Origin of the sequence: Clostridium manihotivorum (assembly GCF_004015185.1) — a bacterium.
Classification (GTDB): Bacteria; Bacillota; Clostridia; order Clostridiales; family Clostridiaceae; genus Clostridium_AR; species Clostridium_AR manihotivorum.
This window is the reverse complement of the sequence record NZ_CP025746.1, coordinates 749,727-807,397: the sequence shown is the minus strand read 5'-3', so window position 1 is coordinate 807,397 and position 57,671 is coordinate 749,727. Positions and strand designations below refer to the sequence as shown.

The window sequence follows — 57,671 nt, the reverse complement described above, 5'->3', positions numbered from 1 at the left end:
TATTCCTGTGCATTAGTATTACCATTCTTAGCCCTAATTACTACTTCCTCATCAGAAATTTCTTTAAATTCAATAAAGCTACCATCTTTACCTCTCGCCTCCACATTATCCCCCCTTAAAACGCTGATGCTACTTACATAATTATAAAACAGTCAATCTCTCTAAGTCAAGTAAATTCAACGATTCCTGAGTATTTTCTCAACTTCTTCCAGTATATTTTCCTCTACACTATATTCCAAAAGATTCTTTTACTTCAATTTATTGCTCTAAGACTTTTTATTATATTATTATCTACAAATAATATTCCATTATAAAATTCCAAACAATACATTTTTTTAAGTTACTTCGAAATACATCTTATTCTTCAATAAGAACTGCAGTTACTAGGAAAAGCTTTAGTTTTATTTTAAGGCTATTTTTAATAATATTGTTGAAATTAAGCGGTCATGAAGGAGATGCTATATGAGCGGGCTATTAGCGCAAGCTCATCTACGCATAGGATGACTGACCACTTAATTTCAACACGGTACTTTAATAGAGTCTATTTTGAAAGCCTTGATTTTAGAATCTCATACATCATTATCCCACCTGCAACTGAAGCATTTAAAGAATTTATCTTTCCAACCATAGGTATCTTAACTAATTTATCGCACTTATCTTTTGTAAGTTTAGACATACCCCTGCCTTCACTTCCAATAATTAAAGCGCATGGACCTGAGAAATCAGTTTCATATGAATAGGAATCCCCATCTATCTCAGCACCATAGACCCATATTCCTAATTCTTTAAGTTCATCGATAACAGTGTTAATATTCGTAACCTTAGCTATCTTCATATGTTCAATAGCACCAGCAGCAGACTTGTATACTGTAGCAGTTACTCCTACATTCCTTCTTTTAGGTATTATTATCCCATGAACACCTGAAAGTTCTGCAGTCCTTACTATTGATCCAAGGTTATGTGGATCTTCTAACTCATCTAGTATTACTATAAAAGGTTTTTCTCCCTTCTCCTCAGCGTATCTCAAAATATCTTCTACCTCTGAGTACTTAAATGGCGTTACTATTGCGATAACGCCTTGATGCGCTCCAGTTTCACTTATTGAGTCAAGCTTTTTTCTATCCACTTCTTTTATAACTATTTTCTTTTCTCTTGCTATAGCTATAACTTTATTAATAGATCCTTCCATATTACCGCTAGCTATCAATATTTGTTCTATAGTTCTATCTGATTTAAGCGCCTCTATTACTGCATTTCTACCTTCAACTATATCTTCTCTAATAGGAGCATCTATTTCCCTTCGTTCTTCTCTTATATTCTTTTTGCTACTTTCAACTTTGTCATTCTTTATTCCCTTTTTATAGTCACTTTTAAATTCATTTCTGTTATTACTTCTATTTATCCTTTGAGCCATTATCTATCCCACTCCTTAACACGTATTTCTATATACTTAAGTATTTTCCCCTAACTTCTGTTATTTTACCACAAGTCATCTTCCCTTCAGGACAAGCTCCAGATACACAATTAGGACCAGCTTTGCTAAATAAAGTTGGGCAAACCTCCTTTACCTCTTGTAGCATCCTATCAGCCATTTCTCTTATCTCCCATTGGGCTCTATTACAGCATCTGTGATGGAAAAAGTTCATTAAACTTCTGGCATTCATAGTGAATACCAATTTAGTCTCACATGCATTTGGAAATACATATCTAGCATCCTCTATAGACTTTTTCTCAGCACTTTTATCATCTATTCCATCCTTTATATACTTATCTTTTAAAATGCAAACAAGTTTTTCGTAGGCTTTCTGACTTTCTTCCATGGCATTTATATATATAATCTTTGTAGCTTCATTTTCTTCTATACTTGGAGGTATTATGTATTCAAATTGTGATAACTTAACATACCTTTGACTCTGTTGAGAGTATGAGGCTATTCTATGTCTAACTAATTGATGACTTAAACTTCTTGAAACACCTTCAACAGCAAAAGTAAATGATATATGTTCAATAGGAGATTCATGACCTATTGAAATAAGCATATTTAAAAACTTTTCTGTATTCTCATCATTTAGATTGTCCATTATAGAATCAATACCAACTGAACTATAACAAAGTTTTGCTGCGGATGCAATAACTTTCTCAGCATCTGGTGTATGTTGTATTAACTTAACTTTTAAACTCAAAACTTTCACTCCCCTTATCAACATAACTCTAGTAGAGAAACTTCGCTTAACTACAATCTTATTAGAGCTTCTCTCTATTTTATATCCAATATTATTAATTTTATATTACCAACTCTTAATCTTTGCCATCACTTAAATAAAAAAGTGTATTCTAATACTATCAACTCTGAAAGTCAAAATTATTTTATTAAAAACCTCTTATTCCCTAGACAGTAAAAAAGTCGCTGAAGCGACCTTCTTTAGTGACTTTTTTCAAATCTAACTTTTACGTAAGGAATGTAAGGATTTATGCCATGCCACATAAGTTCTCTTTTTTATTTTTTCTCTAATATGTAGATTTAAGTCATCTATAGATACTTAAACACAACTTTGTCTTTCATAGTAAACACCTAAAGAATTAAAGCCTTAAAAATTCAGCTATGCTTAATTTCAACACGGTACTTTAACAGAGCCAAAACTTTATATAAAGTTTTAATTATATATTTATATAAATATATAGTAATCATGCGGGTTTAGGCTAATTAATAAATACAAGGCTCTGCATGATTACAGTATTATTTATATCTTAATTATTTCTACACTTTTATTCAAAACAAAAAGCAATCTTTCCTTATCTCCAATTAGATACAAATATCCAACCAAAGCTTCAAAACCTGTGGCTGCTCTATACTCTATGACATCAGCGTTTTTAGGTACTGTTCCAGACTTGGCATTTCTTCCTCTTTTGAAGATATATATTTCATCTTCATTAAGCTCTTTTTCCAGCACCTTCATGATTTCACTTTGTCCATGAGCTTTCACATAATGAATTGCTTTAACATGTATCTTATGGGCTGATAACTCTTTATTACTATTTAATATATAACTTCTAATAAAAACTTCATAAACCCCATCTCCAACAAGTGCTAGCTGAAGCGGATTTAGTCTCCTCGCCTCTTCTTTAGTAAACTTTTTTATAAGCAAATCTTCTATCATTATTTCTCCCTTAAACCTTAACTTTTTATATATTTACTTCTTACTAGGATCAAAACCTATTGCATTGAATATTTGTTGGAATAGATCATGAGCAAGTGGTGCTGCAACTTCTCCTCCCATATGCTCAACTCCTTCTGGTGAGTCGATAGCTATCAAAAGACTAATCTTAGGATCATTATACGGAGCTCCTCCTATGAAAGATGCTACTACATTCTTAGGATCATAGCCTTTACCGCCTATGTTGGCTTTTTCAGCAGTTCCTGTTTTTCCAGCTACACCATATCCATCTAAATATGCAAGTTTACCTGATCCCTTAGATACTGTTTCTTCTAAAAATCCTGCCATAGTATTAGCAGTTTTCTGGCTTATTACTTGCCTGCTATTTTTTTCTTCATAGGTAGATACTATCTTTCTGTTTCCATTAGCGTCAACTTCTGAAAGATTCTTCAAGAAGTGAGGTGTAGTATACACTCCATTATTTAGTATAGCATTTATAGCTCCTATTAACTGTACCATAGATGCAGCATCAGTCTGTCCAAAAGATATTGTTGCAAGGTCCATATTGCTCACCTTTTCTGTAGACTTTACTATACCTGTAGTTTCTCCTGGAAAATCAATTCCAGTAGTCTTACCAAAACCAAACTTAGAAATATATTCATTCATCTTCTCTTTACCAACTCTTCTACCAAGCTCAATGAATCCTGGATTACAAGAATTTTTAAGTAAATCTACTAGATTTTCAGCTCCATGTCCATCATGCTTCCAACAATCTATCCTATGTCCATCAACAATAGCATAACCTGGATCAAAAAACTGATCATCTCTAAAGGTCTTTCCTTCTTCTAATGCAGCAGACATTGTAACTATCTTAAAGGTTGAACCTGGTTCAAAAGCATCACTTACCACTCCATTTCTAGTAATCTGCGCAAACTGCTTACTGTCAGTAACACCTTTGTTAGGTTCATTAGGATTGAAGTCAGGCTTATTGACCATAGCAAGTATTTCACCAGTTTTAGGATTAGTGACAATTATCCTTACACTTTTAGGTTTCTTATCCACCATGGCTTTTTCAGCTATTTTTTCAGCCACATATTGTATTCTGGAATCTATGGTTGTAGTTAAATCCTTCCCATTTATAGCTTGTGTAAACACTTGATCAGAATACGGAAGTTTTTGTGACTTTCTATCAACTTCAGTTATACTTATTCCCGGAACTCCAGTAAGATCTTTATTATAATATTGTTCTAATCCAAATACTCCTTTACCATCTAGATCTACCCCACCCAACACTTGTGCCAGAAAATTATTATTGGGATAATATCTATTAGTATCATTTTCTATAAGAACAAAGTTATATTTCTTACTGTCTCTTAACTTCTTTATTTTATCGATTTTATCCTTCTCAACCTTTCTCGCAAGAGGTATACCTCTTAGATAAGCCCCTTCCTTATTAGTTTGCTCTAGAAACTTTCTCACTTCATCTTTATCTTTTCCTAATATCTGAGCAAAATTACTTGATATATCATCAAGTGTTTCCTTAATTCTTTCAGTGTCTTTGCCCCCTTTGATAAGTGCATAATTATGAACTTCTTCCAAATCCAAGCTTACCTTGTACACATCTCCACTAGTTGCAAGCAGGTCCCCATTTGTATCTAGTATACTTCCTCTCTTGGGAGCAATAGTTTGCTGATATGAGGTTTGAGATTCAGCTTTAGCTACAAGAAAACTCTTTTTAACTATCATCAAATATCCCAATCTAAAGAATAAAACAAAAAACATAAAGGTAATAATCCCTATAACCACAAAAGATCTTCTTGTATTATTAATAGTATTTTTCTGCTTCATCATGAACCTCCCAATAACTCATAAAAATATATAATCTATAATTATATTTAAAATATCCATTTTCTATTACTACTCTATTTTAAATCATATTACAGATTTTTTATATAAAAATTTAAAGAGTAGCATACGCTACTCTAATAAAATTAAAAATTCCTTTAAACTTATTTCCTAATTTGACCATCACCATAGATCAAATATTTATAAGAGGTTAATTCTTTTAATCCCATTGGACCTCTAGCATGAAGCTTTTGAGTCGATATTCCTATCTCAGCACCAAAACCAAATTCTCCTCCATCAGTAAATCTCGTAGATGCATTAACATAAACTGCTGCTGCATCTACTTCCTTTAGGAATCTTTGAGAATTTGTATAGTTTTCAGTTATTATTGATTCTGAATGCTTTGTACCATATTTATATATATGCTCTAAAGCTTCATCAAGATTTTCAACAATTTTAACAGCTAAAATTAAATCAAGATATTCTGTGGACCAATCTTCTTCAGTTGCCTGTTTGCAGTTTATTAATCCCACTGTTTCAGAACAACCTCTTAGTTCTACATTTTTCTCCTCTAGCCTCTTCTTAAGGTTAGGCAATATAAGCTCAGCAACCTTCTTGTGAATAAGAATAGTCTCTATAGCATTACACACCCCAGGTCTGTGTGTTTTTGCATTTACAATTATCTCTATAGCCTTTTGTAAATCAGCACTGTCGTCCACAAACACATGGCAGTTTCCTACTCCAGTTTCTATTACTGGTACAGTAGCATTTTCCACAACCTTCTTTATTAGACTAGAGCCACCTCTAGGTATCAAAACATCTATATAACTATTAAGCTTTAGCATTATATCCACAACTTCTCTATCCGTAATATCAATAAAGTTTACAACACCTTTAGGTAGACCACTTCCTACTGCAGTCTGAGCTATTATGTCAGATATAACTATGTTTGAATGAATAGCTTCAGATCCTCCTCTAAGGATACAGCTGTTGCCACTCTTTATGCACAAAGCTGCGGCATCTATAGTAACATTAGGTCTAGCTTCATATATTATGCCTACTACTCCTAAAGGTACTCTTATCTTTGATATCTTAAGTTCATTGTAAGTTTTAAAACCTTCTATTACTTCACCAATAGGGTCTTGTAAGCCTGCTACATCTTCAACCGCAGAAGCCATTGCTTCTATTCTATTCTCATCTAATAAGAGTCTATCTAATATAGCCTTTGATAATCCTTTTTTCTTTCCATTATCTATATCTTTTTGATTTTCTTCTATTATGCGTTTTGTATTTTCTCGGATTGCTTTTGATATATTTATCAACGCTTTATTCTTGTCTTCAGCACTTACATTTGCCATAAATCTTGCTGCCTCTTTTGAAGCTATCCCTTTATTTATCATATATTCTTTGTAATCCACTATTTAAACCTCCTTATTTATAATTCTACGTTTCCATTAAAGACTGTTTTATTGAATTTATTTATACCGACCTTTGACTATGTTTAATAATATTGTTGAAATTAAGTGATTATGAAGGAGATTCTATACGAGCAATCTATTAGAATTAAAGCAGTGTATGCCTTACCACTGAATTTCAACACGGTACTTTAAGTCTCTTTATTTAAAACAAAGACATATTATTTACATGAATAATTTCATCATAATGCTTATAACCTAATATTTCTTCAATATACTTAGTATCTCTTCCAATTATTGAAACTAGATCCTTAGAGTTATAGCTAACAATACCATGCCCTATTTTATTTCTATTACTACCCAGAATACTTACTACATCACCTTCATCAAATCTTCCTTCTACTTCTAATATTCCTTTAGGAAGGAGGCTCTTATGTTTTTTTAATGCCTCTTCTGCTCCAGCATCTATCACTATACTAGCTTTTGGAGATGCCTCGTAAGCTAGCCAATGCTGCCTTCCCTTCATAGGCTTTGCATTCCCTTGAAAATACGTTCCTATATTCTCACCGTTTACTGCTCTTGTTATGCTATCATTTAAGCCTCCATTACATATTATCATTGAGACCCCTGATGAGCTACATATCTTAGCAGCATGAAGCTTTGTTATCATTCCTCCAGTGCCAAGCCTTGAACCAGCACCTCTAGCATAACTTTCAATTTCTTCTGTTATACTCTCTACGTAATCAATTATCTTTGCATCTTTATTATCTTTTGGATTGCTATCATACAAACCATCTATATCCGATAAAATTACAAGAAGATCTGCATCAACAAAGGATGCCACCATTGCTGAAAGACTATCATTGTCACCAAACTTTATTTCATCTACAACTAAAGCATCATTTTCATTCACGATAGGAATAGCACCTATATCTAGTAAAGTGAAAAAGGTATTTCTTCCGTTTAAATATCGCTTTCTATCTCCTATATCTTCTCTAGTCATAAGTATCTGACCAGTTACTTTGTTGTACTCTGAAAATAACTTCTGGTACATATGAATTAAAGTTACCTGCCCCACTGCCGCACAAGCCTGCTTTTCTGGTATAGTCTTAGGCCTTTCCTTATACCCCAAAGCACTAGCCCCAGTCCCTATAGCACCGGAGGTAACTAATATAATTTCTAATCCTCTATTGTGTAAATCCGCAATTTGCCTAACTATATTCTCCATCTTAACCAAGTTAAGATTTCCATTATCATATGTAAGAGTAGAGGTTCCTACTTTTATTACAACCTTTTTTATATTTTCTAGATTTCTCACAATTGTTTCCCCATTCCTGCATCTTTAATATAATTTTTAAAAATCTATTTTTTGAGAACTTATATAAATCCTTGATATCACTATATTTAGTTAGCATTTTTTACAACTAGTCTTAATAGTAAAAAAACTTGTAGCAAAGAAAACCTTTTATGCTCTTCAATGCTACAAGTCTAAAACATATACTATGTCAAACTAAAATACTAAAGTTTTTTCCACCTAACACCCTGAGGAGTATCTTCAAGAACTATACCTCTTTCTTTTAGTTCATCTCTAATTTTATCTGCCAATGCCCAATCTCTATTTTTTCTAGCCTGCTGTCTTTGTTCAACTAATTGCTCAATCTCATCTTCCAATGATATCTTAGTTGATTTTTGAAGCATTCCTAAAGGTCCTCCAAGCTCTCTTATAAGCTCCAAAGCCTTTGTTATAGCTTCTTTTGAGGAAGTTACTGATATATTAGTATTTATATCCTTTATCAAATCAAATATAGAAGTTATAGCATCTGCAGTATTAAAATCGTCGTCCATTCTTTCTATATACTTATCTCTGTGTTTGTTTAAAGAATCTAAATAAACTTTTTCGTCCTCTGTAGTAAGCTCTAACTTAACTTCATCAAGTAGATTTTCTAAATTGGCTATGGTGTTGTATATTCTTTCAACTGATGCTTTAGCAGATTCTAATAACTCTTCACTGAAATTAAGCTGCTGTCTGTAATGAGCTGATAACATTAAAAATCTTATAACATCAGCTTCATATGCATCAAGTATCTCTCTAGCAGTAAAGAAATTGTTTAGTGATTTAGACATCTTTACATTATTTACATTTACGAAAGCACTATGCATCCAATAGTTTGCAAATGGCTTTCCTGTAAGAGCTTCACTTTGAGCTATTTCATTTTCATGATGAGGGAATACTAGGTCTGATCCACCTGCATGTATATCTATTGTGTCACCTAATATCTTCTTTGCCATACAAGAGCACTCTATATGCCATCCTGGTCTGCCTAACCCCCAAGGGCTTTCCCAACCTGGCTCACCAGGCTTTTGAGACTTCCAAACAGCAAAGTCCATAGGATCTTGCTTTCTTTCATCTACATTTATCCTTGCTCCAGCTTGTAGATCCTCTATATTTTGCCCCGATAGTCTTCCATACTTAGTGAACCTCTTAGTAGAGAAATAAACATCTCCATCTACCTCATATGCATAGCCTTTTTCAATAAGCTCACTCACAAAATTAACTATCTCTGCCATATACTCAGTTGCTCTAGGGTTTACAGTGGCTCTTTCTATGTTAAGAGAATCCGCATCTTGATAGTACTCCTTTATATATCTATCTCCTAACTCTTTTACTGTAGTCCCTTCTGCATTAGCCTTATTGATCATCTTATCGTCTATATCAGTAAAGTTTTGAACAAACTTAACTTCATAGCCTCTATATTCAAAATATCTTCTAATAGTATCAAAAACTATAAAAGTTCTACCATTGCCTATATGAAAAAAGTTATATACTGTAGGTCCGCAAACATACATTCTAACCTTATTCTTTTCAATAGGTACAAACTCCTCTTTCTTATTATTAAGAGTATTATATATTTTAATCATAGACCTTCTCCTTTCTCTCTTATTCGTCAGCTCTACTAAACATTCAATCCAGCTTCATCAAATTGTTTTTTTACTGTATTGTACACATCATCTATGTTTATTACATCTATATCCTGAGAATTTCTAAGCTTAAACTCCACTTGGTTTTCAGTAATTTTCTTACCTACTGTAATTCTCATTGGAATTCCCATTAGGTCTGCATCTTTGAACTTAACTCCAGCTCTTTCATTTCTATCATCTAATATCACATCAATACCTTTTTTTCTTAGAGTCTCATAAAGGTCATTAGCTACTTTAACCTGAGCCTCATCCTTTATGTTTACAATTACTACAGATACATGATATGGTGCTACAGAAAGTGGCCATACTATTCCATTATCATCATGATGCTGTTCTATTATAGATGCCATTGTTCTAGTAATACCTATACCATAACAGCCCATAATAAATGGTTTTTGCTCTCCATTTTCATCTATAAACTTAGCATTCATAGAGTTAGAGTACTTTGTACCAAGTTTAAATATATGTCCTACCTCAGTACCTCTTGATATAGTTATTGGACTTCCGCAATGTGGACATCTCTCACCTTCAGTAATGTTTCTGAAATCTCCTACAGTACCTTCAAAGTCTCTTCCATAGTTTACATTTTCAATATGATATCCTGTTTCATTTGCTCCAACTATAAAGTTATACATCTTAGCTACTTCTATATCAACCAAAAGAACTTCAACGTTTATTCCTATAGGACCAGCAAATCCTATTTGTGCTCCAGTTGCCTTTAAAACAGCATCACTGTCAGCCATATCTAAATTAGTAACTCCGCCTAAAGCATTTGCTACTTTAGTCTCATTTACTTCTCTATCTCCTCTTACCATTACTGCAACAATTCTTCCATCAGCATTGTATATAAGGGTTTTAGCAAATTTCTTTTCTGTTGTATTAAAGAATTTAACTAATTCTTCTATAGTTCTAGTATTTGGAGTCTCGATTTTCTTTAATTCCTTTAGTGCCTCATCTTCTCCAATATCTGGAGTTGATGCTGCTTTTTCTATATTAGCAGCATAATCACAGCTAGTGCAGAAAACAACATCGTCTTCTCCAACCTCTGATCTTACCATGAATTCTGCTGAGTTTGATCCTCCAATTGCACCAGAATCAGCCTCTACACATTTAGCATCTAAACCACATCTATTAAATATATTTACATAAGCCTTGTTCATCTTATTATAAGATACATCAAGTCCAGCCTCGTCTTTATCAAAGCTATAAGCATCCTTCATTATGAACTCTCTTGATCTCATAATACCGAATCTTGGTCTTCTCTCATCTCTGTATTTTGTTTGAATCTGATAAAGATTTATTGGCAGTTGTTTATAAGACTTAATCTCATTTCTAGCTATATCAGTAAAAACTTCTTCATGAGTTGGCCCAAGACAGAAGTCTCTTTCATTTCTATCCTTAAGTCTGAACATCTCAGCACCATAAGCATCCCATCTTCCAGATTCTTGCCATAATTCTGCTGGTATCATCGCTGATGCTAAAAATTCTTGTGCGCCAGAGTTATCCATCTCATCTCTAACTATATTCTCTATGTTCTTAAGCACTTTAAGTCCTAATGGCATATAATTATATATCCCAGAAGCCATCTTTCTCATCATTCCAGCTCTAAGCATAAGCTTATGGCTGTCTATTTCAGCTTCTGCAGGTACTTCTCTTAATGTAGAAACTAACATATTTGACATTTTCATTTGCGTATCCTCCCTATGTCTTCAAAAAATATTTTTCATATTAAGAAGCCTTTACTAGGCTATATTTAGCTAACTATTTAACTATATATTAAAAACTATATATTTTTGACATCTGCCTTCTCTGAATGTAAGTGAAGAATCTTACTTAGACTTAACTTCTCTTTTTTTATTCCTTTTCCGACATCTAAATTAAAGTCATCTACACATACTTATCCAGACCATTATCTTTTATATAAAGTCCTGAAAAATAAAAAAAGCCCGCCCTATGCTTAGGGCGAACTTATATCGCGGTACCACCTAAATTTGTACTCAAATAATAATAACGGTATTAGACCGATAGTTTTTGCCTACAACTCAGAAGCGGGTTCAAAGCTGGTGAAAATCTTGCAGCCTAGGATTTTCTCTCTGTAAGTTAGCCCTTACTATTCTTCATCAATGCTTTGCAATATTAAATTTGCTTAATTTATTATAACTTCTAAAAAAAAGTGTGTCAATATCCCAAATTCATTGATAAAATTCATATTCAATACTGATTATTTTTATTTATAAAGCTTTCTGCAAGTATCAAATCCTCTGGAGTAGTTATTTTTATATTCTTATAATCGCCTTCATATAAAAACACCTTATTATAAAACATCTCAAAAGCCATAGTATCATCTGTCACTGGAATATTAGCATTCTTTATCTTCTCATGACAGTCCTTTATCATTTTATATTTAAAACATTGAGGAGTTTGCACTGCAAACAATGTATTCCTATCTGGCGTTTCTATAGAAAAGCCATCGTTTCCTTTTACCTTTATTGTATCTTTAGGTGTAACTCCAGGTGCTGCTGCGCCAAAATCCTCAGCAAATTTTATTCCTTTTTCTATTATAGTGCTAGTAACAAATGGCCTAGCTGCATCATGAATTAATACCAAATCACAATCATCAATAGAATTTAATCCATTATATACAGAATCCTGTCTTTCTGCTCCAGCTTCAACTATTGTTTTCACTGGAAGATTAAACTTTTCAACTATTTGACTTTTACAATATTCGATTTCATCTTTTTGTGTAACCAGAATTATTTCATCTACATTCTTACAGTCTGCAAAAGCTTTAATAGCATAATATAATATTGGTTTTCCTCCAATGCTTATATATTGCTTAGCAACATCCGTACCCATTCTCTTGCCTTTTCCACCAGCTACTATAACCACACAAACCCTTGACATATCTTAAACCTCACTACCTCTAAACTACTTCTTTTTGTTTTGCAAATATCATTCTTCCAGCAGCAGTTTGTAGCACAGAAGTAACTGTTACATCAATGTTTTCACCAATAAATTTTCTTCCGCCCTCAACTACTATCATTGTACCATCATCAAGATAGGCAATTCCTTGTCCTGATTCCTTACCATCCTTAACCACAGTTATATTCATATCTTCTCCAGGTAAAACAACTGGTTTTATTGCATTTGCTAGTTCGTTAATATTGAGAACCGGAACACCTTGAAACTCCGCAACCTTATTTAAGTTATAATCATTAGTCACAACTTTTCCACTTAAAGTTTGTGCAAGCTTTAGCAGCTTAGAATCCACTTCTTGAATATCTGGAAAATCACCTTCCCAAATTTGAACTTCTATACTTAGTTCCTTTTGAATCTTATTTAATATGTCCAGTCCTCTTCTTCCTCTATTTCTTTTTAAAGAATCTGAAGAGTCAGATATATGTCTAAGTTCATCTAGAACAAAGCTTGGTATAACCAGAGGACCTTCTACAAAACCAGTTTGACATATGTCAAATATTCTTCCATCTATTATTACTGATGTATCTAATACCTTTGGATAACCTTTAAATCCATGCTTATTCTTCTTGTCCTTACCAGAATTTCTTTTAAGTCCATCAAATAAAGCTATTATATCATCTCTTCTTTTAACTGAAATATCCACTCCAATTACTAGCGCAATAAGATTTACAACTATAAATACAACTTGAGCTAATATCTCATGTATTTTGTTTAATATTCCATTTAGAGGTAGCATGAATAATGAAGCTATTATAAGTGAAACTATGGCACCTAACGCACCGAACAAAATTTCACTAGCAGTTAACTTCTGCATACTTACTTCTATAGCATCTATAAGCTTTGATGTCCACTTGTATAGAAATGGAGAAACAATAAAAAGTATAAGTCCGAAAATAATAATAAATAAAGCATAAAAAATTAATGCTGCTATAGGCGTCTTTATGGAAGAAAAATTGTGTGCTATATAACTAGAGTTTATCACCGCATCTCCTATAAAATAACCTACTACCAATCCAATTATGGTAAATGTCAATCTAAAAAGCTTTTTTACCAATAAATTCACCTCCTATTATTAAGTATTTCCATTATATTGAAATACATTCTCTAAAACAACATTTTTTTATAAAATCCTTTAAACAATTATAACATATAGTTAAGGGAAAAATCACTAATAGGGTTTTCATTAGTGATTTTTTTTATATATCATCCTATTTTGAATATTTACGGTAAAATTTTATAAAAAGCAATTTCACGTTAAAACTTTCTATAAATTACTATATAAATACCCCCTATAAAAAACAATATCTATGATTTAATATAATATCTAAGGATGAGCACATCTTACTTCATTGACAAAATAATCTGAAAATATTTATAATTAAATTAAATACAAACTAAATTATCAAGAGGAGTGATACCGATGAAGGACGTTATATTCGATGATTTTCAAAATGCTGTACAGGAATCACTACTAAGACACAAGAGCATTCTTGATATCCTCTCCAAATATCAAGAGTCCAATGCTAGAGTGAATAGAGCTGTGGCTAAAGCTGTAACTAATTGTGGTTGCGTAAAAATCTCTGCAGATAAACAATGCCTTCCTGAGGAAGACGATTCTATAGATGTCTTAGACAAATGCCTAAAAACACATCTACATGGTGAACTGTGCGAAAGTTGCAGAGAGATAATAGAACGAGAAATCGGAAATAATATTTTCTATCTTACCTCACTTTGCAATACTTTAGATTTAAACCTTTATGATATTCTAATAAAAGAATATGACAGAATAAATACTTTAGGAAAATTTACTTTTAGATAGCTATGCTATTATTTATCTCCTAATTAAAACATCTTATGACTATAATTTGCTACAATTTTTAATTTTTAATGCATCTTAAGATATAATTAAGTTGTAGATTCAAATACTTATTTTGATTAATATCATGCCTACATTAGGATAAGTCTTAAATGTTTGGTATCATAATTCTATCGTAGTTAATAAGATAAAATACTTTAATTAAAATCTCTATAGTAAACGTTAACTTAAATATTATATAAAAAGTTAGCAGGTTTAATCCTGCTAACTTTTTATAGTTGCTTATTTAAAGATACTTGCTCCTTAATTCTTCTAAGTCCGTTTCTAATAGCTCTTGCTCTTGCTTCTCCTATGCCCTCAACCTGATCTAAGTCATCTGTAGTAGCCTCAAGTATAGCTGTTAATTCTTTAAAGTGCTTAATAAGATTCTCTATTACATTAGCTGGAATTCTTGGGACCTTATTCAGTATCCTGTAGCCTCTCGGAGAAATCAAGGTATCTATTAGTGGTACAGATACGTATCCAAGTAACTTTCCTATCATATCAAGATCCAGAAGTTCCTCTTGGGTTAATTTTTGAAGTTCTTTATATATTTCATTGTAATCCATATTAATCTTACAATAATCTCTAATCAGTAAGATACCGTCCTGCTCAATATTTTTTATAAGTTCATTAAGCTGCATGGAAATAAGCCTGCCTTCATTGCCAAGCTCAACTATATATCTCTCTATTTCTCCAACGATTCTCATGACCATTTCAGTTCTTTGAATAGCCGTAACCACATCAAATAGAGTTACCAGATCTTGAAACTCGAGCAAGTTTAAGTTATTAATAACTCTATCAAGTACTGAAACATACTTCTCAAGTGTTTGAACCGCTTGGTTAGCCCTAGCCAGTATAACGCTACTTTCTCTTAGTACATACTTTAATTCTCCCTTATATATCGTTATAATATTCCTTCTCTGAGAAATAGCTACTGCTATAGTTCCAGTTTGCCTTGCAACCCTTTGAGCCGTCCTATGTCTTGTTCCTGTTTCAAAAGTTTGTATTGAAGAATCAGGCACTAACTGTGCATTAGCACATATAATTTTCTTAAGATCCGAACTTATCACTATTGCCCCATCCATCTTAGCAAGCTCGTAGATATAGGATGGTGAGTAGTCAGAATTTATGGTAAACCCTCCATCAACTATCTTCATTACTTCCTCACTATTATTAAGCAGTATAAGTCCACCAGTTTTAGCTCTAAGTATGTTTTCAAGACCTTCTCTAAGTTGCGTACCTGGTCCAACTATCTTTAGAATATTTTTTATTTCTCTATCATTTTCTATTCTCATACTCATTCACCCGCCATCAGAAAATCTTACTTACTGCTTCTTTTAAAGTTCTAACCCCAATTACCTTTAGTCCTTGTTTATTTAGCTTATCTAAGTTCCTAAATGGTACTATTACATTGGTAAACCCCATTTTTTCAGCCTCATTGACAAGTCTATCACAATTGTTTATTGGTCTTATTTCTCCAGTTAGACCTACTTCTCCAATAATCATAGTTTTTTCCAAAGTGCACGCTGTACCTTTAGAAGATGATATCAGTGCCAAGGCTATGCCTACATCTGCAGTAGTTCCTTCTATTTCAAGCCCACCTACTACATTTACATATACATCACTATTATAAAAAGGTATTCTTAGCTTCTTCTCAAGTACTGCAAGTATCAGACTAAGCCTTTGATTGTCTATACCAACAGCTGTCCTTCTTGGCATAACAGCCTTTGTCTCAGTTACTAATGCCTGAATCTCCACGAGTATTGGCCTAGTGCCTTCCATAAGTCCTATAACCATTGATCCCTCTTGATTATAGCTAGTATCTTCAAGAAACATTCTAGACGGATCATATATTTGCATCAGTCCTTCTTCACTCATTTCAAAGACACCTATCTCACTGGTTGTTCCAAATCTATTCTTCATAGTTCTAAGTATTCTAAACTCTTCAGTTCTTTCACCTTCAAAAGAAAGTACTGTATCTACCATATGCTCCAGCACTCTAGGACCTGCTAATTCCCCTTGTTTAGTTACATGAGCAACTATAAATAGAGGTATGTTATTACTTTTACCAATTCTCATTATTACGTTTGAACACTCTCTAACTTGAGAAACACTTCCTGGAGCAGAAGTAACACCTTCCTTATAAACGGTTTGTATAGAGTCTATGATAACGAATATTGGTTTTATATCTTCTATATAACTCTCTATTATATCTAAACTAGTTTCTGATACTATATACAAGTTTTCCGCATCAACGCCTAACCTATCCCCTCTTATTTTAATTTGTTCTTCCGACTCTTCACCAGAAACATAAAGAACTTTTCCATACTTTTTAGATATGTTATTTGCTGATTGAAGAAGAAGTGTAGACTTTCCTATACCAGGATCTCCAGAAATAAGAGTAAGAGAACCTTTTACAAGTCCTCCTCCTAACACCCTATTTAACTCAACTATCCCAGTATCATACCTTTCCTTTTCTCCAGACTTTATATCCTTTATCGGCTTAGGTACACTATTAGTTTGTCTAATAGGTAGTGAAGTTCTTTCCGGTTTTGCTTCTTTTATTTCCTCTAACATGGAGTTCCATGAATTACATCCAGGACAACGCCCTAACCACTTTGGCGATTCATACCCACACTGCTGACAAACATATAGAGTTTTAATTTTAGCCATTATATTCACCTACTATTTCATCATTTACACTATATATTAATATTCTTTCATTGTTAGTAAAAATATAATCCTTATTTATATTAACATAGATTTAAAATTAAGTTTTTATCAATATTAAACATTATATAATATTATGATATATATGTTAAAGTATGTCATGAAAATTAATTTTTTACGTATATAGTTCCAAATAAAACTTTTATTCTAAGCCATTGAAATTACTAAGTTTGGACAATAAAAAAATCGATATTGCAGCTTTAGCATTATCGACTTTTTTATATTATATTTATATTTTTATTTAGAATTATAATCCTGAAGAACTCTTAATGTACTCCCCTGAGTGTAAGGATAAAAATTTAGCTGCTGCTTCATCAATTACGATAACTACATCTCTATGCATTTGAAGCATCGAAGCAGGAACCTCTGTAGTTATTTTCCCACTAACAAGTTCTTTGACTACTTCGGCTTTATTTTCACCACTAGCTAAAAGGACTATCTTCTTAGCTTTCATTATTCCGCCAATACCCATAGTTATAGCTTTTCTTGGTACTTCATCTATTGATTTAAAAAATCTTGAGTTAGCTTCAATTGTGTCTTTTGCTAAATTTGTTTGATGTGTTCCCATATATAGATATTCAGCAGGCTCATTAAAACCAATATGCCCATTACTACCTATTCCAAGTAACTGTAGATCTATGCCACCAAGTTCAGCTATTTTCTTATCATATTCTATGCATTCTAAATCTATATTATCAGCTAATCCGTTAGGAACAAAAGTTTTGCTTTTATCTATATTTATATAATTAAAGAAGTTATGATCCATGAAGTATCTATAGCTTTGTTCATGTTCACCACTTAGTCCTATATACTCATCTAAGTTTATACTTGTAACATTAGAAAAATCAACTATTTCCTGCTTATTTAACTTTATAAGCTCTTCATATAAACCTTTTGGAGTACCTCCGGTAGCTAGACCTAGAACTGCTTCTGGTTTGCTATTTATAAAATCACTAATCTCTTTAGCTGCAACTTTACTCATTTCTTCATAGTCTTTAGTCACAATTAATTTCATCTAAACTTCCCCTCTCGTGTTGAGATATCAACTTCTAATAAGAACTTATCTGATCTGTAGATAGATTCTTCTACAAAAAGTATCTTCCCATTTTTAGTTATAGTCTTTGAATATATATTAAGTAAAGGAACGTTTTTATCTACTTTAAAAAGTTTTTTATAATAATCGTCCATAACAACTGCTTTTATCGAGGATTGAGAATAATCTATAGTATACCCAAATCCCTCTAGTATCTCGAAAAGAGAACCTTTAAGCAAATCTTCATCTATATATCCACAATAGTCGCAAGGTATATAAACTATTTCATTTGCTATATTTTCTCCATCTACTATTCTCATTCTGTCTATTCTATATAATTTTTCAAAAGGAAATATTTCTTGCATATCTTCTGGTGTATCTATTATCTCAAAGCCTAGAACCTCAGTGTTAAGATTGCCTCCAAGCTTACTTATTATATTAGAAAAACTCATCATATCTTTTTGCTTTACTTTTGGCTCACAAACAAAGGTTCCTTTTCCTTTTTCTCTTATCAGTATTCCCTCTTGAACAAGCTCTCCAAGAGCCTGCCTTATTGTCATTCTACTTACACCATAACTCTCTGAAAGTTCTCTTTCACTATCTATGCATTGTCCAACTTTCCATACTCCATTGGCTATTTTCTTCTTAATATCTTCCTTAAGTTGATAATAAACTGGTATAGGACTATTCTTATCTATCATTCCCGTTCCTCCTAATTTAATTATATTATAATTTTTTCAACCTGTCTAGACCACTATACAACTATACTATTATTTTCTTCTTCACTTTTACTCCATAATCTAAAAATGAAAATGATTTATGAAATACAACTGTTGCAATTATATACATTATAGCAGTTATTATATAAGGAATCTCGTAGCCATGAGGCAAACTATACATTATAATTCCTCCAAGCGCAGTACTAATTGCTCTGCTAACATTACTGAAAATATTATTTACGCTTGCAAACATTGATCTTTCTTCGCCTTCAATAAGTTCCATGGTTATTGTTCCAACCACTGGTCCAGACATATTCATAAGCCCATTTCTCATAAATAGTGCCATTGCTACTATATACAAGTTAGGCGGCAATGCTATTAACAACAAAAATGGGATTGAAACTATCTGGCATAAGTTTATCGTTTTTACTCTGCCAAATTTCTTCGACATAACTGGAGTCAATAACCCACCAAAACCCATTGCAAATTGAGCTAACGCCATAATTAAACCTATCTGAGCTGTTGATGCATTAACCTTATATTTAAGATACACATTAAAATAAGGCACTACAAGACCTGCCCCAAAACCTATTATGGAGTTATAAATCAATAATCTTAAAGGATATTTATCTAATGATAACCTAATTATGTGCTTAATAAAATCCTTTGTATTTTCTTTTGTATTTACTTCTTTTACAGATTTTATCTTAAGTATAAATATAGCTGAAAAAATTCCAATAACCCCAGAAGCTATAATTGAATACCTTAACGAGTTAACTCCACCAGTTACACCTTCCAGGGTCCTTGAGACTGATCCAAATGCAAAGTACCCTACCATAGTAGAAAATACATTTGTTGAAAATACATAGCTAAATAGCTGAAGTCTTGTCCTCTCATTGCTGTTCTCCATTAAAAATGGTCCTTCAGATACTACTATGAAAGCATTTACTAAGCCTTGTATTGCTGAAAGAAACAGTACCGTCCAATTATTACTTGTTATTCCCTGCAATATAATAGTAATTGGTATTATAAACATAGCAATTAATAAGCCTTTTTTCTTCCCAATCTTCGAAACTATAATTGCGCAAGGAATAGCTCCCAAGGCTATTGTAATAGTCTTTACGCTTAATATTACTCCTAAGAACCCTTCACTCATTCCTGCTTCCTTAAGATAAATTCCTTGAAGCATACTAAAGGCTCCATTGCAGATATAAAAAAATATTATAGCCAGAAGGTACAATAAAGAATTTCTATTATATAATCTTTTCTCATAGGTTATCCTTCTTTTTACTTTCTTTAGCTCTTTTAATAAACTCATGTTTTCCTCCTTTATCAATTGTGCTATTACTAAACCAAAAATAATTATACTACGACTACATATTGTTGTGAAAAAAAATTTATCGATTAATTATTTGAAATGAGTATATTATTTCTCTAGATTCAAACCCTAATATCATCAATTCATTTTGATATATTAACGAATTACATTAAATGTAAGCATAAAATGAATTGATTCATATATTATATGGATTATATTATTTTTATATTGAAGAATATACCCTCATGAGGTATAATGTATTTAGATAATAATTATTTGTTAATAAGGAGTGAAATATTATGGTAAAAGTATATACAACTAATTCATGCCCATGGTGCGTTAAGGCAAAAAGCTACTTAAAATCACAAGGAGTAGACTACGAAGAATTAAACGTACAAGAAGATTTAAGTGCTAGAGAAGAAATGGTTAATAAATCAAGACAAATGGGAGTTCCTGTTCTAGATATCAACGGTACAGTAATTGTTGGATTTGATAAACCTGCTATAGATCAAGCATTAAGTCTATAATAAATAAGTCGCTGAAGTGAACTTCAGCGACTTATTTGTGCATATGCCTTTTCTGAACGAATGTGAAGAAATTCTGGCAGGCAAGTAATATTTTTTTACTGTTCACCCTAAATAGATATTTTAAAACCTTGATATCTATACCTATAATTTCCTAGACATCAAAAAACTGAGAGTGTCTTAACTACAAGACGCTCTCAGTTTTTTTAACTATTCTTAACATGCTCATGATTTCTTAAATGATTTATACAGTATTCATGATTTCCTTGGCAGCCAGAGCAATATCTAAACTCCATATTAGGATCATCGTTATCTGTTATACCACAAACTTCACACTTATGTCTCCAAACTAACTTAATGTTTTTATTTTTAGTCTTTTTCTTAATATTTTTCTTATTATTATAGGCATAGCCTGTATTTTTCCCTCTATATAGCATATCCTTTCCAAAGAACACAAAGAAATTTATTAATGCCGCAACTATAGAAAGCTTATCAGCAATATCTCCTTGGATAAAAGAAATAGCTAAAAATGCCGCATCAAGCCAAGCCAAATATTTAATCTTAATTGGTATCACGAAGAATAATAATATCTGATAATCTGGATATGTGTAGGCAAAGGCTAAAAACAAAGATAAGGTTAAATAAGTACCAGTAACAGCCCCACCTGTTATAAACCCAGCAATTATAGTCCCAACTATTCCGAGTAAGTAATAGAAGTTAAATCTAAATGCGCCCCATTCGCTTTCTAAAGTTGAGCCTATCATATAATAAAAATATAATACAAATATTATAAAAATAGGTGATGAATTTGGTGGGATAAAGATGAAAGTTATAACCCTCCATACTTCTCCCTTTAATATAAGACTAGGTATAAACATAAGCTTGTATGTAAGCATACTTGTTCTAAACAAATATTCCATTAAATATACAATCAAGTTAGCTACCACTATATAAAACATCAAGTTCTTAATAGCATATCTACCAAATTTTCTTTCTAATTTATCTAACCACTTCACCCCAAAACCTCCTTTAATCATAACTACGTTATTTACAACTTAAAATAAAGTTCCATAATATAGATTATAACCAGTTAACTGTTATTTAACTAGTCTTATAAAAATACCCCAATCTTAAAATCATTACTTCTCAAATTAAAGCTCTGTAAATCTATTATCCCCAGCTAAATCACTTAAAGATAATTACAAACTAACTAATAATATAAAAATATTAAAAATAACCCCTATTTTAGGGATTATTTATTTAACAATATACTAAGAATTACCTATTTTTAGAATAGCATTATTAAAATAAATATCATACAACATAATTATTTCTTCAAGTATCTACCTTTAGCAACAAATGCTAAGGCTACTGTAACTATGTATATAGATAGTATTATAATTGCTAATATTGTGGTTGATAAAGTGGAATAAAAGTTTATAACTCCTGTAATAAATAAAGCTACACCAATTACTATATTTTGAATCCTCAAAAATTTAATAAGTTCGTCTGAAACCTTCTTATATCTTTTAAAATTAGATAGATTTTTAATTTTTTCATCGGAAGCCTTAAGCCCTGTATATAATAACATAGCTCCAAACACAACTAGAAAACCGCTAAAAATAGTATTTTCCACAAACTCAACTCCTTATCTTTTAGTTTTGGAATATGTACTAAATTATAGAATAAAAGCTTTACAATAGCAATTAATTTGTATCTCCCAAATAGACAGTTGTTTTTTGTCCCATTGAAATCTTTTTAATTATATACTTTAAAGCTGAAGGATATATTCTATGATTTATTAAATTATCAATATCAGTCAATTCACATCAAGTCCCAATGTTAAACTTCTTTACATAAATATAACTCTTATTTCCCTATATTCCTAACTTATCTATACTTCATCAGTAAATTAATATCAACAATAATGACCCACAGTATATGATTATAATAAATTCTTATATTTTTCTTACAATTTTCTTATATTTTACTTAATAATACCTTATTACAGTACTTAGTATATTTGTAATATGATTTAAATAGTTACAAAATAAGACATTCAGTAATTAGCTGAATGTCTTATTTTTTTGTCAATTATTAATTTCATATCAACATTTATTGCTGATATAACAATAAATAACAATCTTATCTATATAAATTAATATTTTACAAAGATACATTTACATTTTGTAACAAAGCATCTCTTTATATATATATACATTTATGGAGGTTAATATATAATATGGATGAATTATACAGTAAATTAGTGAAATGTAAAGCTGGTAGTAAAAAAGATATTCTTTATATTATTGAAAAATTTGAACCAATAATTAATAAATATTCGAAAATAATTGGTTCTGATGATGCTAAACAGGAGATCATACTAGAAGTCATTAAAGTTCTTTATAAAATTCCAATTCATAAAGAAACTTTTAAAGAAGATAAGTATATAGTTGGTTATATAAAGAAAGCAATAATTTACAAGTACTGGAGTTTGTCAAAAGAGAAAAACAAATTATTTTCTTGTTCATATGATTTTGACTTTAATACAATTTCTTCTATGAATGAAGGTTATACTATAGAGCTTTATGATTTATTGAACGACTTAACCAAAAGGGAGCAATTTGTAATTGTTTCAAAATATATAAATGAGTTATCAGATAATGATATAGCAAATACTATTCACATTTCTAGACAAGCAGTGAATCAAACAAAAAATAGATCTATAAATAAACTAAGAAAATCACTTTCAAAAATTATTTTATAGATGCCTTTACAAATTAGATATTAAAATCTTTTTAATCTATGTAAATAAAATTCAAGCTTGATTTTATAAAAATAAAAAAATTAATAATGGAGGAATTAAAATGGCAAATAATTATCCAAATGTAAATCCAGGAGACTTAGTTTCAGGAGGTTTCACTTATCCAAACAACGCTCAAGTAGTAGGTGATGACCTATATATAAGAGATGCAAACGGTAACCAAATATCAGGCAGAATGGTAAGCAATGGAGACAAAATAACAGTACTAGATGTTGGGTATACAAAGCAATTAGTTTTGGTTCAATATCCTGCTGGAAGTTCAGTGAGACAGGGTTACGTTACCAATGTTACATCAATAATAAAATACACTAACCAAGGTCAATGGCATAATGGTTCCACCAATGAAGAAGTGCTTGATGAAAATGGAGCTCATTTAGGTTCTTTAAGTCCATACGAAACTGCCACACCTATATATGAAGCAAATAATATGATTCATGTTGTATACAATACCGATAAGGGAGCTAATACTAAGAGTGGTTATGTAAAATATAGAGGTGGTATTCCTGGTGGTTCTACTGGTGGTTCTACTGGTGGTTCTACTGGACCAACAAATGGTACAGTTTCTTCAAGCTTAGTAAACTTTATTAAAGCCTATGAAGCATTTTCTGATCATGCTTACAATGACGGCACAGGAGTTATGACAATAGGTTATGGTACAACTAGAAAGGATTTAGTTGCTCTTGGACATTGCACAGAGGCTCAGGCTACTCAATGGCTTATGGACGAACTTAATTCTGTTGCAAGTCAAATTAAATCTAGCCTTGCTTCTAAGAACGTAGCTCTTAAGCAAAATGAATTTGACGCTTTATGTAGTTTTGCTTACAACTGTGGAGTAGGTGCCTTATTACAACAATCTAATCTATACACTAGAGTATGTCAAGGGGTTAGAGATGAAAGTCTTAGGGCTAACTTTTTAGCTTGGACTCACGCCAATGGACAAGTTATGCAAGGTTTAGTTAATAGAAGAAATGAGGAATGTGATATGTTCCTATATGCTGATTATGTGAGAAATAAATAATATCTCATAATAATACATTTATCATTTCTAAGTTCTATGTATATATTATAAACTTATTAATATGGATATACTCACGCACAACAACCTAATAATCAACTATACAATATATCATTAAGATATAAAATTATATAAAGAGCAGATTTAAATAATCTGCTCTTTATATATATTCACACTAAATTCTATCTAGTTGAAAGTAAGCTCCACCACCAACTAAAATTAAGGTGTTATCATCTTTAATATATATTAAACAAGAATTACCTTTTGTATCTTTAATATTTACTGCAGTAATATAATCACTTGATATACCCAACTTTTCAAAAGTTACTCTATTCTTATTATCTTCTTCGAAGCTATTCTTTTCTACTCTAGACTCTTCATATACAGGATTATTCATTATAATATTTAAATCACTTACACTTTCCTTAAAGCTATTTGCTTTTTCTTGTGCGAAAGTTAGATTCTTTCCAATCATATTATTAATATCATCTTGACTAAATGTCGAAATAGAACTAGATGCTAAATACTTCTTTACAACCCAATTTCCCATATATATTTGTTTTGACTTATTACTTTCAGTTGAAGTTTCTGTCTTTCCTTTTTCCGGCTGCTGAGTATTCTGTGATTTCTGTTTTTGCTGAGACTCCGGTTTGGTCTGTGCTTTGTTATTTCCAGTGCTAGTATTAGCAGTTGAATCGTCGCTACCTTGCTTTGTTGTATTTGATGAATCATCTTTTGAAGTTTCCTGGCTTTTTGTACTATCATTGGAATCAGATTGTTTTGAAGCTTCTTGAGTTTCTTTTGTATTTGTTTGCCCCTTATTTTCTTTTCCATTGCTACATCCTGAAAAAAACACCATTGTGAAAATCAATCCGATTGATATTATTCGCCTTTTCATAAGTTAATTCTCCTTCCATGAAAATTAAAATCTCATTACTTTCCAAGTATGATATATATATAGCTACTTAATTTAATTTTTTATAGCATTAATGTTTTATATTGCTTAAATCATGCAGCTTCCAATCTAACCACTAGTTATATACTAGCCACTAACAGCAGCTTTATACCGCAGCACACCACAAACAATTTATTTAAGATAGTTTTTAGTCTATATTATACTTTAATATAATCATCATTATAAAATACAATTGACATCTTAGTTGCTATGTACTGCAATATTATAAATTTTAAAAATAACATTAATTAGTTATAATTTTACATATTTCACATTTTAAATTATAACATATCTCTTTTTGTAAATCAACTTAGTAATCATGTGTTTAATTATCTTGCATTAATATTACATTGTTTTAAAGTAATGTTACATAATCTCAATATTTAATTAACATTGTATTTAAAAATAAAAAAACATAGCACAATCTTCATCATCTTCCTTGGACTATCTTATTCATCCCTAAATTTGCAATAAACCTAATATGAATTGTAAGTTCCCAATTACAAAGAGCGCTAGATCCATCTTTTATGCGGAAAAGAGCTGTGCACTAATTGTTTAGTGCGACAGCCCTCTTTAATCATAATAGAAGTTATTTTTTTTGAGAATATTGTAGTTGCTGTACTGCCTACTTCTCCTATGGCATTTTGTCTAATAATACAATATTATTTTCCATTTAATCAGTAACTAGTTATTTGTAAACCTGGTTAAAACTCCGCTTACAGGTTTATAATAAGTATATTTAACCAAACTAGGGCTTCCATAGCCATTAACACCAAGTCCATTAGTATTACTTTGTCCTACCATAAGATTATCAATTACAACACTACCATTTCCTATATCAACAAACATACCATTGCCTGTTCCAAATGAAGATATATTATTAAATAATCCATAAGTTGATCCAGTGTTTAGTATCCCATGAGGGGTTGTAAAACTTTTAATGCTTATATTAGTAGTATTACAATCTTCACAAGAATCAAATGTTAAGGCTCCTCCAGTTACAGATTTAGAAACACTTAATAAAGTTATATCACTAAAACTACTAAAATTCATTTTAGATAATCTCATTTGGGTTTGTCCGTTAATGTTATTTAAAATCCAAAAATCGTTATTTGCTCCACCACTATAATTTGTAGAATAAATAGAATAACTAGTATTTGGACCTAAAAATGCATTATTTATATTTCCATACTGTGAACTTTCTATTTGAATTCCAGTATCACAAGTCTCTAATACTAAATTGTTTAATTGAGGTGTGTATTGCCCCTTTAAATAAATTCCATACTTACTCATTATATTAGCTGTAATCCCATTTAGACAAGCTCCTCCATCCCAAGCAACATCTAAAGTTCCATCTAGAAATAATCCATGGCTACCTCCCCAATAATGCAAATCAGTAAATTTACTATCTCTACAATGTAGCGTATATACTCCTACATCATTTCCTTCTCCACCACAATTTCTAATTTGAAGTTCAGCACTATATCTAACATCTACTGCATTCCAAAATCCATTAAAATAACAACGTTCTATTAAAGTCTGACTACTATTAATGATGGATATTCCACCACCTCTAGCACTACTATCTGTGTAAAAGTTGAAATTTCTAAATGTGGTGTTCTTAACTAATTGAGGATATTGCGTTCCTTTTCCTTTTACCACAAAACAAAATTGAGAATTAGCTTGGCAATATATTGATGAGCCATTCCCCTCAAAAAGTAATCCATTTGTATCAGTAATGTTTGTATAATCTATAATAATGCTGGAATTTAATTTTATTGTTGCATTTGGACTAAAAGAAATGCCTCTTATTCCATGAGATAATGCATAGTTTATTATTTCTTGTAGATCGTCAGTACTATTTACTTGCAAAAATTGTGAATCTAATTGATTAATCATATTATCATTTTCCTCCTAATTTATTATTCATATTGATTGTTTGCTGTCTGGTGTTACTCCAAATCCTATAATTCATTACATGTTTCTACTATAAGCTTTTGACTATCTGAACTTTCTAGCAAAATTCTACAACCATTCACTTTATAAACTTTTCTTTTATTTCTTCTATGTCTCCTTTAATAATTGGTAATGTACCCGTCAACTCCTGAATTATATTTTGATAATTACCTTCTCTTTTACTATTTTCCTTTAATACATAAAATAATAGGTAGCAGAAAAGTAGTGCAAATGCCCCTTGAGTTGCAAGTAACCTTAAAATTTCATTTTCCATAAAATCACCTCCTTTAATATCTCATATACTATATAAAGATTGTTTAATATAGAAAATGTAAACATCGGTGGTATATTTTTTTTAGAAATATATAGAATATATACTTATTGTTACAAATCATTAAATTAAAAGTTCCATACCTATCTCATATTTTTAAAAACACTATAGTAATTTTTTATTTTTAAGGAAATACTAATGTTGAAATTTAATTGAAGGTAGGTGTTTTTTTATGAAAGCAAGAGATATAATGAGCAAATCTTTAGTAAGCGTAGCACCTAATGATACTGTAGAAAGAGCTGCTATCCTAATGAAGGAATACAATATAGGCTCAATTCCAGTATGTTCTGGTGATAGACTTGTCGGTATAGTTACTGATAGAGATATAACTTTAAGAGCTGTTTCTTCTGGCGCTGATACTACTCATGAAACAGTTAATAGTGTTATGACAAACAACCCAGTAACAGCTTCACCTGATATGAGTGTAGAAGACATTTCAAGAATAATGAGCCAACAACAAATAAGAAGAATTCCAATAGTAGAAAATGAAAGAGTGGTTGGAATAGTAGCCCTTGGTGACTTAGCTACAGAACCAAAAGCAGATGAAAAAGCTGGTCATTCACTAAGCGATATATCTCAACCTGGTAATTCAGGCTTCTAAAAGTTCAAAATATTAATAAAAAGCCACTGAGAGTTTACACTTTCAGTGGTTTTTTATATGCACCTATATGTAATTGTTATAAAATATAAATTGTTAAATTTTATGAGAGATTATAATATGTAGCTTCGTAGATATATATGAAAGGAAGGTGCAATATGAAAATCACTAGTGAGAACTTTATTGACCAGCTAATTAAAAAGAATCCTTCTGCACTAGACTACGTTGTTGATAACTATTCAAATTTGATATTTAAGGTAATAGTCTCTGTAATCGGAATAGATCATAGAGAGGACTGTATGGAATGTTTAAATGATGTATTACTAAAGATTTGGAATAATATAACCTCCTACAAAGCAGAAGAAGCAAAGTTTACTTCATGGCTAATTGCAGTTAGTAAGTACAATGCTATTGATTATAAAAGAAAGTTGTCAAAGCTTAAAAATAACTGTGATATTGAAGATGTAACCCTTATAGATGAGAAAAGTACTGAAGTTGAGATACTAGCTAAGGAAAGTAATAAAGAACTTTTAGATATCATAAGTACCATGTCTTATCCTGACAAAGATATCTTTATAAGAAGGTATCTTATGGGTGAAAGCATCAATGAAATATGCCTAGCTTTAGATTTATCTAGATCTTCTGTAGACAATAGAATATTTAGAGGAAAGAAGCAGCTAAAGAAACAAATAAATGATTTTTATGGAGGTATCATAAATGAGTGACAATATATATGAAATATTAAACTCCTCATCTTTTGACGAAGATGATTATGAAAATATAGACGCAGCTCTAACTGACATAGAGATAAAAAATATCAAAAATAACTTCAGGAAAAAGATCAAAACTAATAACAAAAAGAAATATGCTTATATAGCTGCTTCATTGGCACTTATAATAACCATCGGAACCTTTTCTGTAAAACCTGCTTTTGCTGATCCTTTTATAGAAAGTATTCCCTTAATAGATTCCCTATATGAAAAGCTTGGATATTATAATGAATTTAAAGACTTCTCTAGTTATATAGGTTTAAGCCAAGAAAAGGATGGATACAAATTCACCATAGACAAACTTATGGCCGATGATGAAAATGTCATGGTAGCACTTAGAATCTTTAAGCCTGGATTAAATAAAAATAAAGATAAAAATGATAAAAAAGTAAATAACTTTAATGTTTCTCCATTAGTATCAAATGGTAGTTTCATATTTATGGGCTCTGATAATGACTCTACGATTTTAAATGATGATACTACATTGATAGTAACTAAACTTGAAGTTGCTCCTGCAAAGAAAGTTCCTAAAAGACTAGATATGAACTTAATTATAAGAAACCAAGAAATCCCCAATTTGTACGTAAAATTTTTAGTTCCTGTATCTAGAGAAAGTACCATAAGAAGTACCATAACAAAAAATAGTCCAGGGAAAATAAAATTGGGCAATATAGATACTGTAAAGATTGATAGGTTAAAAATAAGTCCTTTGAACACTTCAATTAAGTTCTCTTTAGCAAAGGGTGATAAGGATCCCATGGATTTTGAATTCTACCTATTTGATGACAAAGGGAGAATATATAATAATTTTGGTGCAAGATCTGATGACAGTGGATATTATATAACAGATTTCACCAAAGTTGAAAAAGATGCAAAGAAACTTTATATTTACACTTCGTTAACCAATAGATCTGATGCCATTAGAGATGATAAGCAAGTAATTTCAATACCCGAAGACTTCCAAAAAGCTCGTGACTTAGCCACATTAAGAAGCTTCCACGTAGATAATATTGGAACTATAAAAATCAATAAAATAGAAAAAAACTCTGACAATATTAAATTTCACTTTAACCTAGATGATCCTAAAAACTTATTAAAAGCTTACTATCCTATTAACCTAGCTGAAAAACATGGAGATAATCTGGAAATGTATATTCACCATGATTATATTAAATTTTATAAAGATCCTAACTCAAAGGAAAAAGACTCATATATTTTAGAATATGACAATATTGATAATAGTAAAACTTATGGATATAACGTAACTTTTCCATTTTATAAGACCTTATCTCAAGGAGCTCCATTAGAAATTGACTTAAAATAGAAACAAACCACTGAGAGTATACCCTTTCAGTGGTTTGTTTATTACTTTATTGTGCTTACCTTATCTAAAGGCCATATTCTAAGTCTGGCTTTTCCTTCAACCTGATTTTCGTCAATAAGACCAAAGGATCTGCTATCTATACTAACTTCTCTATTATCTCCTAGCACGAATAGCTTACCCTTTGATACTTTTAAAGGAAAGTTTATCTGCTGCTTTTCTGTATTACCTTGAGCATAATTCTCTGCTAGTTTGTTACCATTAACATAGACACATCCATCTTTAAGGTCTATTTCATCTCCAGGTACTCCTATTACACGCTTTACTAGGCGTATATCCTTACGATTGAACAAATCATCTAGAAATATCTTGAAATCTGATAAAGCTTTATCCCTACTCTTATCTTCTAAGAATATTATTATGTCTCCTCTTTTTGGTTCTTTAAAATCATAAGTTATCTTATCTATAAGTAATTCTTGACCATTCTCAAGTGTATTTTCCATTGATCTCTGCTGTACCTGTACCATTGCAAACACTTTAGTATCAAGTATGGTTACTAGGATAAGTGCTCCTATTATTGGGTAAACCCATCCCATAATCTCTTTAAATACCTTCTTCTTATCGATCATACATCCTCCCATACTTAAATATTACATTAAAAAAACGATTTATACAGTCAAATTTTTTTACTCATCTGCCTTTCCAAATACATATGAAAAAACTTTGGCAGTTGAATATGATTTTTTTCTTGTTATTATCTCTTTAAACACTTTTAAGCAATTCATAACTTTACCTTTGCTATAAATTCACAAAGAATAAAAAGGAACTCAATATTATTTTACCTTACTGTTTTTATTTTACAATATATTTATTTACTTTGTTATTAATCCAAATGTTAAATACCATAAATATTTAAGCCAAAAATCTAATGGTTAAATTTTAAATATAATAAAATTATATGATCATCTTTATATATTGCAGAACTTTTCTATATCTCTTTTTACCATGTCAATAGAGCCTCTCCAGAAGGATTCATCATGCAAATCTATTCCTATATATCTAGCTACATCATAAATATTAGCTTGCCCTGTTAATCTAAGAACTTCATTATACTTATTAACAAAAGCACTTCCTTCTTCCATATAAAGTTTGTATAGCCCCTTAGAAAATAAGAGCCCAAAAGCATACGGAAAATTATAATAATTTCTTCCTACATAGTAATAGTGAGGCTTATGCACCCAAGCATATGAATCGAAGGTTTCCTCTAGTATCGCCTCTCCATAAGCCTCTTTCTGTGCCCAAAGCATTAAATCCTTTAATTCCTCTAAAGATAACTCACCGTCTTTTCTTCTCTTAAATACTTCGTCCTCAAATAGGAACCTAGCATAAATATCTACTATTACGCTGGCACAGTTTACAAGTTCTGCTCCTAATATAACTAGAGCTTCATCCTTATTAGCAGTTTCTAAAGCTGCATTTCTTACAATATTTTCAGCAAATATAGATGCTGTTTCTGCAAGCGGCATAGGATATGATGAGTTCAGTATACTTTCCTTCTGTAATACAAATCCGTGGTAAGCGTGACCTAATTCATGAGCTATAGTACATACATTTTTAAAATTTCCATCAAAGCTACAAAGAACTCTACTCTCCTTTATAAAGTGCAAGTTATGGCAGAAGGCACCACTTCTTTTCCCATCCCTTACTTCGGCATCTATCCATCTATTGTCAAAAGCTTTTTTAGCAAGGTTGCCCATATCTTCTGAAAATGATGAGAAATGCTTTATTATAAATTTTTCAGCTTCATCATAGCTAAAAAACATATCCTTCTTTCCAACTGGTGCCATTATATCATAATAAGGAAGCTTACCCTGATATCCTAAAAGTTCAGCTTTCTTGAAAAAATACTTCTTAAAGTCTATCAAGCTTTCTTTCATAACCTTAAGCATAACATTTAAGGTTTCTTCATCCATTCTAGAATTTTCAAGAGTCATCTTAAGTGGCGATTCATATCCTTTTAGCTCACATATAGTTAATACTTCACCTTTTATACCATTTAAAGAAGCAGCAACTCCTTCTGCTATACTATCGTTACTTTCTAGCTCAGCATAAAAAGCCTTCCTTCTTATCTCCTTATTATCTGAAAACAATAAATTTTTCACCTTAGTTATGGCTAGCTTCTGTTTCTTTCCATCTATTTCAACTTCCACCTTATGGTTTGAAGTTAATTGATTTTTAAGCTTCAACCACGCACTAGAACTAGTTAATCTCATTTTAGATATAGCAATTTCTTCTTTTTCACTTAATATATGTTTATTTTCTAAAACTATCTCTTTGAGATAAAATTCATGCTCTTTCAATAAGTTAGAAGCTTCTATTATCTTATCTAAATCTTCTAAGCTGCTTATCCATTTTGCAAACTTAACCTGTGCTCCTGTTATCTTTGTTTGCTTCTTTTCTATAATACCTAAATACCTTTTTGCCTCTTCATTCTTTGCATCTGCTGAAAAACTTAGGCTGGCAAAGCTACTAAGTCTTCCCTCTAAACCAACATACTCCTGTATTAGACTTATATAACTCTCCAATTTCTTTGTAGATTCAGCATTATCCTTAAGACTATTTTCTGTCCATGATATAAACTTCTCTATACATTGATCCAATAGCCTCATGTCATTTTTAAAATCTTCACCATCAAAGGAAGAATATAATTCCTTTAGGCTCCACTTCATTTTTTCATTATCATTCATATTAATCATTAGCACTAGAGAGTTCCTATAAATAAAACTAATTTATATTTGCAGGGAAATAGCAGTTCCTAGGACTTTTGGGTATGTATAGATTATTAATTAGTTAACTTAGGAATTCTATAGATACTAATCTACACCTCTTTTCTTAATTAAAAATTCTTTATTATTAAATATTATTTAAAAAGCTGAAAAATCCTTCTATAAACTTATTAAATTATTTAATATATTATGTTAATTAAGTTTAAAACTTTGCTCATCTGCCAGAACTTCTTTACCTATGTAGAGAAATTTTATCAGGTCAATATGATTTATTTTTTATTGTATGCTATAATTAGCTCTTCTAAACTATTAAAATTATTAGGTTTAGCTATCAAAAAACTTTATACTGGTCAAGACAGTAAAAAAACATGCATATAAGGAATTTCCTATTTACGCATGTTTACTATACTCATATAAGCTTATACTAACTAACTTTCCTGACTTATCATTCCTTTTTTAACAAAGGCCATACTTTCCCACTTTCTTGATCTCCATCTCCATAGCATCAACACTCCTCTAAACCATTCGTCGCAGGCAAAGGCAATCCACATACCTGCAAGTCCTAGTCCGAGTTTTATTCCTAGTAGATATGATAAGGTAACACTGACTCCCCACATAGAGCAAATCCCCATGTAAACTGGGAACTTAACATCTCCAGATGCTCTTAGAGAATTTATAACAACTAAATTGAAGGAGCGGCCTGGTTCTAAGAATACGTCTATTACAAGAATAATACCACCTACAGCTAGTATCTTAGGATTTGATGTGAATATACCTAAGGCCTGATTTCTGAACACTCCAAATATTAATGCTATCGAAAAAGCTGTTGTTAATGCAAGTTTTAAACTGTGTATACATGTCTTATACGCCTTCTCATTTTCTTCAGCTCCTACAAGGTGTCCTACCAATATCTCAGTTCCTTGTCCTATTGCCACCGAAAATAAATAAGCGAACATTACAATGTTTTGTACATAAGCCTTAGTTGTTAAAGCCTCATTTCCCAAGAAGTTTATAAAATATGTTATAACTAGTTGAGATACATTATATGAAAGCTGCTCTCCTGCTGTTGGTATTCCTATCTTTAAAAGATCCTTGACTATCTTCTTAGGAAATGGTGTTAGATTCTTTAAGCTAAATCCTCTTTCAACATTTCTAAATACTACAAAAAGCATTATAATTAGCCCAACAACTTTACTTATATTAGTAGATATAGCCACACCTGCAACTCCTAAAACAGGAACTCCAAATGCGCCAAAGATAAAAATATAGTCTAATATAACGTGAAGCACGTTCATGCCTATAGTTACATACATAGATATTTTAGTTAGTCCATGACTTCTAACTATAGCTGTACAAGTCATCATAACTGCTTGAACAAATAAGAAACCGCCTACAATTTGAAGATACTGAGCCGCAAATTTCATGAGCTCAGGCCTTATTCCCATAGTACTTAAAATACCATGTGCTGCAAAATACATTATCGCACTCAACGTTAGTCCAAATATCAAGTTTATTATTAATGACACTGTAGCAACCTTAGAAGCCATCTTCTTATTGCCAGCGCCTAGATTCTGTGCTATAAGTACAGATGTTCCTGTAGATAAGATTCCAAACATTATGTTCATCATGGATATTAACTGATTTGATACTCCAACTGCAGCAACTGAGTTATCAGAATACCTGCTTAACATAAGTGTATCCACGCTTCCTAATAGCATGAACAACAAGGTCTCTATGAAAATAGGCCAGGTCAAATTAAATACTGTCATTCTATTTTTTGATGCTTTATTCTTGGTCAAACTAATCATCTCCGATTCAATACTTATACTATTTAGCTTTCTTATTCTTACAAACTGATGAGCCCATCTCAAAGCCACTATTGATTAAAATATCACTTGTGACTACATTCTTGTTATATTTATCCTTAAGTTTTAAAAGATAAATATCATGATGTATATGCTCAGATATTATTGAAACCATCAACGAATTTTCTGTAACTGTACCAAGAATATCCGCATCATTAGTTTCATTGGCTATAAGTGCCTTTTTATTGTCAACTATCATCATCCACCTTCTACCATCATAGAAAATACTCTTGCTTTCGTGATGATAATATTCCAAATCTAGTCCTTCTACATCAAGACTCTCAAAAGAAAAAACAATTATTCTAATGTTTTTTTCTATAAGTTTTTTTAATTCTTCTTCAAATAGCTTCAACTCAAAAGTAGTAGAAATGTATACTTCACTTTCCGCTTCCATTAACATCTTTTTTGTAGTTTCAATAAAATTAGTGTATCCTTTCATATTCCAGTACTGATCATCTAGTTCATTTCTTTCCATATTACTTAAGGATTCTTCCAATATGTCTATGGAGTTTTGATAATTAGCTTTTATATTGTTTATTAAAGTATCTGGAGATTGTGCTTTATAGACCGTAGGCTCTCCAGAGAGCATCAATACATTTCCTCTTTTGTATAAATTCTCTAAACAGCTGTATACCGAACTTCTTGATATATTAAGTAACTTAGAAATCTGAGATCCATTTAGTTGGCCATTTTTCAGCAAGCATAAGTATACTTCAGCCTCAGTTTTTGTAAAATTGAAATCTTGTAGCTTATTGATTATATCTTCCATATATACTCCTATATCTTCACATGTTCTTATTTCTTTAACATTATTAATGGTTATTTATAAATTAGTATAATAGTTTATTTTATCTGTAACCGCCTCATCGTGTTATGCTATGTTGTACTAATTGTACAACACAGTATTAAGTTAGTCAAATATGAATTTACGAAAGTTTTTAAGTATACATTCTTTGAAGCATATTACAATATATTATAAAAAGCAAAAAAGCCAAGGTATATGTCCTTAGCTTTTTCATTTAATCTTAAATAGATATATTTTAGATTAATAATATTATTATATTATTTGTATTGACACATACTACTCAGCTAGATTTATTACTATAGCCTTTGGTCTGCTCATAGCTTCTATAGAGTATCTTATTCCTTGAGTACCTATACCTGAAGACTTAACGCCAAGGAATGGGAAGTGATCTGGTCCTCTTTCAGTCTTATTATTGACTTGAACAGTACCAACTTCAAGTTTTGAAGCTATATAGAAAGCTGCGTTTATATCCTTAGTAAATACTGATGATTGTAATCCGTATTCTGAAGCATTTGCTATCTTTATTGCAGCATCTCTGTCACTTATTCTTATTATAGGAAGCACTGGTCCAAATGGTTCTTCCCAAGCCAATCTCATATCTACATTTACATTGTCATATAAAGTAGGATATATTAAGTTTCCTTCTCTATTTCCTCCAATTATAAGCTTAGCACCTTTTTCCTCTGCTTCTCTCATTAAATCTTCTACATAGTCAGCAGCTTTAGTATCAATAAGTGGGACTACGTCTACTTGATCATGCTCTAAAGGATTACCAACCTTTAACTCTGATATCTTAACCTTAAGCTTTTCTATTAGTTCGTCCGCAACAGACTCCATTACTAATATTCTCTTAACAGCTGTACATCTTTGGCCTGAATATGAATATGCACCAGCTATTATATTCTTGACAGTAAGATCTAAATCAGCGTCTTCCAAAACAATAGCAGCATCCTTTCCACCAAGCTCCATAAGCAATGGTTTCATAGCTGTTATTTGTGAAATATGCTTACCAACATCTGTGCTTCCTGTAAAGTTTATAAAGTCTACGTGATCATGAGTAACTGCATAGTCACCTATTTCACTACCTCTTCCTGTTACAGTGTTTAGAACACCAGCTGGAAGACCTGCTTCTTGGAATGCTTTTGCTAAGTATAAAGCTGATATACTACCTTGAGTCGCTGGCTTTAGTACTACAGAATTACCTGCCACAACAGCTGGAGCTATCTTTGAAGCTGATAAATTTACTGGATAGTTAAATGGTGAAATTGCAAGAACTACTCCTAAAGGCTCTCTAGTTACTACGGAAATCTTATTTCTATTGAAACCTGGGAATGGATCTGAAGGAATAGATTCACCTTCCATGCTCTTAGCTGCATCTGCTGTAAATCTTATATAATCAGCTGTTCTTGTAACCTCTGATACAGCACTCTTCTTATCCTTTGCAACTTCTCTTACCATTATATTTGCTATCTCTTCTGCTTTTTGATCTAATATATCAGCAGTTTTATAAAGAATTTCAGCTCTTTGATTTAGAGGGACATTTCTCCATGATAGTTGAGCATCACTGGCATTTTGTATAGCAGCATCTACCTCTTCTTTACTCATGCTTTGAACTCTTCCTACTATTGAATCATCTATTGGTGACTTTATATCTATAAGTTTCTTTGTGTTTGTTTCAATCCACTTACCATCTACAAGATTCTTATAAACTTCTCCATTACGTATATCACTAAACATTACCTTACCTCCAATGCCCTATCAATTTTTTCTCTATCAAAGCCTACTATTATCTGTCCATTAATATCTATAACTGGTACAGTTCTCTGACCAGATACTTCATATACTTCATTTCTGTACTCGTGTTCATCTGCTACATTTATTTCTGAATATTCTACCCCTTTTATCTTGAAATAATCCTTAGCCTTTACACACCATGGACACCATGATGTAGAATATATCTTTACCATATTACTAACCTCTCTTTGCTTCTAATATATATTTTTCTGCATCTAAGGCAGCTATAGTTCCATCAGCTACTGCTGTTGTTATCTGTCTAAATTGTTTTTCTCTTACGTCTCCAGCTGCATATACACCTTTTATGTTTGTTCTTGTACTTTCATCTGCTAGAATATATCCTTGAGGTGTAAGATTTACGTAATCCTTAAAATGGCCAGTCTTTGGTTCAGTTCCTATATATCCAAAGATAGCATCCATTTGAATTTCTTTTTCTTCACCTGTATTTGTATTCTTTATCTTAGCACTCTCCATGAACTTTTCTCCAGATACATCAACTAAATCCCAATTGTACATAACTTCTATCTTAGGGTGATGTAGCACTTCCTCAAGAGTTGCTGCTTCTCCTTTGAAGTAATCATATCTTCTAATCATAACTACTTTAGAAGCAAACTTTGTAAGGAATAAAGCTTCTTCTAGAGCTGAGTTTCCTCCTCCTACTACGCCTATAACTTTTCCTTCGTACATAGCGCCATCACATACTGCACAGTAGTGTATACCCTTTCCTGAAAACTTTTCTTCGTTTGGTACAGGAATCTTTTTAGGAGTTGCCCCTGTTGCTATTATTACTGCTTTAGGTTTATATATATAACTAGTTGTTTCTACTATTTTTTCTTTATCTGAGAAATCAACTCTTTCAACTAAATCAAATTCATCTATTGTTGCACCTAGTTCCAAGGCTTGCTCTTGCATTAAATCGGCAAGTTTCCCACCTTCTATAGACTTAAATCCTGGATAGTTCTCTATGGAATAACTAGTTCTTACTTGACCACCTACTATAGCATCTTCTAAAAGCACCATATTAAGTTTAGCTCTAGATGCGTATATTGCTGCTGTTAATCCTGCTGGACCTCCACCTATTATCATTAAATCAATTATCTTCTCACTCTTTGCCATAGTCTTCCCTCTTTCTGAACAATACTTACTTCCGTTTTAATTACCCCCAAGGGGTATCTTTAATATTATTATAGCACTATATATTCATTTTGCAACAAGTTTTTAACAAATAATAATTATTTATTATATTGCAATTCTTCTACTATAGTTTTTTATTAAATTTAGTTCTTATTCATTTTTGTGAAACTTATGTTTTTCTAAATGAAATATCTCAAAATATAAAGCTTCGTCGGTTTATTAAACGCTATATTTTGATTCTAAGGATTAAATGGGTACATCTTTATCTCTGATTGATGTAAAAAATCTATATGCTACATATAAATAAAAGAACAAACTTTACTTCATAGATGCTATTATACAAAAAAATAAAAATCGTAGTCTATTTAGTATAGAGATCTGATACTTTAATTTAATCCCTATATATAAACTACGATTTTTCATATTAATTTATTCTCTTATAAATATAATTTACTTAGGTTCTTCTTGAGCCACTACGCTTGGAGTGAATTTCAAATCTCCATCTTCTGCGGTTACTTTAACGCTTTGGCCTCTCTTTATATTTCCTTTAAGCAACTCCTCACTTAACTTATCTTCAACACTCTTAGTTATTACTCTTCTTAATGGTCTTGCTCCATAGGTTACATCTTTTCCTTTTTCAACAAGAATCTTTTTACTTTCCTCATCAAATTCTAGATGTATATCTTGTTCATCTAATCTTTCTGTAACTGAACTTACCATTAGATTAACTATTTGTAATAAATCTTCTTCTTGTAGTCCATGGAAAACTATTGTATCATCAATTCTGTTAAGGAATTCTGGTCTGAAAGTCTTTCTAAGATCATCCATAACATTTTCCTTCATCTTTTCATATTCAGTTTCGCTCTTATTTTCATCCATTCCAAAGCCTATTGTTTTTTGCTTTTTGATTGTATGAGCTCCTACATTTGAAGTCATTATTATTATTGTGTTTTTAAAATTGACAGTCTTACCTTTTCCATCTGTGAGTCTTCCATCTTCAAGTATTTGTAATAATATATTAAATACATCTGGATGAGCCTTTTCAATTTCATCTAGCAATACTACAGAGTAAGGTCTTCTTCTTACAGCTTCAGTAAGCTGGCCACCTTCATCATACCCAACATACCCTGGAGGGGATCCTATAAGTCTTGATACTGAATGCTTCTCCATGTATTCAGACATATCCACTCTAACTGTATTGTTCTCATCTCCAAACATAGCCTCAGCCAATGCTTTAGAAAGTTCAGTTTTTCCAACTCCAGTAGGTCCTAAGAATATAAATGATCCTATCGGTCTATTAGGGTCTTTTAAGCCTACTCTCGCTCTTCTTACTGCTCTAGCAACAGATTTTACTGCTTCATTTTGACCTACTACTCTCTTATGAAGTATTTCTTCAAGTTTTAATAGTTTCTCTGATTCAGTTTCTGTAAGCTTTTCTACTGGGACCTTAGTCCATTTAGAAACTACAGATGCTATTTGCTGTTCTCCAACTATATGAGTTTGAGCACTACTTTGAGTAGTCCAATTTGTCTTCATATGGTCTAGTTTTTCTCTTAATTTCTTTTCTTTATCTCTTAACTCAGCAGCCTTTTCAAAGTTTTGCACTGCTATAGCGTCTTCTTTTTCCTTAGTTGCTTTTTCGATTTCTTCTTCCATCTCTTTAAGATCTGGAGGAGTAGTTAAATTCTCAATTCTAACCTTAGCAGCAGCCTCATCTATCAAGTCTATTGCTTTATCTGGCATATATCTATCAGTTATATATCTGTCTGAAAGATTAACAGCAGCTTCAAGAGCTTCATCTGTTATCTTTACTCCATGATGAGCTTCATACTTATCTCTAAGTCCTTTTAATATTTGTAGTGTTTCATCCTTTGAAGGTTCTCCTACATTTACAGGCTGGAATCTTCTTTCAAGAGCAGAATCTTTTTCAATATACTTTCTATACTCGTCAATAGTTGTAGCTCCTATACATTGAATCTCCCCTCTTGCCAAAGCAGGTTTGAGTATATTAGATGCATCAATAGCGCCTTCAGCTCCACCTGCACCAACTATTGTATGGATTTCATCTATAAACAATAGTACATTTCCCGCATTTTTAATTTCTTCCATTACCTTCTTTAATCTATCCTCGAATTCACCTCTATACTTTGCGCCTGCTATCATAGATGTTATATCCAAAGAAACAACTCTTTTTTCTTTAAGTATCTCTGGAATATTTCCTTCAACTATCTTTTGAGCTAAACCTTCTGCTATAGCAGTTTTTCCAACTCCAGGATCACCTATTAAGCAAGGATTGTTTTTTATTCTTCTACACAAAATTTCTAAAACTCTTTGGGTTTCTTCATCTCTTCCAACCACAGGATCAAGCTTACCCTCTATAGCCATCTCAGTAAGATCTCTTCCAAACTGATCTAAATTAGGGGTCTTATGATCTGTTCTTCTTCTTTGAGGAGCATCTGATTGGCCACTCTGCGATACAGGCTTTCCATTAAAGCTACTTATTATATCTGCTCTAAGCTTTTCAAAATTAACATTTAGATTATTTAAAATTGTGTATGCTACACCTTCGTTGTCAGCTATTAAGGCAAGAAGTATATGCTCTGGACTTATATAATTATGTCCTAAATTTCTAGCTTCTACTAAACTATTATCTAAAAGTCTTTTTGTCCTTGGAGTTAGTGGTATCTCTCCTGAAAAGTACTCAACTTCACCTTCGCCAACATATTGTTGTATCAGCCTACCTACTCCATCTACATTTACATTGTAGGCGTTTAATAGCTCTTTACTTTTACCTTCATCCATTAGTATTCCTAATAGAATATGCTCCGTACCTATATACCCATGTTTATATTTTTTAGATTGCTCTCTAGCATTCATTAATACTTTTTGAGCTCTTTCTGTAAATCTACCAAATAACATGGTGTCACCTCCTAATTATTAATTTTTCTAAATGCCTCTCTAACTAATTTACCTCTTTCTACATCCCGCTCTCTTTCCGACAACTTTCTTCCTACCTTAAGTTGAAGTGAAGCAGGTTGAATGGATACAAGCAAGCTGTTCAAAAGTTTTTTATCTACATCATTTATTATTGACATTTCCACACCTAATCTTACGTATGAAAGAAGTTCTAAACATTCTTTTGAACTTAAAATAATTGCATTCTTTAGTATTCCAATTGACCTATATATTTTATCCAAAATTTCGTATTCATAATTAGCTCTTAATGATTCTCTAGATTTTATTTCTTGAGCAACCACTTGAGAGACCACCGCTTGAAGATTTGTAATGATTTCTTCTTCCGTAACTCCAAGAGTAACCTGATTTGATATTTGATATATATTACTATCTGCATTTGATCCCTCACCATACAGACCTCTTATAGTCATACCGACTTGAGCCAATCCTTTTATCAAGCCGTCAATTTCCTTATTCATTGTAAGCGCAGGTAAATGAATCATAACAGACGCTCTCATACCTGTCCCAAGGTTGGTAGGGCAAGCTGTTAGATATCCAAACTTTTCATCAAAGGCATAATCTAAATACTGTTCTAGCATATCATCAAGTTTATTAGCCTCATTATAAGCCTCTCTAACATTAAAGCCTTTGGTTATACATTGAAGCCTTATATGATCCTCTTCATTTATCATTATGCTCATGGTTTCATCTTTATCCACTAAAAAGGCTGTCTTTTTGTAGGACTTAAGCAAGTTAGGACTTATAAGGTGTTTTTCAAAATAACTAGTTGATACATTACCATTACTTTCCCATAACCTTATAGTAGTAAACTTTTCTCTATTTTCTTGATTTAAATAAAAAGCTCCTTCAATCCTGTCTACATTCTCTCTTCCAGCGCTTTCATCCATTCTATTAGTAAAAGGTATTTTTTTTAGATTTCTTGCTAATCTAACTCTAGAGCTTATAACTATTTCATCATTTCCAGCTTCAGCACCATTAATCCAGTTATCCATAAAGCATCCTCCTATTCTCCCATACTTTCTTGAACAGACTTTATTTCATCTCGAAGAACAGCTGCCTTTTCATACTCTTCTCCAAATATAGCTTGTTGTAATTCTTCCTTTAGTTTTACCAGCTTTCTCTTTTCTATAAAGTACTTTCCTGCCTTTGTAGGAACTTTCCCCATATGCTCCATATCACCTTGTACTCTTTTTATTACAGGATTGATAGAGTTCTGAAAATTCTTATAGCATTCACTACAACCCAGAAGACCTGTTTTCTTAAATTCGTTGTATGCCATTCCACAGTTTTCACAAACAACTTCATTATTCTGAGCTCCTTGGGAAGCCTTATTTACATAATCCACTAAACCGCTCAATAAGTTTTGGAATGAAAACTCACCTAAATCCTCAAATGGGTTTAAAGGAACTTCCATAGATTCATTTGCACACTTATCACAAAGATTTAATTCCTTCTTGTCACCGTTAACTACCTTTACAATATGAACACTAGCTTCTCTTTCTCCACATTTATCGCATAACATAAAAATTCCCTCCTTACTTTAAGATAATAAAACCACAACCAGTGATCTTAATATATCGGCTCTAACTTTATTTCTATCTTCTACATTCTGAAGAGTTCTATCATTAATGGTTATTTTTATTAATGCCATCTCACGCTCATTTATAATATTTAAGTCATAAAGACTTTCTAAAATAGCTACTCCATTGTGATAAGTAATACTATCTCCTATACTTGAGCTTATTATTTCATAAATCTTATCTTTTGTATCATAAGTAATTTTTTTGATAACTATGCAGCCTCCGCCACCTCTTTTACTTTCTATCAAATAACCTTTATCGCAGGTAAATCTAGTAGTTAATACGTAATTTATTTGAGATGGAGCACAAGAAAATTTATCTGCTAATTCATTTCTTTGAATTTGAAGTTCTTGATCGCAGCTTTGTTCAAGTAAGTTCTTTATGAATGCCTCAATTATGTCAGACAGTCTAGCCACTAAACCACCACCTTACTTTGACTTTCTTTGACCTTGAATATATATTATTATTTTTTTCTTTTTAGTTCAAGTGATAAGTATTATTAATTAACAAAGCTATTAACAGAAAATTAAAGCAATTCAATTTTATTTGAGTATAACCATTTTTTATGGTTATAATAAGACTATAATAGTCAAATTTAAGGATGTGATTTTATGGAAATAATTAATCTAGGACACGCTTCCTTTTTAATTAAGAATTCTATGGGAAAAAGGTTGTTATTAGACCCTTTTCCAAATGATATTGCCTATTCTACTTATGAAGATAAAGTGGATTTAATAACAATAAGTCATAAACATTTCGATCATTGCTATATTTCCAAAGCTAATATTGACACAAAAGTTATAGATACTTTAGGCATACATGCTGAAGAATTTTGTACGATACATGGGCTAGCTAGTTACCACGATAAAGAAAATGGGCTAAAGCGAGGTCCTAATATTATTTATATTATTGAAATGGATAACTTTAGAATATGTCACTTAGGAGATTTAGGACATACTTTAGATGAAGATATGCTTGATAGGATAGGTAATATTGATGTTCTTATGATTCCAGTAGGCGGTAACTTCACAATTGATGGATTAGAGGCTGCAGAAATTACAAAGGCTATAAATCCAACATATGTTATTCCTATGCATTATAAGACACCCAAACTTACATTTGAGTTAGATGGTCCAGAAAAATTTTTAACAGCTATGAAAAATGTAAAGAAAATTTTATCTAATAGCTTTATTCCTGAAAAAGATATATCTTCAACTAATAATGTGATTTTTCTGACCTAATAATGAAACCTATTGCAACTAGTGATTGTATGTAAAAATATAAAAGTTCTTAGATATATATTATTATATTTCTAAGAACTTTTATATTCTATGTAAATCTCAATTTTATTCTTATAGATACCCTTTATAAGAACCTAATTTATACATTTTTGGTAATACATGCTTATGCGGATTAGCTGATCCCGTGTTTTGGGAACCATCAGAAATGCTTAAATTAATAGTTTAAGTTGGATACCTATATGTAAATATATAAACTTATCTTATTATTCAACCTTAAACCTGTTTACAAGGGTAGTCAGCGATGTAGCCATGCTATCCAATGTCTGTGCAGTAGCTGTAAATTCCTGAACAGTTGCTGTTTGTTCCTCTATGTTTGAAGCTACTGATATAGTACTTTCAGAAATATTTTTCGCTTCCTCTGTAACTATTTCTATTCTATTCTTCACTTGATTCTTAGCATTAAGGGTTTCTTTAAGTTCCATGTTGCTATTTTCTATAGTGGTAGAATTATCTAGTATCCCTGAAACTATATTTTTAAAGGATTCTATAGTCTCATCTAATATCTTTCCTTGATCACTTATCTTAGATGACACTTCTCTTGCACTATTTGAAACTTCTTTAGTATCTCCTGTTATGCCTGTAACTATATTATTAATATTCTTAGAAGAGTCTAGAACTTGCTCAGCTAAAGTTCTTATCTCATCTGCAACCACCGCAAAGCCTCTTCCTTGCTCTCCAACTCTCGCAGCCTCTATAGCAGCATTTAAAGCTAGCAGGTTAGTTTGTTCTGCTACATCGTTAATAACCAAAGTTATGGATGAAATATTATCCACACTCCCATTTAGCTTAGATAAAGTATTTTCAACTTCCTCAAATTTATATCGTATTTCTTCTATAGATTTAGCCAATTCTACAATCTTATCTCTACCGTTATCTGCTTTATGTTTTATTTCCATATTTCCACTTAGTGCTGAACTTAGATTTGCTTCCATTGTTTTTAATCTATCTTCTAAATTTATTAATACCACATAAGACTCTTCTAAATTATTAGATTGAGTATTAACTCTATGAGCTGAATCTGTCATAGCTTCTGCTATGCTACCATTTGAACTTGCCATTTGCTCACTTGATGCAGCTACTCCTTGTGAAGCCTCAGCAAGATTATTGGCTGACTGTTTGATCTCTAAAATCATCTCTTTTATATGCTCCAAAGTGTCTGCCATTATATTAGACAATTTACCTATTTCATCTTTAGAAGAAACCCTTACACTTGCTGTGAAATCTCCCTTTGCCACAAGATCTAAAGACCCAAGCATATGCTTTATTGGGTTAACTATGCTTCTAGCAACAAATCCGCCTATGACAAAGGCCACTATTTGAATTACTATAGCAATAACCAGCATGCTAATAATGAGATTACTTATATCCTTTTGAGAACCACTCATTGGAATACCAAGTTCTATTACTCCAATTACCTTATCATCACTTTTGATAGGCATTACTGACTGAAGCATAAGTCCCTTATCTTTATCGTTTATTTTATAAGAAGTTTTGTTCCCTGTAGAAAATACAGTTTCAGCATACTGATCCTTTCTTTGTGATCCAGTCTCTGTATCAATAGTACTAGCAACATACTTATAATCCTTATTTCTTATACCTATATAACTTATACTAGAATTTTTATATTTCCTTGTTAACTCTTGAAGATAGCTTGCATCTTCAGTGGTATGTCCATTTAAATTAATCAAAAATTGTTCAGACATCAAAGCTGTATCTTCCATAGCTTGATTTTGTATTACTGTGGAAGTTCTATAACCATATACAAGTGTATAAATTATAGAAAATAATAAACACACTCCCCCAAAACTTAAGCTTATCTTCCGTCTAAGTGATTTCATGTATTTGCCCCCTTATTTCCTTGTTTATTAACAATTTTAAACAATATCTGCAAATACTTCAATGGTTGCTTGTATTTTTTCCTATTTTCTATTTAATTTAGTATAATTTCACATTAAAAAGGCTATTTTTTGATAATTTGATACTAATTGCTTATATATAGAGGTATCCTTTGCAAAAAACTAATATATATGTTCGATAATCACGACTTCTGAGGATTATATGATCCACATTTACGTAAATCATCAGGCAATGCATAAATTAATAGTTAAAGTCGTACACCTATATGGACCTTTTATAAGTTAATAGTTGAAGTTTGGTCCCTATATATAATGACTTTTGTATTAATAATATAACGCTATAACCTCACATGTTTATTAATCGGTATCTTTTGGCAACAAAAAAAAGGCCACCTAAAGGTGGCCTGTCCAACTTAAAACTAGTCTTGAACTGGTGCTCCTACTGGGCAAACATTAGCACAGTTTCCACAGTCGATACAAAAATTTGCATCTATATCGAATTGTGTATCTCCTTGACTAATAGCATTAACTGGGCATTCTGCAGCGCATGCTCCACAGCTTACGCAAGCATCTGTAATTTTATATGCCATAACAAACACCTCCTAAAAAAATGTGGTGTATAAACACCACATTCATTTTAACATGTTTTAATTAATTTTAAAAGACTTTTGTTGTTAGTTATATAACTTTACAATACAATATATCCTAAATCTTCAATAGAAGTTATTATATCATCAAGTTCTACGAAGTAATTATCGTAGACTATACTAACTTCTCCTTTTTCCTTACTTATCTCACAAGCAATGACACCTTCATTACTTGCAATAGCTTTTTTTATTTTGATTATATCCTCAGATGACTTCATGCTAGGAATTTTTATTGAAGATTTCATATTTTACCTCCTTAATTACCACTAAACAAGTCCTTTATCATTTTCTTATCTACATCATCGTCAATTTCTAACTTAATATCACTTTCATCAATAGTTCCTTCATATCCTCCGGATATAAGTTTTATATCACTAATTTTAAATTCTTCTATAAAATCTTCTTCTCCTCTAAAGAGCTTAACCTTAACCTTCTCTTTAACAACAGAATTAGAAACAACTTCACCTCTTCCTAAATCAGTCTCAACTACTGAACCAATCTTAGGAAGTCTCTTTCTTATATCTTCATAAGTGTTTTGTTCGTAATTAAGACAGCACATAAGCCTTCCACATATTCCTGATATCTTAGTAGGGTTAAGAGAAAGATTTTGCTCCTTAGCCATCTTTATTGAAACAGATGCGAAGTCTCCTAAAAATGTTGAGCAACATAGAGGTCTTCCACATGGTCCAAGTCCACCTATCATCTTAGCTTCGTCTCTTACCCCTATCTGTCTTAATTCAATTCTTGTCTTAAATATAGTTGCAAGATCCTTTACCAGTTCTCTAAAGTCTACTCTACCATCTGCAGTAAAGTAGAATATTACCTTATTGTTATCAAAGGTATACTCTACATCTATAAGCTTCATATTTAGTTTATGTTCTGTAATTTTATCAAAACATACTTCAAAGGCATGCTTTTCTCTGCTTTTATTGTCCTCATGCCTTGCTATGTCTTCTGCATCTGCTACTCTCAAGACACTTTTTAAAGGTGCTACTATTTCACTCTCATCTATTTCCTTTGGACCTATAACACATTCTCCAAACTCTATACCTCTTGCAGTTTCTACTATAACATTATCTTCTTTCTTAACTTCAATATCATTTGGATTAAAATAATATATCTTACCTGCTTTTTTAAAACGTACTCCAACGACTTTAATCATATTAAACCTCCAGTAGGCTTATCATCATAACATTAAAGGTCATCTGAGGATTAGTATTACTTCTTAGGTTAATTCTAGTTTCATCTATAACTCCAATTATTCCCCTTAACTTTTTGTAAGCCATCATGTTTGATAAGTCCTTAATGTCTTCTAGTTTATCTCTATTTATTATATATGTAACATCTTGTAGTTCCTTATATATAATTATATCCCTTACAAAGGATATTATAATCGTAAAAATATCTTCTTCTTTCCCATCATATTTAGATATAATTGGTTCATACTTTAGTATTATATCTTCATTATGACTATTTATGTCTCTCATTAATTGTAAGACCATATTTCTTATTTCTTCAAAACCACTGTCACCAATGAACTTTTCAGCTTTACCTGGTATTCCCTCACTAAAAGAAATTAAAGTTTTTTTAAGTTCCTTATCTATACTCGGATATTTATTTTCAATAAACATTTCAATTTCTGCTTCTTTTAGTGGAAATAGCTTATGTACTTGGCACCTAGACTTTATTGTATCTAGTATAAGTTCTGCACTCTCACATAATATTATTATATATACTCCTTTTGGTGGTTCTTCTATAGTCTTAAGTAATGCATTCTGTGCCTGCACAGTCAATTTATTACCTTCGTATATTATTATTACCTTCTTATCACCTTCATAAGGCTTTTTGTTCACCTCTGTGATAATGCCTCTAACTTCATCTACACCAAAAGAACTCTTATTAGTTCTATAATTAACTATATCAATATATTCTTTAAAATCAATCTTTCCCATTATCTTTGAAGCAAATTTTTTAGCTAGTATGCTCTTTCCTATTCCGTCCTCACCTATTATTAAATGAGCATGGGAGAGTGCATGCTTTTCTATACTATTGTCAAAACGCTTTATGATTTCACTATGTCCTATAAAATCCAATGCACTCTCCTCCTTTTTATATTTTCACAAATTTGTCTACATCTACTACAAATACTGTTGCACCACCAACTTCAACTTCTACTGGATATGGTATATAAACTCCAGTTGTTCCAGCCATAGGAGATGGCGATGACACTACCTGCTTTCTTGTCTTACAGATTTCTTCAATAAGATTTATAACTACATCAACTCTCTCTTTTTCAACACCGATCATCAATGTAGTATTACCTGATTTCAAAAAGCCTCCTGTTGTGGCAAGCTTAGTCACCCTAAAGCCCTCATCTGTTATTCCGTCAATTAAATCCAAAGCATCATCGTCTTGAACTATTGCAATAACCAACTTCATAAAAAACACCTCCCATAAATTTTATTGAATATATTGCAAGTTTTTATTATTCTTTATTCTATCACAATTAACTAACTTTGAATAGAATTAGTTAAATATATCCTTTTTTTTCGAGAAAAGACATAATGGAATTAATAACTTGATCCTTTACTTCTTCTAAGGATTTTGAAGCATCTATTATTATGGTGCTCTCATTATACTTATTAGCTAAAATATGATACGCTTCTACAACTTTTTCATGAAATTCAATACTTTCTAAATCTAATCTATTAATTTCTCTTTCATCGTTACTATGTATTCTTCTTAGCCCTACTCTAGGATCTAGATCAAATAACAGTGTTAAGTCTGGCATATACTCTTCAATTGCAAAATTATTTATGTTCATAACCTGTTCCATACCCAACCCTCTTGCATAACCTTGATACGCTAGTGACGAAAAAATAAATCTGTCACATATAACTACCTTACCAGCTTCAAGAGACGGTATTACTTTTTCAACTAAATGCTGCCTTCTAGCCGCAGCATATAACAGAGCTTCCGTCCTTCCGTCCATCTCTGTATTTTCTTTATTTAAAATTATCTTTCTTATCTGCTCAGAAATCGATATACCGCCTGGCTCTCTTGTAAATATGTATTCTATATTAGTATTTTTAAATACACTCTCTATGTCTTTAATTACAGTGGTTTTTCCAGCTCCTTCTGGTCCTTCAAATACTATAAATAATCCCTTTTTCATTCTACTCACTCTTTCTTTTAATGTTATATATTTCATATTGTACAATCTGATTTATATTATCTAATTACTTTTATACACCCTTCTTCAACTCCAAGTACTGTTAAACCACTTTTAAGTGCCTTTTTTATACCTAATATGTGCTCTTTATCAATAACTTCACCAATTATAAGCATAGGAACTCCTGGTGGGTATGGTATTATATTATCACCAGCCATCTTTCCTTCTGATAATTCTAACGATATAACTTCCTTTTCACGTAGAAATGCATCTCCCGGAATAAGCCCTTGTTTCGGCAACTTGGCAAAACAGAAAGACTTTTCTCTATCTTCAATTAAATTTAAATCCATATTTCTAAGGGTTTTTGCTAGTAAGTCAAAGTCTTGTTCAGTATTAAATGGTGAACATATCAATACAACATTATTTTCACCACTCATCTCTGCTTGAATCTTATTAGTTCTAAGCACCTCTAATAATTTATGCCCACTTAAACCATCTTCTAAGCATAAAACTACCCTGCTTTCATCAAAAATAGTTTCTGATTCATTTATATAGCTTTTATCAAAAACCTTAATATATGAAAAATCTTTTATATCATCCTTAAACTTGTCCACTTTTATAAATAGGTTTTCATAAGCTTCCTGACCCTCATATTCGAGAAAAGCCCTACTATAATCCATAGATGCCATTAATATATAGGAAGGGCTTGTGCTTTGAAAAACTCCAAAATAAAAATCTGCTTTCTCTATCAAGGACTTATCATTTACATGTAAGAATGATGTTTGAGTTAAACTTGGTAATGTCTTGTGAGCGCTCATTACAACCATGTCTGCACCTAAAGTCACAGGACTATCTGGAAGCCTTTTATGCACGCCAAAATGAGCACCATGAGCACAATCCACTAACACCTTTATATTCCTCTTATGACATTCATCAATAATAAATTTCAAATTACACCCAACTCCATAATAATTAGGATAGGTTATAATAATTCCTTTTATATCGCTATGCTCATTTAAGAGTCTAGTAAACTCTTCCAAATCTAAAGTTAACGGTGCTTTAAGTATTGTACTTAAGGTGTTATTTAAATACACAGGCCTTAGCTTTCTCATAATTAAACTATTCATTATGGATCTGTGGCAATTTCTTTCAACAAGAACTTTGTCCCCCTCCTCGAAGCATGAATAGCTCATTATAAGATTTCCTGATGTACTTCCATTAACTAAAAAATAAGACTTTTCACTTTTATATAAATCACGTAATTTTTCTAGAGCTTCTTTTAGTACACCTTCTGGTTTATGAAGGTTATCAAGACCTTCCACCTCGGTTATATCAGCAGATAAAAGAAACTCATTTAAATTAATATTTAAATACTCCGATTTGAATCCCCTGCCGCTTTTATGGCCTGGCATAGAAAAAGGAGCATTTCTTTCATCTACATATGATTTCAACGCTTCTACCAGCGGAATCTTGTTCATAATTACCTCCTTATTATTATAAATACTCACTTTTCTCACAACTGTTTTTTATAATATGAGGAGTAAGTTGTTTCTTAATACAGTTCATGTAGTATTTATAAAAATCTGTGTTTGCTTCACACTCTATTAGATTTTCTTCACAACTTCGACAAATCTTTTTACCGCATATTATTATACCATTTTCATGAGCTTTTCCACATACTATGCATTTATTTTTAGCATATATATTATTCATAACGAATATTACCTCCATAACTTATATGTTATTTTGATTTTTAACTCATATAGTATATTTTATTCAATACTGCAAATAATCTTAATTTGTCCACAATAAATATTTTTATGAATAAACCTAGAACGTATCTTTCATAATGAATATTATCAAATAAAAACAAAAGTAACCAGGGACGTAATAACGTCTACCTGGTTACTTTAACTTACCATAACCTCTTTATATCTAGCACTATATACCTCTAATTTATTTACTAAGTCTTCACTAGGTTGAAAAAAGAACTTTTTATATTTATTATCATCTCTATATATACAACAGTATGTCTTTATGCCAACTATGCTACCTATATAAAGTTTTCTTCTATTAATAGGATACCTTTTAGGTGCAGATACTATTCCACCTAAAAAAACTATGTCTTTCAGTTTTATATTCTCTAAAGTCACTTGCTCAGCTGGGTTAACTCTGTGAATTATAAGCTTATCAGCTACAATTGAATACTTATAAGAGGTTCTACATCTAATAAACTGAAATCCAACAAAACTAAGTGTCAATAAAATCAATAAGGGATCCATAATTATATTAATCTTATGATTGTATAGTAAAACTTTTTCACTTGAGTTGGATAAAACAATCATTAAACATAGTACTACTATGCTAATTACTATTGAAGAAGCTTTTCTTCTTCCTACAAACTCTTTATGCATCGTACCCATAACATTACTCCCCCATCGCATAAGCTAATAATACACCATAGTGATTATACAACCATTTTACATTTTTATCTATTACCTTTTGTACTAAATATTAGCTTTTATATCAATATACTAAACTTAATTATATATATGCAAGGTTATTCTCTAAGATACTCATGATTACTTAATTTTTCTAATATATGATATAATAAAATTGATATTTAAGTTTTTATTGATTATTCTACTTAAAGTTATTTTAATTCATTATACAACAAGATGGAGGTATCATTAGATGATTCAAATATATAAATCAGTAAGTGAGCTTGACCCTACATTAAAAAGTTTAGATAATATTGAACCAGGTTGCTGGATAAACTTAGTTGCTCCTTCAGATGAGGAACTTATTCTTATATCAAAAAAGACCTCCGTTCCAATTGAATTTTTAAGAGCTCCTCTAGACGACGAAGAAACCTCTCGTATAGATATAGAGGATAATAATATGTTAGTTATTGTCGACATACCCTTTACTGAAATGGAAGATAACTCACTAACCTATGATACATATCCTCTAGGCATTATACATACAGATAAAGAGCTTATAACTGTCTGTTTAAAAAACTCGAAGATATTGACTGATTTTACCTATGGAAAGATAAAGTCATTCTACTCTTTTAAGAAATCTAGATTTATATTGCAGATTCTGAATAGAGTGTCTACATACTATCTTATATATTTAAGACAAATTGATAAAAAAAGTCTCATGATTGAAAAAAGACTACATAAATCTATGAAAAATAGAGAACTGATACAATTACACTCTTTAGAAAAGTCCCTTGTTTACTTTTCAACTTCTCTTAAGTCAAATGAAATAACTCTGGAGAAAATGCTTAAATTAGAGATAATGCAAAAGTATGAGGAGGATAAAGATGTCTTAGAAGATGTTATAATAGAAAACAAGCAGGCTATCGAAATGACTGAAATATATAGTAATATACTAGCAAGTACCATGGATTTCTTTGCATCTGTAATATCCAATAATCTAAATATAGTGATGAAAGTATTAGCATCAGTAACTATACTATTAGCAATCCCAACGATAATGGGGGGAATATATGGTATGAATGTCAGATTACCTCTTCAAGATAGTCCTTATGCTTTTCATATAGTTATGGGAGTTACAATGATAATTGCAGTTATTGTTGCAGCTCTACTGTATAAAAAAGATATGTTTTCTTAAAAATATTGAATTCTCTTTAAATGCAGATTTAATTATATATTACTGCATATATAAAGTTCAACCACCTTAATTGAAAATATAATTTTATTATCAAATGGTACATATATACTAAATGATAATATAATAATTAAGAAATTTGCTAAAGAGGACTAAGTGGTCCTCTTCTATTTTGGAGGTGTTTATCATTCTTGCTAAAGGAATTGAATTTGGAGATACAATAGGTATAGTATCACCTGCAGGTTGTGACGATACTGAAATAATTAATAAAAAGATATCAGATTTTAAAAACTTAGGCTTCAAAGTAAAAATTGGTGCTCATGTTTTTGCTAAGTATGGATACTTAGCAGGAGAAGATAAAGATAGAGCTAGTGATCTTATGGATATGTTTATTGATGATGAAGTGGATGCAATAATATGCTTTAGAGGAGGCTATGGAAGTGCTAGGATGCTACCTTATATAGACCTAGATACTATAAAAAAACATCCCAAAGTTATTTGTGGTTTTAGTGACATAACCTTGATTCTTAATTACCTATATAAGAAGTTGGATCTTATAACCTTTCATGGCCCTATGATAAAATCCAACCTTTCTGATAAGATCACAAGAGAATATTTCTTTAATGCTACCATGAATAAATCCGCCAATTATCAGATCGACTTAAACTCATTTGATAATATACAAATCTACAATTCTAGAAGTATAAGTGGAAAGTTAGTAGGTGGAAATCTGAGTATAATCTGCAGCAGTATAGGCACTACCTTTGAAATTGATACAAAAGATAAGATACTTTTTATAGAAGATGTGAATGAAAAAATATACGCTATCGATAGAATGCTTACTCAATTAAGCCTTTCCAATAAATTAAATAACTGCAAAGGATTCATAATTGGCCAATTCACTCCAAATGATAATGATATGAAAGAACATAATTTTAAGTTAGAAGAACTGCTTTATGAGAAAATAGTCTCTCTTGGAAAACCTACAATTATGAATTTACCTTTTGGTCATGAATATCCTAACATCACTCTTCCAGTAGGTGGATCTGTTAAAATAGATCTAAATGAAAATCTAATATATCCAAGCAAACCCTTTGTCAAATAAATTCACAAATAAAATTATCAACAGAAATATAATTAATCAACAGTAGTTATCCACAAAAACTGTGTATTATTTTCATATTTCTGTGACTAACTTTTCATTATTCTGAATTTTATAAAAAAACATCGTTTTTTTCTATACTTATCCACAGATTGTATGAATTTTTGCCTATACCCTATAAATAAAACTGTTGAATAAAAATAAAAGGGGCTGTCGCACTAATTAATTAGTGCACAGCTCCGTTTTTTGCATAAAAAATAAATCCAGCATTCACAAGAGTGCTGGATTTATTGTAAAATTAATATATGACCAAACATATTAATTTACATAAAGATTATACTTTAAATAAAGGAAGTTATCAATTAAAACTTCCATTTAATATTGATTATATGGTCTCAGTTAATGATTCGGTGCGTTTGCTAAGTCAATTTGTAGAGGAGATGGATTTAACAGATTTATATTCGACTTATTCCCGAATTAGGGAAAATCAAGCTACGCCACGACAGATGCTGAAGATTGTACTCTATTCTTACATGAACCATATCTATTCTTCACGGGATATGGAAAAATATTGCCGACGTGATATTAACTTCATGTATCTTCTTGAAAATTCACCAATACCTGATCATTCAACATTTGCTAGATTTAGAAGCTTACACTTTGCGCCATGTGCAGAAAGAATCTTAGCTGAAATGACAGAATGTCTTCGTGCTACAGGAGAAATATCTGGAGATGCTATATTCATTGATGGTACTAAAATTGAGGCTTGTGCTAATAAATATACTTTTGTTTGGAAAAAGGCAGTTACAAAGAATTTAGAAAAGCTTCTTGTTAAATTGGCTGATTTAGTAGCTAACTGTGAGGAACTATACGGAATTAAGATAATATACAATGACAAAGTGAAGATGAAACATATAAAAAAGTTGCGAAAAAAGCTTTACGCTCTGAAATATGAGAGAAATATTGAATTTGTGCATGGATCAGGGAAAGAAAAATGCCATTACAGCGATCTATTGAAACTCTTGAAGAGTATCTTGACAAGTTAAAAGAATACACGCAAAAGTTGCACATTTGCGGTAACCGTAATAGTTATTCAAAAACAGATAATGATTCAACATTTATGAGAATGAAAGAAGACGCTATGGGAAATGGTCAGTTAAAAGCTGGATACAATGTCCAACACGGTGTTGATTCGGAATATATTGTATGGCTCACCGTATGCGATCAGCCAACGGATACCCCTACACTTATTCCATTTCTTAAGAGCATGGAAGAATCTCTAAGTTTTAAATATCTAAAAATAGTTGCTGACGCTGGCTATGAAAGCGAAGAGAACTATTTATTTATTGAAGAAAATGGACAACTCTCTTTCATTAAACCAGCAAACTATGAGATATCTAAAACAAGGAAATACCAAAGGGATATTAGTAGAATTGATAATATGGACTATGATGAAATTGGAGATTACTATATCTGCAAGAATAATAAAAAGTTAATATTTAGTAAGACTATAAAAAGAAAGAGTAAAACCGGATACATAAGCGAAAAAACAGTATATACTTGCGAAGATTGCAGTTCTTGTTCTTACAAAAGCAAATGTATAAAAGGAAATAACAGCAAGACACCTTTGGAAGAAAGAGCTAAAAATCTTGAAACCTCAAAGTTGTTTAATAAGCTTAGAAAAAAGATTTAGAAAGAGTTGTAAGTGAAGAAGGTACGCCAACTTAGAATGAACCGAAGTATTCAAGCTGAAGGTTCTTTTGCAGAGATAAAACAAGATATGGGCTTCCGAAGATATCTCTCGAAGGGCAAACAGAATGTTTGGGCCGAAAGTATTCTTTTAGCAATGGCACATAATGTAAACAAACTACATAATAAAATCCAATCAGAGAGAACTGGAAAACACCTATTTTCATTAAAAAACAGTGCATAAATTTAAACTTTTAAAAACTAATTGTTTAAAAATAGCCTTAATAGAAAAGGCTTATTAAAGTGCGCAATTTTTTAGAATTTCAGAAAAAACATTCTAAAATATAGTTGTAATTCTTACAAATTTTTAGAAAATTAGGGCTGAGCATCAGCGGTTTTTAACCGCTAATGCGACAGCCCCTTCTATTTTTGGAGGCGCCACCCGGATTTGAACCGGGGGATAAAGGTTTTGCAGACCTTGGCCTTACCGCTTGGCTATAGCGCCATACTATAAAAAATAAATGGTGGCCAGACCAGGAATCGAACCAGGGACACGAGGATTTTCAGTCCTCTGCTCTACCGACTGAGCTATCTAGCCACATTTACCTAGCGACCACTTACTCTCCCACACAGTCGCCCATGCAGTACCATCAGCCGTCTAAGTCTTAACCTTCGTGTTCGGTATGGGTACGGGTGTAACCCTTAGACGCATCATCACTAGATATTGAAAGATTATTCTTTCAAAATTGCACTTAAGTTTACTTTGTAATATTTGTTTTGGTCAAGCCCTCGATCTATTAGTATCGGTCAGCTGAACATGTTACCATGCTTACACCTCCGACCTATCAACCTCGTGTTCTTCGAGGGGATCTTACTAGCTTACGCTATGGGAAATCTAATCTTGAGGTGGGCTTCACGCTTAGATGCCTTCAGCGTTTATCCCTTCCCGACGTAGCTACCCAGCTATGCTCCTGGCGGAACAACTGGTGCACCAGAGGTCAGT

General features: G+C 31.6%; 53 protein-coding genes, 2 tRNA genes, 2 rRNA genes and 1 pseudogene (2 of these 58 cut by a window edge). 12 read left to right on the top strand and 46 right to left on the bottom strand.

The genetic code is table 11. From position 1 onward, the window contains the following. The 11 genes from sigH to C1I91_RS03480 form a co-directional block, all read right to left on the bottom strand. Positions 1-104: the beginning of an RNA polymerase sporulation sigma factor SigH gene (sigH, locus tag C1I91_RS03530; RefSeq protein ID WP_128211255.1), read on the bottom strand. The gene continues 535 nt to the left of window position 1, outside the view; only the first 104 of its 639 coding nucleotides appear in the window; its start codon is at positions 102-104; the stop codon falls past the left edge of the window. A gap of 437 nt (positions 105-541) precedes the next feature. Next, positions 542-1,414: a 23S rRNA (guanosine(2251)-2'-O)-methyltransferase RlmB gene (rlmB, locus tag C1I91_RS03525; protein ID WP_128211254.1), complete on the bottom strand. Its 873-nt coding sequence runs from the start codon at positions 1,412-1,414 to the stop codon at positions 542-544. A gap of 28 nt (positions 1,415-1,442) precedes the next feature. After that, on the bottom strand, positions 1,443-2,207 hold the full coding sequence (thyX, locus tag C1I91_RS03520; RefSeq protein ID WP_205694277.1) for an FAD-dependent thymidylate synthase: 765 nt from the start codon (positions 2,205-2,207) through the stop codon (positions 1,443-1,445). A gap of 534 nt (positions 2,208-2,741) precedes the next feature. Then, on the bottom strand, positions 2,742-3,158 hold the full coding sequence (locus C1I91_RS03515) for a Mini-ribonuclease 3 (protein ID WP_128211252.1): 417 nt from the start codon (positions 3,156-3,158) through the stop codon (positions 2,742-2,744). 33 nt (positions 3,159-3,191) lie between these two features. After that, entirely contained in the window at positions 3,192-5,003 is a 1,812-nt protein-coding gene (locus C1I91_RS03510) for a penicillin-binding transpeptidase domain-containing protein (protein ID WP_164880427.1), read from the bottom strand. Between the two features lie 161 nt (positions 5,004-5,164). Further along, entirely contained in the window at positions 5,165-6,418 is a 1,254-nt protein-coding gene (locus C1I91_RS03505) for a glutamate-5-semialdehyde dehydrogenase (protein WP_164880426.1), read from the bottom strand. 202 nt (positions 6,419-6,620) lie between these two features. Further along, positions 6,621-7,733, bottom strand: coding sequence for a glutamate 5-kinase (proB, locus tag C1I91_RS03500; RefSeq protein ID WP_128211250.1), 1,113 nt, complete (start codon positions 7,731-7,733; stop codon positions 6,621-6,623). A gap of 200 nt (positions 7,734-7,933) precedes the next feature. After that, positions 7,934-9,331, bottom strand: a complete 1,398-nt coding sequence (gene cysS, locus C1I91_RS03495) for a cysteine--tRNA ligase (protein ID WP_128215904.1) — start codon at positions 9,329-9,331, stop codon at positions 7,934-7,936. A 38-nt stretch (positions 9,332-9,369) separates the two neighbouring features. Then, the gene (locus C1I91_RS03490; protein ID WP_128211249.1) at positions 9,370-11,082 is read right to left on the bottom strand and encodes a proline--tRNA ligase; all 1,713 of its coding nucleotides are present in this window, start codon (positions 11,080-11,082) and stop codon (positions 9,370-9,372) included. Between the two features lie 523 nt (positions 11,083-11,605). Further along, positions 11,606-12,298, bottom strand: coding sequence for a 2-C-methyl-D-erythritol 4-phosphate cytidylyltransferase (gene ispD, locus C1I91_RS03485; protein ID WP_128211248.1), 693 nt, complete (start codon positions 12,296-12,298; stop codon positions 11,606-11,608). Positions 12,299-12,317: 19 nt separating this feature from the next. Continuing rightward, positions 12,318-13,427, bottom strand: a complete 1,110-nt coding sequence (locus C1I91_RS03480; RefSeq protein ID WP_128211247.1) for a PIN/TRAM domain-containing protein — start codon at positions 13,425-13,427, stop codon at positions 12,318-12,320. 366 nt (positions 13,428-13,793) lie between these two features. Here C1I91_RS03480 and C1I91_RS03475 point away from each other — a divergent pair, with 366 nt between their 5' ends. Further along, positions 13,794-14,192 (top strand): nucleoside triphosphate pyrophosphohydrolase family protein, encoded by a 399-nt coding sequence (locus C1I91_RS03475; protein ID WP_128211246.1) that lies wholly within the window; start codon positions 13,794-13,796, stop codon positions 14,190-14,192. A gap of 269 nt (positions 14,193-14,461) precedes the next feature. Here the strand turns inward: C1I91_RS03475 and disA are convergent, their stop codons facing one another. The 5 genes from disA to C1I91_RS03450 all read right to left on the bottom strand — a co-directional run bounded on the left by disA (position 14,462) and on the right by C1I91_RS03450 (position 20,031). After that, positions 14,462-15,526 carry a DNA integrity scanning diadenylate cyclase DisA gene (gene disA, locus C1I91_RS03470; RefSeq protein ID WP_128211245.1) on the bottom strand — a complete coding sequence of 355 codons (1,065 nt, stop codon included), beginning with the start codon at positions 15,524-15,526 and terminating at the stop codon, positions 14,462-14,464. 16 nt (positions 15,527-15,542) lie between these two features. Beyond that, positions 15,543-16,904: a DNA repair protein RadA gene (gene radA, locus C1I91_RS03465; protein ID WP_128211244.1), complete on the bottom strand. Its 1,362-nt coding sequence runs from the start codon at positions 16,902-16,904 to the stop codon at positions 15,543-15,545. Positions 16,905-17,208: 304 nt separating this feature from the next. After that, positions 17,209-17,976, bottom strand: a complete 768-nt coding sequence (gene nagB / locus C1I91_RS03460; RefSeq protein ID WP_128211243.1) for a glucosamine-6-phosphate deaminase — start codon at positions 17,974-17,976, stop codon at positions 17,209-17,211. Further along, positions 17,973-18,695 carry a GntR family transcriptional regulator gene (locus C1I91_RS03455; protein WP_128211242.1) on the bottom strand — a complete coding sequence of 241 codons (723 nt, stop codon included), beginning with the start codon at positions 18,693-18,695 and terminating at the stop codon, positions 17,973-17,975. Before C1I91_RS03455 ends, nagB begins: the two co-directional genes overlap by 4 nt. Before the next feature lie 61 nt (positions 18,696-18,756). Further along, positions 18,757-20,031 carry an MFS transporter gene (locus tag C1I91_RS03450; RefSeq protein ID WP_128211241.1) on the bottom strand — a complete coding sequence of 425 codons (1,275 nt, stop codon included), beginning with the start codon at positions 20,029-20,031 and terminating at the stop codon, positions 18,757-18,759. 299 nt (positions 20,032-20,330) lie between these two features. Here C1I91_RS03450 and C1I91_RS03445 point away from each other — a divergent pair, with 299 nt between their 5' ends. Then, positions 20,331-20,558: a glutaredoxin family protein gene (locus C1I91_RS03445; RefSeq protein WP_128211240.1), complete on the top strand. Its 228-nt coding sequence runs from the start codon at positions 20,331-20,333 to the stop codon at positions 20,556-20,558. 203 nt (positions 20,559-20,761) lie between these two features. Here C1I91_RS03445 and C1I91_RS03440 read toward each other — a convergent pair whose 3' ends face one another. Beyond that, the gene (locus C1I91_RS03440) at positions 20,762-21,571 is read right to left on the bottom strand and encodes a rhomboid family intramembrane serine protease (RefSeq protein WP_128211239.1); all 810 of its coding nucleotides are present in this window, start codon (positions 21,569-21,571) and stop codon (positions 20,762-20,764) included. A 311-nt stretch (positions 21,572-21,882) separates the two neighbouring features. Continuing rightward, entirely contained in the window at positions 21,883-22,191 is a 309-nt protein-coding gene (locus tag C1I91_RS03435; protein WP_128211238.1) for a hypothetical protein, read from the bottom strand. Between the two features lie 606 nt (positions 22,192-22,797). On the opposite strand from C1I91_RS03435, the gene C1I91_RS03430 reads away from it, so the two are divergent. Together C1I91_RS03430 and C1I91_RS03425 are read left to right on the top strand one after the other, a co-directional pair. Beyond that, positions 22,798-23,322 carry a sigma-70 family RNA polymerase sigma factor gene (locus C1I91_RS03430; RefSeq protein ID WP_128211237.1) on the top strand — a complete coding sequence of 175 codons (525 nt, stop codon included), beginning with the start codon at positions 22,798-22,800 and terminating at the stop codon, positions 23,320-23,322. Positions 23,323-23,422: 100 nt separating this feature from the next. Next, a complete protein-coding gene (locus tag C1I91_RS03425; protein WP_128211236.1) occupies positions 23,423-24,397 on the top strand; it encodes a glycoside hydrolase family protein in 975 nt (324 codons plus the stop codon). A gap of 172 nt (positions 24,398-24,569) precedes the next feature. On the opposite strand, the gene C1I91_RS03420 is transcribed toward C1I91_RS03425, so the two are convergent. The 3 genes from C1I91_RS03420 to C1I91_RS03410 form a co-directional block, all read right to left on the bottom strand. Then, a complete protein-coding gene (locus tag C1I91_RS03420) occupies positions 24,570-25,292 on the bottom strand; it encodes a hypothetical protein (protein ID WP_128211235.1) in 723 nt (240 codons plus the stop codon). Positions 25,293-26,033: 741 nt separating this feature from the next. Further along, on the bottom strand, positions 26,034-27,248 hold the full coding sequence (locus C1I91_RS03415) for a NosD domain-containing protein (RefSeq protein ID WP_128211234.1): 1,215 nt from the start codon (positions 27,246-27,248) through the stop codon (positions 26,034-26,036). Positions 27,249-27,384: 136 nt separating this feature from the next. Continuing rightward, a complete protein-coding gene (locus C1I91_RS03410) occupies positions 27,385-27,579 on the bottom strand; it encodes a BhlA/UviB family holin-like peptide (RefSeq protein ID WP_128211233.1) in 195 nt (64 codons plus the stop codon). A 229-nt stretch (positions 27,580-27,808) separates the two neighbouring features. Between C1I91_RS03410 and C1I91_RS03405 the strand changes: the two genes are divergently transcribed. From C1I91_RS03405 to C1I91_RS03395, 3 genes are all read left to right on the top strand, one after another. Continuing rightward, positions 27,809-28,237: a CBS domain-containing protein gene (locus tag C1I91_RS03405; RefSeq protein ID WP_128211232.1), complete on the top strand. Its 429-nt coding sequence runs from the start codon at positions 27,809-27,811 to the stop codon at positions 28,235-28,237. 155 nt (positions 28,238-28,392) lie between these two features. Then, positions 28,393-28,959 carry a sigma-70 family RNA polymerase sigma factor gene (locus C1I91_RS03400; protein WP_128211231.1) on the top strand — a complete coding sequence of 189 codons (567 nt, stop codon included), beginning with the start codon at positions 28,393-28,395 and terminating at the stop codon, positions 28,957-28,959. Beyond that, the gene (locus C1I91_RS03395; RefSeq protein ID WP_128211230.1) at positions 28,952-30,328 is read left to right on the top strand and encodes a DUF4179 domain-containing protein; all 1,377 of its coding nucleotides are present in this window, start codon (positions 28,952-28,954) and stop codon (positions 30,326-30,328) included. The genes C1I91_RS03400 and C1I91_RS03395 overlap by 8 nt, the downstream gene beginning before the upstream one ends. A gap of 41 nt (positions 30,329-30,369) precedes the next feature. Here the strand turns inward: C1I91_RS03395 and lepB are convergent, their stop codons facing one another. From lepB to C1I91_RS03340, 11 genes are all read right to left on the bottom strand, one after another. After that, positions 30,370-30,954: a signal peptidase I gene (gene lepB, locus C1I91_RS03390; protein WP_238475917.1), complete on the bottom strand. Its 585-nt coding sequence runs from the start codon at positions 30,952-30,954 to the stop codon at positions 30,370-30,372. A 339-nt stretch (positions 30,955-31,293) separates the two neighbouring features. Further along, positions 31,294-33,081 carry a M3 family oligoendopeptidase gene (locus C1I91_RS03385; protein WP_238475916.1) on the bottom strand — a complete coding sequence of 596 codons (1,788 nt, stop codon included), beginning with the start codon at positions 33,079-33,081 and terminating at the stop codon, positions 31,294-31,296. A gap of 458 nt (positions 33,082-33,539) precedes the next feature. Next, positions 33,540-34,910, bottom strand: coding sequence for an MATE family efflux transporter (locus tag C1I91_RS03380; protein ID WP_128211229.1), 1,371 nt, complete (start codon positions 34,908-34,910; stop codon positions 33,540-33,542). Between the two features lie 28 nt (positions 34,911-34,938). Beyond that, on the bottom strand, positions 34,939-35,745 hold the full coding sequence (locus tag C1I91_RS03375; RefSeq protein WP_128211228.1) for a TrmB family transcriptional regulator: 807 nt from the start codon (positions 35,743-35,745) through the stop codon (positions 34,939-34,941). Between the two features lie 312 nt (positions 35,746-36,057). Further along, positions 36,058-37,518 (bottom strand): NADP-dependent glyceraldehyde-3-phosphate dehydrogenase, encoded by a 1,461-nt coding sequence (locus C1I91_RS03370; RefSeq protein ID WP_164880424.1) that lies wholly within the window; start codon positions 37,516-37,518, stop codon positions 36,058-36,060. Next, positions 37,518-37,748: a glutaredoxin domain-containing protein gene (locus tag C1I91_RS03365; protein ID WP_128211227.1), complete on the bottom strand. Its 231-nt coding sequence runs from the start codon at positions 37,746-37,748 to the stop codon at positions 37,518-37,520. The genes C1I91_RS03370 and C1I91_RS03365 overlap by 1 nt, the downstream gene beginning before the upstream one ends. A gap of 4 nt (positions 37,749-37,752) precedes the next feature. Further along, entirely contained in the window at positions 37,753-38,691 is a 939-nt protein-coding gene (trxB, locus tag C1I91_RS03360; RefSeq protein ID WP_128211226.1) for a thioredoxin-disulfide reductase, read from the bottom strand. Between the two features lie 468 nt (positions 38,692-39,159). Next, positions 39,160-41,628 (bottom strand): ATP-dependent Clp protease ATP-binding subunit, encoded by a 2,469-nt coding sequence (locus tag C1I91_RS03355; RefSeq protein WP_128211225.1) that lies wholly within the window; start codon positions 41,626-41,628, stop codon positions 39,160-39,162. An 11-nt stretch (positions 41,629-41,639) separates the two neighbouring features. Then, positions 41,640-42,677, bottom strand: coding sequence for a protein arginine kinase (locus C1I91_RS03350; protein ID WP_128211224.1), 1,038 nt, complete (start codon positions 42,675-42,677; stop codon positions 41,640-41,642). Between the two features lie 11 nt (positions 42,678-42,688). Continuing rightward, the gene (locus C1I91_RS03345; protein WP_128211223.1) at positions 42,689-43,207 is read right to left on the bottom strand and encodes a DUF7685 domain-containing protein; all 519 of its coding nucleotides are present in this window, start codon (positions 43,205-43,207) and stop codon (positions 42,689-42,691) included. Between the two features lie 18 nt (positions 43,208-43,225). Next, positions 43,226-43,681: a CtsR family transcriptional regulator gene (locus C1I91_RS03340; protein WP_128211222.1), complete on the bottom strand. Its 456-nt coding sequence runs from the start codon at positions 43,679-43,681 to the stop codon at positions 43,226-43,228. 195 nt (positions 43,682-43,876) lie between these two features. On the opposite strand from C1I91_RS03340, the gene C1I91_RS03335 reads away from it, so the two are divergent. Beyond that, positions 43,877-44,506 (top strand): MBL fold metallo-hydrolase, encoded by a 630-nt coding sequence (locus tag C1I91_RS03335; protein ID WP_128211221.1) that lies wholly within the window; start codon positions 43,877-43,879, stop codon positions 44,504-44,506. Positions 44,507-44,769: 263 nt separating this feature from the next. On the opposite strand, the gene C1I91_RS03330 is transcribed toward C1I91_RS03335, so the two are convergent. The 10 genes from C1I91_RS03330 to C1I91_RS03285 form a co-directional block, all read right to left on the bottom strand. After that, positions 44,770-46,404, bottom strand: coding sequence for a methyl-accepting chemotaxis protein (locus C1I91_RS03330; protein ID WP_128211220.1), 1,635 nt, complete (start codon positions 46,402-46,404; stop codon positions 44,770-44,772). A 437-nt stretch (positions 46,405-46,841) separates the two neighbouring features. Beyond that, the gene (locus C1I91_RS03325) at positions 46,842-47,012 is read right to left on the bottom strand and encodes a DUF362 domain-containing protein (RefSeq protein ID WP_128211219.1); all 171 of its coding nucleotides are present in this window, start codon (positions 47,010-47,012) and stop codon (positions 46,842-46,844) included. Positions 47,013-47,110: 98 nt separating this feature from the next. Next, positions 47,111-47,314 (bottom strand): heavy-metal-associated domain-containing protein, encoded by a 204-nt coding sequence (locus tag C1I91_RS03320; RefSeq protein WP_128211218.1) that lies wholly within the window; start codon positions 47,312-47,314, stop codon positions 47,111-47,113. Positions 47,315-47,325: 11 nt separating this feature from the next. Then, complete coding sequence (locus tag C1I91_RS03315) at positions 47,326-48,231, bottom strand: PSP1 domain-containing protein (protein ID WP_128211217.1); 906 nt, start codon at positions 48,229-48,231, stop codon at positions 47,326-47,328. A gap of 1 nt (position 48,232) precedes the next feature. Further along, the gene (locus tag C1I91_RS03310; protein WP_128211216.1) at positions 48,233-49,162 is read right to left on the bottom strand and encodes a DNA polymerase III subunit delta'; all 930 of its coding nucleotides are present in this window, start codon (positions 49,160-49,162) and stop codon (positions 48,233-48,235) included. A gap of 16 nt (positions 49,163-49,178) precedes the next feature. Beyond that, positions 49,179-49,508 (bottom strand): cyclic-di-AMP receptor, encoded by a 330-nt coding sequence (locus C1I91_RS03305; protein WP_128211215.1) that lies wholly within the window; start codon positions 49,506-49,508, stop codon positions 49,179-49,181. A 91-nt stretch (positions 49,509-49,599) separates the two neighbouring features. After that, entirely contained in the window at positions 49,600-50,244 is a 645-nt protein-coding gene (tmk, locus tag C1I91_RS03300) for a dTMP kinase (RefSeq protein WP_128211214.1), read from the bottom strand. 56 nt (positions 50,245-50,300) lie between these two features. Next, positions 50,301-51,719, bottom strand: coding sequence for an aminotransferase class I/II-fold pyridoxal phosphate-dependent enzyme (locus C1I91_RS03295; RefSeq protein ID WP_128211213.1), 1,419 nt, complete (start codon positions 51,717-51,719; stop codon positions 50,301-50,303). 16 nt (positions 51,720-51,735) lie between these two features. Continuing rightward, a complete protein-coding gene (locus C1I91_RS03290; RefSeq protein WP_128211212.1) occupies positions 51,736-51,954 on the bottom strand; it encodes a sigma factor G inhibitor Gin in 219 nt (72 codons plus the stop codon). Between the two features lie 197 nt (positions 51,955-52,151). Beyond that, a complete protein-coding gene (locus tag C1I91_RS03285; protein WP_128211211.1) occupies positions 52,152-52,664 on the bottom strand; it encodes a hypothetical protein in 513 nt (170 codons plus the stop codon). A 271-nt stretch (positions 52,665-52,935) separates the two neighbouring features. Between C1I91_RS03285 and C1I91_RS03280 the strand changes: the two genes are divergently transcribed. The 4 genes and pseudogenes from C1I91_RS03280 (at position 52,936) to C1I91_RS29920 (ending at position 56,912) form a co-directional block, all read left to right on the top strand. Next, complete coding sequence (locus C1I91_RS03280) at positions 52,936-53,880, top strand: magnesium transporter CorA family protein (protein ID WP_128211210.1); 945 nt, start codon at positions 52,936-52,938, stop codon at positions 53,878-53,880. A gap of 175 nt (positions 53,881-54,055) precedes the next feature. Further along, positions 54,056-54,982, top strand: coding sequence for a S66 peptidase family protein (locus tag C1I91_RS03275; protein WP_420808463.1), 927 nt, complete (start codon positions 54,056-54,058; stop codon positions 54,980-54,982). Positions 54,983-55,284: 302 nt separating this feature from the next. Beyond that, on the top strand, positions 55,285-56,025 hold the full coding sequence (locus C1I91_RS29925; RefSeq protein WP_338032596.1) for a transposase: 741 nt from the start codon (positions 55,285-55,287) through the stop codon (positions 56,023-56,025). Continuing rightward, positions 55,974-56,912: pseudogene (locus C1I91_RS29920) on the top strand (transposase). The gene C1I91_RS29925 and the pseudogene C1I91_RS29920 overlap by 52 nt, the downstream one beginning before the upstream one ends. Before the next feature lie 186 nt (positions 56,913-57,098). Here C1I91_RS29920 and C1I91_RS03265 read toward each other — a convergent pair. The 4 genes from C1I91_RS03265 to C1I91_RS03250 all read right to left on the bottom strand — a co-directional run. Continuing rightward, positions 57,099-57,173, bottom strand: a tRNA-Cys gene (locus C1I91_RS03265). 17 nt (positions 57,174-57,190) lie between these two features. Next, positions 57,191-57,266: transfer RNA gene (locus tag C1I91_RS03260), tRNA-Phe, on the bottom strand. Positions 57,267-57,272: 6 nt separating this feature from the next. Beyond that, positions 57,273-57,390: ribosomal RNA gene (gene rrf, locus C1I91_RS03255) — 5S ribosomal RNA — on the bottom strand. Between the two features lie 55 nt (positions 57,391-57,445). Continuing rightward, positions 57,446-57,671: ribosomal RNA gene (locus C1I91_RS03250) — 23S ribosomal RNA — on the bottom strand (it continues 2,683 nt past the right edge of the window).

Excerpts from the sequence above, each read along its gene's own strand:
- rlmB (WP_128211254.1), bottom strand. The coding sequence starts at position 1,414 with ATGGCTCAAAGGATAAATAGAAGTAATAACAGAAATGAATTTAAAAGT.
- thyX (WP_205694277.1), bottom strand. The coding sequence starts at position 2,207 with ATGTTGATAAGGGGAGTGAAAGTTTTGAGTTTAAAAGTTAAGTTAATA.
- C1I91_RS03515 (WP_128211252.1), bottom strand. The coding sequence starts at position 3,158 with ATGATAGAAGATTTGCTTATAAAAAAGTTTACTAAAGAAGAGGCGAGG.
- C1I91_RS03510 (WP_164880427.1), bottom strand. The coding sequence starts at position 5,003 with ATGAAGCAGAAAAATACTATTAATAATACAAGAAGATCTTTTGTGGTT.
- C1I91_RS03490 (WP_128211249.1), bottom strand. The coding sequence starts at position 11,082 with ATGAAAATGTCAAATATGTTAGTTTCTACATTAAGAGAAGTACCTGCA.
- ispD (WP_128211248.1), bottom strand. The coding sequence starts at position 12,298 with ATGTCAAGGGTTTGTGTGGTTATAGTAGCTGGTGGAAAAGGCAAGAGA.
- C1I91_RS03475 (WP_128211246.1), top strand. The coding sequence starts at position 13,794 with ATGAAGGACGTTATATTCGATGATTTTCAAAATGCTGTACAGGAATCA.
- disA (WP_128211245.1), bottom strand. The coding sequence starts at position 15,526 with ATGAGAATAGAAAATGATAGAGAAATAAAAAATATTCTAAAGATAGTT.
- radA (WP_128211244.1), bottom strand. The coding sequence starts at position 16,904 with ATGGCTAAAATTAAAACTCTATATGTTTGTCAGCAGTGTGGGTATGAA.
- nagB (WP_128211243.1), bottom strand. The coding sequence starts at position 17,976 with ATGAAATTAATTGTGACTAAAGACTATGAAGAAATGAGTAAAGTTGCA.
- C1I91_RS03455 (WP_128211242.1), bottom strand. The coding sequence starts at position 18,695 with ATGATAGATAAGAATAGTCCTATACCAGTTTATTATCAACTTAAGGAA.
- C1I91_RS03450 (WP_128211241.1), bottom strand. The coding sequence starts at position 20,031 with ATGAGTTTATTAAAAGAGCTAAAGAAAGTAAAAAGAAGGATAACCTAT.
- C1I91_RS03445 (WP_128211240.1), top strand. The coding sequence starts at position 20,331 with ATGGTAAAAGTATATACAACTAATTCATGCCCATGGTGCGTTAAGGCA.
- C1I91_RS03430 (WP_128211237.1), top strand. The coding sequence starts at position 22,798 with ATGGATGAATTATACAGTAAATTAGTGAAATGTAAAGCTGGTAGTAAA.
- C1I91_RS03425 (WP_128211236.1), top strand. The coding sequence starts at position 23,423 with ATGGCAAATAATTATCCAAATGTAAATCCAGGAGACTTAGTTTCAGGA.
- C1I91_RS03420 (WP_128211235.1), bottom strand. The coding sequence starts at position 25,292 with ATGAAAAGGCGAATAATATCAATCGGATTGATTTTCACAATGGTGTTT.
- C1I91_RS03415 (WP_128211234.1), bottom strand. The coding sequence starts at position 27,248 with ATGATTAATCAATTAGATTCACAATTTTTGCAAGTAAATAGTACTGAC.
- C1I91_RS03410 (WP_128211233.1), bottom strand. The coding sequence starts at position 27,579 with ATGGAAAATGAAATTTTAAGGTTACTTGCAACTCAAGGGGCATTTGCA.
- C1I91_RS03405 (WP_128211232.1), top strand. The coding sequence starts at position 27,809 with ATGAAAGCAAGAGATATAATGAGCAAATCTTTAGTAAGCGTAGCACCT.
- C1I91_RS03400 (WP_128211231.1), top strand. The coding sequence starts at position 28,393 with ATGAAAATCACTAGTGAGAACTTTATTGACCAGCTAATTAAAAAGAAT.
- C1I91_RS03395 (WP_128211230.1), top strand. The coding sequence starts at position 28,952 with ATGAGTGACAATATATATGAAATATTAAACTCCTCATCTTTTGACGAA.
- lepB (WP_238475917.1), bottom strand. The coding sequence starts at position 30,954 with ATGATCGATAAGAAGAAGGTATTTAAAGAGATTATGGGATGGGTTTAC.
- C1I91_RS03385 (WP_238475916.1), bottom strand. The coding sequence starts at position 33,081 with ATGATTAATATGAATGATAATGAAAAAATGAAGTGGAGCCTAAAGGAA.
- C1I91_RS03375 (WP_128211228.1), bottom strand. The coding sequence starts at position 35,745 with ATGGAAGATATAATCAATAAGCTACAAGATTTCAATTTTACAAAAACT.
- C1I91_RS03370 (WP_164880424.1), bottom strand. The coding sequence starts at position 37,518 with ATGTTTAGTGATATACGTAATGGAGAAGTTTATAAGAATCTTGTAGAT.
- C1I91_RS03365 (WP_128211227.1), bottom strand. The coding sequence starts at position 37,748 with ATGGTAAAGATATATTCTACATCATGGTGTCCATGGTGTGTAAAGGCT.
- trxB (WP_128211226.1), bottom strand. The coding sequence starts at position 38,691 with ATGGCAAAGAGTGAGAAGATAATTGATTTAATGATAATAGGTGGAGGT.
- C1I91_RS03355 (WP_128211225.1), bottom strand. The coding sequence starts at position 41,628 with ATGTTATTTGGTAGATTTACAGAAAGAGCTCAAAAAGTATTAATGAAT.
- C1I91_RS03350 (WP_128211224.1), bottom strand. The coding sequence starts at position 42,677 with ATGGATAACTGGATTAATGGTGCTGAAGCTGGAAATGATGAAATAGTT.
- C1I91_RS03345 (WP_128211223.1), bottom strand. The coding sequence starts at position 43,207 with ATGTTATGCGATAAATGTGGAGAAAGAGAAGCTAGTGTTCATATTGTA.
- C1I91_RS03335 (WP_128211221.1), top strand. The coding sequence starts at position 43,877 with ATGGAAATAATTAATCTAGGACACGCTTCCTTTTTAATTAAGAATTCT.
- C1I91_RS03330 (WP_128211220.1), bottom strand. The coding sequence starts at position 46,404 with ATGAAATCACTTAGACGGAAGATAAGCTTAAGTTTTGGGGGAGTGTGT.
- C1I91_RS03325 (WP_128211219.1), bottom strand. The coding sequence starts at position 47,012 with ATGGCATATAAAATTACAGATGCTTGCGTAAGCTGTGGAGCATGCGCT.
- C1I91_RS03320 (WP_128211218.1), bottom strand. The coding sequence starts at position 47,314 with ATGAAATCTTCAATAAAAATTCCTAGCATGAAGTCATCTGAGGATATA.
- C1I91_RS03315 (WP_128211217.1), bottom strand. The coding sequence starts at position 48,231 with ATGATTAAAGTCGTTGGAGTACGTTTTAAAAAAGCAGGTAAGATATAT.
- C1I91_RS03305 (WP_128211215.1), bottom strand. The coding sequence starts at position 49,508 with ATGAAGTTGGTTATTGCAATAGTTCAAGACGATGATGCTTTGGATTTA.
- tmk (WP_128211214.1), bottom strand. The coding sequence starts at position 50,244 with ATGAAAAAGGGATTATTTATAGTATTTGAAGGACCAGAAGGAGCTGGA.
- C1I91_RS03295 (WP_128211213.1), bottom strand. The coding sequence starts at position 51,719 with ATGAACAAGATTCCGCTGGTAGAAGCGTTGAAATCATATGTAGATGAA.
- C1I91_RS03290 (WP_128211212.1), bottom strand. The coding sequence starts at position 51,954 with ATGAATAATATATATGCTAAAAATAAATGCATAGTATGTGGAAAAGCT.
- C1I91_RS03285 (WP_128211211.1), bottom strand. The coding sequence starts at position 52,664 with ATGGGTACGATGCATAAAGAGTTTGTAGGAAGAAGAAAAGCTTCTTCA.
- C1I91_RS03280 (WP_128211210.1), top strand. The coding sequence starts at position 52,936 with ATGATTCAAATATATAAATCAGTAAGTGAGCTTGACCCTACATTAAAA.
- C1I91_RS29925 (WP_338032596.1), top strand. The coding sequence starts at position 55,285 with ATGACCAAACATATTAATTTACATAAAGATTATACTTTAAATAAAGGA.